A 48684-nucleotide genomic window follows, 5' to 3' on the forward strand; every position below is an offset into this window, starting at 1 on the left:
AATTGTAGCCCCTTATGGTTCTGAAAAAATTAAAAAAGTGATTCGAGGTCCAAAATATAAACCCCTGAAAGAAGCGGAAGAATCCCTCTTTCATGTGCGGTATTTGGATTTGGATATGAATGGCCATGTCAACAACAGCAAATATCTGGAATGGATGTATGAGGCGATGGATATTGATTTTCTCAAGACCCATGTGCCCAAGAAAGTTCATCTTAAGTACCTCAAGGAAATTCACTACGGGAAGGATATTATTACTCGGATTAAACAGGATGGCTTGATCAGCCAGCACGAAATTAAAACTGATCAGGGTCTTCATGCCCAAGCTCAGATTGAGTGGCGGGAACGCAATGAGGCTTAAGCCGCTGCCGAATATTTTTTGACTCAGTCCTTTCTTAAGATAGTAACTCTAGTAAACAGTGGCTGCTTTGCTTTTAGACAGCAGACTGAGGCTGGGTAAAAACTCGTCCAGAGTCCTGTTTTAGAATCAATTCTAGGCGCAGTGTTGGGAGTGAAACGGTCTGGGAAGAGACCGTTTCAGGCCATCGCCTAGAAATTAAGAAGTGGTGAGAACCAGAATTTTCAATTTTTGGGTTGATCCCACTCCCTTATTTTTAAAGAAATCAGCATATAGGAGTAAATATGACTTACAAAGGTTATTTAATTGATTTAGACGGAACCATTTACCGAGGGAAGGAGCGGATTCCAGCAGGTGAGCGCTTTATCAAACGCCTGCAGGAGCAAAAGATCCCCTATACCTTGGTGACCAACAACACTATGCGGACCCCGCAGATGGTGCAAGAAATGTTGGCTAAGCATTTTAATGTGGAAACGCCACTGGAGACTATCTACACAGCGACTTTGGCAACTGTCGATTACATGAATGATATGAAGCGGGGCAAGACCGCCTATGTTATCGGCGAAGTCGGCCTCAAGTCAGCCATTGCTGAGGCTGGCTATATCGAGGATAAGGATAATCCTGCCTACGTTGTGGTCGGTCTTGACCGTGGGTTGACCTATGAAATGTTGGTGACGGCCACTCTGGCCATTCAAAAGGGGGCTCTCTTTATCGGGACCAATCCTGATCTCAATATTCCAACCGAGCGCGGCCAAGAACCAGGAGCTGGCGCTATTCAAAAGCTTTTGGAGGTAGCTACCCGAGTCAAACCGGTTATTATCGGCAAACCAGAAGCTGTCATTATTAATAAGGCTCTGGAGCGATTGGGTCTGGAACGCTCACAAGCTCTGATGGTTGGTGATAACTATATGACCGATATTATGGCCGGTATCAAAAACGATGTTGATACTCTGTTGGTTCTAACTGGTTTCACTAAGCCGGAGGAAGTGTCGGGCCTGCCTATTAAACCTAGCCATGTCGTGGACAGCTTGGACGACTGGGAGCTCTAAATGAAAGATAAACTAAAATTGGTTGGCTTTGCTCTCTGGCTTTTAAGCTTAGCCATTTTGTTGACTATTTATTTGGCTTGGGCCATCTATCCTTTGGAAAATCATTGGCTGAACTTGGCCAGCCTCAGAGGACTGTCCAGCCAGCAGCTACTCCATAATTTCCATCAGCTTATGGGGTATCTGACCCTGCCCTGGGTGACCAAGCTCAAGATGAGCAACTTTCCATCATCAGCAGACGGGTTGGCTCATTTTCGAGATGTTAAGCACCTCTTTCATTTAGATCAGGCTATTTTCCTGCTGGGACTAGTCCCCTCTTGGCTTTATTTCAGGAGACAGTTGCGGATCAAGTCTTTCTGGCTCTCCAGCCGAGTCTTTTCAGGCCTAGCTACTCTGCCAGTCTTACTGGGGATTTTAGCTTTTTTCATCGGTTTTGATCAATTTTTCACGCTTTTTCATCATTTGCTTTTTCCCGGTGCAACTAATTGGCTTTTTAATCCCTATACTGATCCCATCATTTGGGTTCTGCCTGAGGATTATTTTCTGCATTGTTTTATTCTTTTTTTTGTTCTTTATGAAATCGTCATGTTAGGCTGTTTTTGGCTAAGCAAAGGAAGCCTGCAGGCCTATCGCAAGGAGCAGGAGAATGGAGTGGTCTCTAAATAATAGGTATGAAGCCAGACGTGCAGATGGAGTGCCTTATGTCAACAGCTTGGCAGTTACCATACTTCTCTCTGAAAATGATTCCATGGAATTTTCTGAAAATCCTGCTATAATAAAACTATATTTTAAAATTTTTGCTATTCATTCGAGGAGTTTATCATGGAAGAAACTTTTTTTATCTTAAAGCCGGATTGCCTAGAGCGCGGGCTGGTGGGCCAAGTCTTGCAGCGGGCAGAAGTGAGGGGACTAAAAATTAACCGCATGGAAATGCGCCAGATTGATCGGTCGCTTTTGGAAGAGCATTATGCTGACCTAGTTGACAAGCCCTTTTTCCCAGCAATTACCGACTTTATGACTAGCGGTCCTGTTATTGTCGGGACTTTTACAGGCGTTGGAGCGGTTCAAGCTTGGCGGGATATGCTGGGAGCTACAGATCCTAGCAAGGCTCTGCCCGGCACCATTCGCGGTGACTATGCTCTAGGATCATTTCCCGGTGAGGCCATCAAGAACATCGCTCACGGTTCCGATTCTTTAGCGTCTGCCCAAAGGGAAATTGCTATCTGGTTTGACGAATAACTGAAGAAATTTAGCTTTAGAGGTGGGGTCATGATGCCCATCTTTTTTAATTGACAGACCTAAAAAGCAGTATCATAGGGTTTTGTCGTTGTTATTTCTTAACGCAGTGATTGGCTTGTGATGAAAGGATTGTTGTTTCAATGTCGAGCATTTAAGCTGCGACAAAGTGTCGGCTCTGTTGACTTTCCTTTTAGGCAAGTGACAGCAAGCCATCTTACTAACTGAGAGAAGGAGGAACGTTGTGCTAATTCATCAATTTGCGACTTCTTTCCCACTTCCTTTTTTGGTATAATAGAGTGATTAATTTTCACTGATAAGGACGAATCATGGATATTCAAGAACTTAAAAAACGGCAGGAGAAAATTCGAAATTTCTCTATCATTGCCCATATTGACCACGGGAAATCAACTCTGGCTGACCGAATTTTGGAGAAAACTGAGACAGTTTCCGACCGTGAAATGCAGGCCCAGCTGCTTGACAGCATGGACTTAGAGCGGGAGCGTGGTATTACGATCAAGCTCAATGCTGTTCAGCTTAACTATACTGCCAAGGATGGCGAAACCTATATTTTCCACCTGATTGACACACCAGGACATGTCGATTTCACTTATGAAGTGTCGCGTTCGCTTGCGGCTTGCGAAGGAGCAATATTGGTGGTGGATGCTGCCCAAGGTATCGAAGCTCAAACCTTGGCCAATGTCTATCTGGCCTTAGATAACGATCTGGAAATTCTGCCCGTTATCAATAAAATCGATTTGCCAGCCGCTGATCCAGAGCGGGTTCGTCAGGAAATCGAAGATGTCATCGGTCTGGACGCCAGTGAGGCTGTTTTGGCTTCAGCCAAGGCTGGTATCGGAATCGAAGAAATCCTTGAGCAAATCGTTGAGAAGGTTCCAGCTCCAACTGGAGATGTGGAAGCCCCCCTGCAGGCTCTGATTTTTGACTCGGTTTATGATGCCTATCGCGGGGTTATCCTCCAAGTTCGGATTGTCAATGGTCTGGTCAAACCAGGAGACAGGATTCAGCTCATGTCCAATGGTAAGACCTTTGATGTCACTGAGGTTGGTATTTTTACTCCTAAAGCCGTTGGCCGAGACTATCTAGCAACTGGTGATGTCGGTTATATTGCTGCCTCGATCAAGACTGTGGCTGATACGCGGGTTGGGGATACCATTACCCTAGCTGACCGACCAGCAGGGCAAGCTTTGCACGGCTACAAGCAGATGAATCCCATGGTCTTTGCCGGTCTCTATCCTGTCGAGTCCAATAAGTATAATGACCTGCGGGAAGCCTTGGAAAAGCTCCAGCTTAATGATGCAAGCTTACAATTTGAACCGGAAACCTCACAGGCTTTGGGATTTGGTTTTCGGGCTGGTTTCTTGGGGCTCCTTCACATGGATGTTATTCAGGAACGACTGGAGCGGGAATTTAATATTGATTTGATTATGACGGCTCCATCCGTTGTTTACCATATCAATACCACAGATGGAGAGCTGTTGGAAGTTTCTAACCCTTCTGAATTTCCTGACTCAACCAAAGTCGATAGTATTGAGGAGCCTTTTGTTAAGGCCCAGATCATGGTTCCGCAGGAATATGTTGGGGCAGTTATGGAGCTCTGCCAACGGAAGCGGGGTGACTTTGTCACTATGGAATATATTGACGATAATCGAGTCAATGTTATTTATCAAATTCCGTTGTCTGAAATCGTCTTTGATTTCTTTGACAAGTTGAAGTCCTCAACGCGTGGCTATGCTAGCTTTGATTATGAAATTTCCGAATACCGCAGGTCCAAATTGGTGAAGATGGATATCCTGCTCAATGGTGAAAAAGTTGATGCCCTCAGCTTCATTGTTCACAGTGAATTTGCCTATGAGCGCGGCAGGCTGATTGTTGAAAAACTCAAGAAAATCATCCCGCGCCAACAATTTGAAGTGCCTATTCAGGCTGCCATCGGTCAAAAGATTGTGGCACGGTCCGACATTAAGGCCCTGCGAAAGAATGTTCTGGCTAAGTGTTACGGTGGCGACGTTTCCCGGAAGCGTAAACTACTTGAAAAGCAAAAAGCTGGTAAGAAACGCATGAAAGCTATCGGATCTGTCGAGGTTCCACAAGAGGCCTTCCTCTCAGTCCTATCTATGGATGAAGATGAGAAAAAATAAGTCTGTCGAGGCTGGACAAGTGTTTGCCCAGCTTTTTTTTACGGACAATAATTTGAACTCTTTATCAATAGTTAGTCGGACAGTTAAGGCAGAGAATGCTTTGGCGAATAAGATCCGAATGAAAAGCGTTATAAAAGGGGGAGCAGCTATTTGAATTATAGTTTTACAGAGACGCCTTTGGCGTATCAATTTTCTTTTTATGGAATATTAGGGGACCCCTCTTAAACTAATTCCAAAAGCCTTGGAAGCCCTATCTATTGTCGATATTAGGCGATTATGGTAAACTAACTTCATTAATCAAATTAAAAAAGGAATTAGGACGAATGCGGAAAAAAATGTACAAAGCTAAGAAACATTGGGTAATTGCCAGTGCGGCTGCCCTGACTGTGTTGGGGATAAGTGGTTTAGTCTCTGCTGATGAAACCGGTGATGTTCCAGCTGGTTCGGCAAGAGAGGTTGCTCCAGTGGATCAATCCGTGACAACCGATACTGATGCTAGCCAGCAAGAACAAGCCAACCAAGCTCATCAAGCAGCTCTGGCCAATTCTGAGGCAACCAGTGTTTCAGAAGCAGTTCCGACCAATCAGCAGTCTACGTCTGAGATAGATTCAAGTCAAGCTAATTCAGAAAGCCAAGCGACATCAGAAGTATCCACTAATCAGCTTGCTTCAGAGGCAGGTACTGTTCAGGCTGATCAAATTCAACCTGTTTCAGGTCCGGCGACTGATACAACAGTTGTTCGAGCGAGCGTTTCTACAACAGTCAGTCGGGCTAGCGCCGCCAATCAAGCTTCGTCTCAAGTGACGACTGCCTCTGTATCTGGTCAAATGATGACGATTCAATATAATCGTCCAATGGCTAAAGATGAGGTTATTTATTTTGCGGTTTGGACCGAAAAGAATGATCAAGATGATATGGTTTGGTATACTGCTAATGATAAAGGTGCTGCCTATATAGATCTTGCTAAACATCGCTCTTATGGGAAATATATTATTCATACCTATTCTAAAATTGGAGAACATTTTGTAGGTCGAAATGCAACAAGCACTGAGGTTAATCCTCCTCAAATTTCTACTAAGATTGTACCAAACTCAGATGGGACTTATAGTTTAACGGTCAATAATGTTTCTGATGATATTACCGATCTTTTGGTGCCAGTTTGGTCAGATAAAAATGATCAAGATGATATTGCTTGGTATCATGCTGAAAAGACAGGTACTACTAGCTACAGCTTAAGGATCAATCCATCTAATCATCACAATGATTTAGGGCATTATAGTGTTCATATATATGGACAAAGTTCTATTACAGGTGGCTTGGTAGGCTTAGCAGCTACTTCTGGCTTTGATAAAAAAGAGACTGCTGATGCCATCAAGGTTGCTCCGCAAAATAATGTTACAGCTAGCTTGGATACAAATGGTATTAAACTTCACCTAGATTCAAATGAGGTAGCAAACCTCAGCAATATTTATTTTGCTGTTTGGTCTCAAACTGGAGATCAGGACGATGTCCATTGGTATCAAGCTGACAGCAGTTTCTCAGCATTAGCCCCTTATACTAATCATTCTGGTTACGGAACTTATCATATTCATACTTACGCAAATAAGGATGGAAAATTTGTTGGTATCAATACCACTACGATAGATGTCCCTTCACCGACTGCTTCAGCTAACATTAGCAAGCAAGATGATGTAACTTATAGGGTTACAGTTGATAAAGTGCCAAGTTACATAACATCGGTTCTAGTTCCTGTCTGGACTGAAAAAAATGATCAGGATGATATTGTATGGTACGACACAACTAAAAATGCCGATGGCAGTTATACTGGACTCATTAAGCTGAAGAATCATAATTTTGAATCAGGGAAATACCTTGTTCATCTGTATGGCTACTCAAGCCTTGATGGTGGGCGTTTAATTGGCTTATCAGCTGCTGATTTTTCTGTAGCAGATGCAGTTACGCCAGCCGAAGTTTGGCCAACCGTTAGGGATCATAACGCTGAACAGGGGACTATGAGAGTTATTCTCAATGAAACAGATCATTCTAAAAAAGCTAAAAGCATGGATGTTGCAGTGTGGTCAGAAGAAAACCAAACTAATATTCATTGGTATAGTGCAGATGTCAATAATGGTGTTGCCAGTGTAGATATCAATCAAAGTAACCACGGAAATATTAAGGGCAGCTACACCGTCCACGTCTATGTTAACTACCAAGATGGTAGCCGGACTGGCTTCAATTTAGGGCAGTATGATTTAAATAAAGCAAGAGCCAATCGTTACTTTATCGACGTCAGCAGCTATAATGACAACATTTCTGTTGAAAGTTATCGTTCGCTCAAGGCGCGTGGAATCACAGGAGTTGTGGTTAAACTGACTGAAGGAAATTCTTACATTAACCCTTATGCAGCTCGTCAGATTACTAATGCAAGAGCGGCTGGGCTCAAGGTTTCTGCTTATCATTTTGCCCGCTACACTAATGCGGATGAGGCCAGAAGCGAAGCAGCCTTCTTTGTCAATGTGGCTAAGTCTTATGGCCTGACTGCAGGAACTGCTATGGTTGATGATATTGAAGCAAGTGAGGTTCGGGCCAATGTCAATGAAAATACTGCGGTTTGGACCCAAACCATGAAGAGTATGGGCTATAATAACCTGATTTACTATACTATGGCCAGCTGGCTAGACACCCGAGGTGGTAGTTTCTCAACAGGCCAAGTTGGTATGGAAAATATGTGGGTAGCCCATTATGTCAATGGTTACAATCAAATGTCTGAAGAAGAAGCTGCCAATGATAATCTTTATAGCAATGCGGCAGCTTGGCAATATACCAGTGTTTCCAAAGCTTTGGGGGCCAATGTTGACCAAAGTATTGACTATACAGGTCGGTTGAGTTAAAACTTATTGAATAAAAGGGGGTTGGCAAAGTTTTTCCAATCTCCTTTTTAGTGTTCAAACCCAACAAGAAGGTATGAAAAATTCTTCCAAGTTTTTTCGGTTAGAATGGGAAATCTCTTCTTTTTATGGTAAAATGTACTGGTATGGAGGGGCCGCTATGATAAAGATATTTGGAAAAGTTAGATATCACTGGCAGCCGGAATTATCTTGGTCCATTATTTATTGGTCCATCACTTTTATTCCGATTTTTATTGCCATGTCATTATTCTATGAAAGGGCTTCTGTCCCAAGGACAGGATTGACCTTTATTGCCATCTTCATGATTTTTGTCGGTCTGGGATTTCACCGCTACTTTGTGATTGGTGAGGATAATAAACTTTGGATTATTTCCCTTAACTTTTTAAAACCACTCAAGGTTGATATTGCAAGCATCAAGCGGATTGAGGTGACACGAACAACTCTGGCCCTCATTTTTACGAATGGCAAGTCCCGGCTGTTTTATATGCGTAAGTGGCCTAAGAAATATTTCTTAGATGACCTAGCACTGAATCCAGCTTTCAAGGGAGAAGTGGAGCTGCTTGACCATTCGGATAGTTTGGATTATTTCAAGCTTTATCAAAATGATAAAAAAGAAAAGCCCTCGCTTAGGAATCAATCCTGAGGGCTTTCGTTGGACAAGATTTAACAGCTAAAAGGTTAGCTTGTGTGTCTGGCAGCATGCGTTCGAGCTTGTTGCTGTCAGCGAATTTGACAATACCGTCATCGTGGTAATCGAAGGCGGCAGAATAAGTTTGGCAGAGCCCGCAGGCAATGCATTTTTCTGGAATAATTGAGACTTTCATAGTATTATTTTAGTACGTATTGATTAATTTTACAAGGATGAGGGAGGACAGCATGTCTAAAAAACCATGGGAAACACCGATCAAAGAAGAAGTTGAAGAGCTTGAAGAAGTAAACGAAGCTGAAGAATTTGACAATGTCGAAGATGCGGAAATCAGGGATGTTGGTGATAAAGCGGAGGCGGCAGCAGTTGAGGATGATGAGGATGACGATATTGTTATTGGGCGACATCGTTCTGGCGGTAGCCGCTCGGTCAGTAGTCAAAATCGTAGTTCCTTTGTCAGCACTCCAGTTTTGACTATTTTACTCAGTGTCTTCTTTGTGGTTGTAGTTGCTATTCTTTTCTTTGTCTTTTACACGTCAAACGGCGGCAGCAATGAAACTAAGGAAACTTCAAGTTTTTATGGTGCTTCTAAATCAAGTGCTAAACAAGAATCAAGCTCTGAGCAGCCTTCTAGTTCAGAAGCTGATACCCAAGAGAGTACAGAGGCGTCATCCAGTAGCGAATCTTCTTCGTCATCGTCTGCCTCTGGTGATGGTGAAACTATTACTGTTCAACCGGGTGAAGGTGAAGCGGCTATTGCAGCGCGTGCAGGAATCTCTGTTGACAAACTTAGAGAGCTTAATCCTGAACACATGACTCAAGGATACTGGTATGCTAATCCGGGTGATGAGGTACACGTAAACTAAGATGAAAACAATTAGAATTGCTATCGACGGTCCGGCTTCCAGTGGTAAGAGCACTGTTGCTAAGATTCTCGCCAAGAAATTGGGGTATACTTACTTAGATACAGGGGCCATGTATCGTTGTGCCACCTACTTGGCACTCAAACATGGTATTGATTTGGAGCAGGTTGATGCCTTATTAAAATTGCTTGACCGCTATCCGATTGCTTTTGGCAAAGCAGCTGATGGCAGTCAAACCGTCAGTCTGAGTAGTGAGGATGTTACGCTGGCTATCCGTCAAAATGATGTGACCAACCATGTTTCAGCTGTCTCAGCTATCCCTCAAGTTCGTGAAAAATTGGTTGATGAGCAGCGCCGAATCGCTGCGAGTGGGGCTATTATTATGGATGGCCGTGACATTGGGACAGTTGTCCTGCCTGATGCTGAGTTAAAGATCTTTTTGGTTGCTTCTGTTGAAGAACGGGCTGAGCGCCGCTTCAAAGAGAATCAAGAAAAAGGAATTGTAACTGATTTTGAGCAGCTCAAACAAGAAATTGCGGATCGGGATTACAAGGACAGCCACCGCAAGGTTTCTCCGCTGAAGGCAGCTGATGATGCCATTACCTTTGATACGACTGGGGTATCAATTGATGGTGTGGTTGATTTTATTTCAGAAAAAGCAGAGAAAATTATTGACAGAGGTTAGTCGACATGTTATACTGCTAACAATGAGGAAAGCAGAAGTGAGAGCTTCTCGCCTTGCGACTAACGTTGTCTGGCTCTACATGTCAAGTTTCATTTCCATGAAATATTACTGTAGTGCGGGCTTGCGTTGGCAAGTCCGCTTTCGTTTTTCTCTAAAAAAATGAAGAGGTGAAAATCATCGCAAAAAAAGATTTATTCATAAATGATGAAATTCGCGTTCGGGAAGTTCGCCTTGTGGGACTTGATGGAGAACAACTTGGAATCAAACCCCTGTCTGAAGCTCAAGCAGCGGCTGATGATGCTAATGTTGATCTCGTCTTGATCCAACCGCAGGCAACTCCACCAGTTGCTAAGATTATGGACTATGGAAAGTTCAAGTTTGAGTATCAAAAGAAACAAAAGGAGCAGCGCAAGAAACAAAGCACTGTTACTGTTAAGGAGATTCGTCTCAGTCCCGTTATTGATAAGGGTGACTTTGAAACCAAGCTCCGAAACGGCCGTAAGTTCTTGCAAAAGGGCAACAAGGTTAAGGTTTCTATCCGTTTTCGTGGACGGATGATTACTCACAAGGATATTGGTGCACAAGTCTTAGCTGACTTCGCTGAAGCGACGCAAGATATCGCTATCATTGAGCAACGCGCTAAGATGGACGGCCGCCAAATGTTCATGCAGTTGGCGCCAATCCCTGATAAGAAAAAATAAGGGATTTATCAGTCATTAAACTTAAAGAGGAGAAATTAAAATGCCAAAACAAAAAACACACCGCGCATCAGCTAAACGTTTTAAACGTACAAGTTCAGGCGGATTGAAACGCTTCCGTGCCTACACTTCACACCGCTTCCACGGTAAGACTAAAAAACAACGTCGTCATCTTCGTAAGGCAGCTATGGTGCATTCAGGAGATTTCAAACGTATCAAAGCAATGCTGTCTCAAATGAAATAAGGCATTTAGTCAAAGCAATTAAGAAGAATATTTGGAGGAAAATATAAATGGCTCGTGTTAAAGGTGGCGTTGTTTCTCGCAAACGCCGTAAACGTGTACTTAAATTAGCTAAAGGTTATTATGGTGCTAAGCATATCTTGTTCCGTACGGCAAAAGAACAAGTAATGAATTCTTACTACTATGCTTACCGTGACCGCCGTCAAAGAAAACGTGATTTCCGTAAATTGTGGATTACACGTATCAATGCGGCAGCTCGTATGAACGGTTTATCCTATTCACAATTGATGCATGGTTTGAAATTGGCAGAAGTTGAAGTTAACCGCAAAATGTTGGCAGACTTAGCTGTTAACGATGCAGCAGCTTTCACAGCACTCGCTGATGCAGCTAAAGCAAAACTTGGTAAATAAAAATGAGAAATGGGCCTAGTGCTCATTTTTTATTTTTAAAATATAAAGGATATAAATGACTTCAGTTAGTTGTTAATTGAAATAAAATCATCCAGATAGTCCATGCAATGACTGTAAAGATATAGGTTTTGTACTTCAATGGCTTACTGTAGTAAGTAAACAAAATCTGCATTGGGCCAACAGCATAGCCGCTCAATCTGATATATAAATTTGGATTCAAGTTAGATAAAGCAATCGTTAATATACCAAGAGATAAGTCTGATAAATGCAGTCTAGAATATATTTGCAATAAAGCCTTAGGTAATTCAGACTCTTTCAGTGCTTTAAGACCATTAACCGGATAGATACTATTTCCAATAATTAACACAGTACCTATCCAAGCAAAGATGCAGTATATCAAGCTAACACTAATTATTGCGAGCATAAAATAGTCGTCCTGCCTATGGTATAGTACGAAAGAAATGATAGAGCCACTAAATAAAAATGCTGTGATGGCTAATAACTCATCACAAAATTTGAGCAGTTTATCATGTGATTTGATCCAATGTACAGGGTCTGTTAAAAATAAGTCTGATTGTGAAAGGTGTGCTAAGAGTATTCTTGAGAGGCTTAACATTAATGTCGATAGCATTGGAATTAGCAGTCTGTTCATGGTCATAATCTCCTATCGGGTTGATAATGCTATTATATCAAAGTTTTGATGAGTCCTTGGTGGAGTTTTGTATGATTGAGGAGGCTGAGCCATCATGGCTGTCTGTCCCACTCTCATCATTTAGAAAATTGCCTTAATGTAATTACATTAGGTTCTTATTTGCTTGACGATTTATTTTTTAAGCACGCTTCGAGAAAGACAGGAATTGATACAATTTTTAGATAGGGAGCAATGGCAGTTAGTTGTCTGGAAACATCTCGTTTTGAATTTTAATGCTGAAATTTTGGTTTGCCTTTTGTCATAGATTATGGACAGCCCCTTGAAGCTCGGGACTAATTGCCCTATAATAGTAGATGTTGGAATGGAGGACAAATGTGAATAAACAATCGTATCGCTTTTGGGGGATCTTGCTCTGTTTAGTAGCTTTATTAGGAATAATAGTGTACCGACATAGTGCTATTAAGAAGGATTTAACCCGAGCAGCTGAGTCTGAGAAAATTTTTAGTAAAAAGCAAGGATCTGTAGTGGCAGTTAAGAAGCAAGATACTTGGCTTTATTATCCTTGTAATGATAAAGGAAAAGCTTATGCTGGACTAAAAGAAACTATAAATAAAGCAGCTGAAACGGCTAAGGATGGCGATTATCGATTTGTTGGCATGGCTTGTTCGGACTCTGCTTTAAAAAATGTTCAGCAGGCTAAATTTTATGAACACCCTTACTATAAGCAGGGAGCATCATTGCATAAAGGAAAAAGCAAAGTACTCAGAAGCTTTTTAATCAAGTCGGATAATACGGCTTTGAAACTGACGGATCTACTGTCGCGGACAACAGATTTAAGGGAAGCCTTAACGCCTAAGGTTAAAGCAGCGCTTAAAGCCCAAGGAATCAGTAAGAAGCAGCAGGCTAAGGTCTTGACTGTCTTTAAAAAAGAGAAACTGTCAAAGATAGCTTTTAGCTACAGTCAGTCTCAGTTAGTTTTATCTATCGGTGGTCAAAAGGTTATGATTGCTATTACTAGCCTTTACGATATTCTCAATCCTAATTATCTAAAAGATAAGGATCTGAAAGCCTACCAATCTTATAAACATGGGGCAGGTTTACAGGAGAAGATGTCAGGACACGTTGTTGCTTTGACTTTTGATGATGGTCCTAATCCTATGACAACACCTAAGGTTCTTAAAATTTTGAAGAAATATAAGGCTAAGGCCACCTTCTTTGTTGTCGGCCAAAGCGTTGCTGGTAATGAAGGTATCCTCAAGGAAGAGTTGAAAGACGGTCATGATATTGGGAACCACTCTTGGAATCATCCCCAATTGAATAAACTACCGGTTAATCAAGCCTCTTCGCAAATTACCCAAACAAGTCAGGCGATCGAAAAGGCAACAGGTCAGGCGCCTAAACTCTTACGTCCGCCTTACGGTGCTACCAACGATAAGGTGCGGAGCTTAACAAATCTCTATCAAGTGCTTTGGGATGTTGATACACTGGATTGGAAAAATCGCAACACACAGGCTATTTTAAGTCAAGTAAAGTCTCAGGTGAAAAATGGCAGCGTTATTCTGATGCATGATATTCACCAGACAACGGTTGATGCTCTTCCGACAGTGCTGGGCTATTTAAGTTCACAGGGGTATAAGTTTGTGACTGTCAGTGAATTGTATGGTTATGTTTAATTTAGATAAGACTTGAGTTTCTCAGGTCTTTTTTCTATCATTTGTCAGGTTTATTGAGCATTTTTAAATTGAAGACACCTGCGGCTCTGTGAAATTAGACTCGCTTTCCCAAAATATTTAGGGATTCTTTGTCAAGCTCCCTAAATTTCTTTGAGTCGCTTAACGGCTTAGTATCTTGTATTAGCTTAGCATCAATTTTTGCCTTGGAACAACTGGAGTTTTTAGAAGAGATTTCCGCATCTCGACTTAGGAAAAATTAGGATTTTGTCTAAAAATGGTTGTCTTTTATGGTAAAATACTAGTATATATTAGCCTTATTATGGGAGTCTTTCATGAAATTAGCAACGAATGTTCAGCATCTTCAGGGAACGATCCGTGTTCCCGGTGATAAATCCATTAGTCATCGTTCCATCATGTTTGGCAGTTTAGCCAAGGGAGTGACGACTGTTCATGATATTTTGCGCGGCGAAGATGTCTTGTCTACTATGCAGGCCTTTCGAGATATGGGGGTTAGAATTGAGGATGATGGTCATGTCGTTACAATCTACGGTGTGGGCTTCCATGGTCTCAAAGCACCAATGAACCAACTTAATATGGGTAATTCTGGAACTTCCATCCGTTTGATTTCAGGTGTTTTAGCCGGCCAAGACTTTTCTGCTGAATTGTATGGTGATGACAGCCTGTCTAAGCGTCCCATGGATCGGATTTCGATTCCCCTGCGTCAGATGGGGGTGGAGATTTCTGGTCAAACGAAGCGAGATTTACCACCTCTAAAAATTCACGGCAGCCACTCACTTAAACCGATTCATTATCAGCTGCCAGTGGCCTCAGCTCAGGTCAAGTCGGCTTTGATTTTTGCGGCTTTACAGGCAGATGGAGAATCCCTTATTATCGAAAAAGAGAAAACCCGCAATCATACTGAAGATATGATTGAGCAGTTCGGCGGTCACTTAGAGATTTCAGGTAAGGAAATTCGTGTTCATGGCTGTCAAAAATTAACTGGTCAGGAGGTTGTTGTTCCCGGAGATATTTCCAGTGCCGCTTTTTGGTTAGTAGCTGGCCTGATTTTGCCTGATTCTAAGATTATTTTGGAAAATGTTGGAATTAATGAAAGCAGAACGGGTATTCTGGATGTCATCAAGGCGATGGGCGGGAAAATTAGTCTCAGTCAAGTGGATCCTGTGGCCAAGTCTGCTACCATTACAGTAGAAAGCTCAGCTTTACAGGGGACGAGCATTTCTGGTGATATCATTCCACGTTTGATTGATGAATTGCCTATCATTGCCTTATTGGCGACGCAGGCTCAAGGGCAGACAGTGATTGCTGATGCGGAAGAGCTCAAGGTTAAAGAGACCGACCGCATTCAAGTAGTAGCAGATGCCCTCAATAGTATGGGAGCTGACATTGAACCGACTGCAGACGGCATGATTATCCGAGGGAAGACTGCTCTGCATGGGTCAAGGATCAATACCCTTGGAGACCATCGGATTGGCATGATGGCAGCTGTCGCAGCTCTCTTGGTCAAAAAAGGAGAGGTCGAGCTGGAGAGAGCGGAGGCTATCAATACTAGTTATCCAGGCTTCTTTGATGATTTGAAAGGATTGATGAATGGCTAAGATTTTAATTGGTTTTATGGGTTCTGGTAAATCTACTATTGCTGGCCTTTTGGATGAAAATTTTATTGATATGGATGCCCTGATTACCGAAAAAATTGGTATGCCGATCGCAGATTTCTTTGCAACTAAAGGAGAAGCGGCCTTTCGTCAAGTTGAAGCTGAAACCTTAGCAGAACTGGCTGATAGCAATTCAGTGATTGCAACAGGCGGCGGTGTGGTTACAAGCCCTGCTAATCGAGATATTTTAGCTCGAAATTCAGAGACTATCTATCTGAAAGCAGACTTTGCTACCCTCTATAATCGGATTGCCAGGGATGAAGCCAATGTTCGTCCGCTCTTTGTCAATAATAGCAAGGAAGAGTTTCAGGCCATCTTTGATGGCCGGCAAGCCCTTTATGAGGAAGCAGCTAATGTTATTATTGATGTTACTAATAAGACACCAGATGAAATTGTTGAGGAAATCAGATGAAGATTGCCTACCTAGGTCCTAGTGGTTCCTTTACCTATAATGCTGCTCTCAAGGCCTTTCCAGAACAAGAATTAGTCCCGTATGCTAATATTACCGATGTGATTAAGGCCTATGAAAATAGTCAGGTTGATTTTGCTATCATCCCAGTGGAAAATTCTATCGAAGGTTCGGTTCATGAGACCTTGGATTACCTTTTCCATCAAGCTGATATTAAGGCTGTGGCAGAGATTGTTCAGCCTATTCAGCAGCAGTTAATGGCTCGTACCGCAGATAGAAACATTGAGAAAATATTTTCTCACCCTCAAGCACTTGCTCAAGGAAAAGCTTATATTCGGGAGCATTATCCTCAGGCAAAAATCGAAGTGACAGCCAGCACGGCCTATGCGGCTCGCTATGTAGCAGAACATCCTGAGCAGTCTTATGCAGCCATTGCTCCTAGCGTAGCAGCGCAGGAATATGGCTTAACCATTATTGGTCAAGATATACAAGAGATTGATGAGAATTATACCCGCTTTTGGATTCTGGGGCAAGAAGCGCCTCAGCTGCCTCTGCAAGCTCAGGTTAGCAAGATTTCTTTAGCCCTTACCTTGCCTGACAATCTACCCGGAGCTCTCTATAAGGCTATGTCAGTCTTTGCTTGGCGGGGTATTGATATGACTAAGATTGAGAGCCGGCCTTTGAAGACGGTTTTGGGAGAATATTTCTTTATCATTGATTTGGACAATTCTTTAAGTGCGCTCGTCGCATTTGCACTGGAGGAATTGCAAGTCCTTGGAATCGACTTTAAGGTACTAGGGGAGTATAATGTTTATAACATTTAAAATCTACAGAATTATCGGATAATAGAGAGAAACTATGGCAAATCATAATCTTACGCATCATGAAGAGTTGCGTTACAACTACTTGATGCGAAACTACCATTATCTATCGCCCAAGGAGCAGGAAGAGTTTAATTATTTAAGAAATAAAGTTGAGGTTTTCAATCAGGCCCAGCGTAGCAGAAGTGCTTATCAATACAGCCAATCGGATTATCAGGAAGAGTCCGATAATTCAAGCCAGTGGTATCAAAATGACGACGCTGATGATGGCTACTATTCAGACTACGATGACGACCTAGATCAGGACGGCTATACTGATCAAGGCTTGCCCCTTTATGATGATGAACATTCCTCATATCAAGCACGTAAGGCGAGGCAAAGATCGCAAAGGACAGTTGAACCGACTGCCTATGATAGTTCTGCCAGACCCTCTCGTCCCAAGAGGCCTAGAAATAATCGCCATTGGGTCAAGAGAACCTTTTTAGCCCTCTTAGGGATTATGTTGCTCATCTTTGCAGGAATGGGCTATAAGTTCTATAAGGGTCTTTCAGCTGTCAATGGAGCCAACAGTAAATATAAACCAGCAATCAAGGAAAAGTTCAATGGTGAGGATACTGAGGATGGTACTAATATCCTGATTCTAGGAAGTGATAAACGGGTTACTCAGGGCTCTACCGATGCGAGAACCGACTCCATTATGGTGGTTAATATCGGCAACAGCGATCACAAGGCTAAGATGGTCAGCTTTATGCGAGATACCCTAATCAATATTGACGGGACCAGTGCTGATAGTTATTCCAATGATCAAAAACTCAATACTGCCTTTAATTTAGGGGAGCAAGACGGTAATCAGGGGGCTGAATATATGCGGCAGGCCCTCAAGGATAATTTTGGTCTCAAGATTAAGTATTATGTTATGCTGGACTTCGAGACCTTCGCTGAAGCTGTTGATACGCTTTTCCCGAATGGGGTTGAAATTAATGCCAAGTTTGCGACCGTTGAAGGAGAAGAAGTTTCAGAGGTTCAAGTGCCCGATGACCTTAATGCCAAGGATGGGGTGACACCTGAGCAGACTATCAAGGTTGGGAAGCAAAAGATGGATGGCCGAACGCTGCTGAATTATGCCCGTTTCCGCCATGATGACGAAGGCGACTTCGGACGGACCAAGCGGCAGCAGCAGGTTATGAAGGCTGTTATCAGCCAGATAAAGAATCCGACCAAACTTTTTACGGGGTCAGAAGCCGTTGGTAAAGTCTTTGCCATGACTTCAACTAATATGCCTTACAGTTTCTTGCTGAAAAATGGGGTGCCCATTATGACAGATGCCTCTAAGGGGATTCAGCAGAAAACCGTACCTGAAAATGGGGACTGGGTTGATGATTATGATATGTATGGCGGTTTAGGCCTATCTATTGATTTTGACCACTATCGTTCCCAACTGAAGAAAATGGGTATGCGGTGATTGGCTCAACTATACTATAATGAGAGTAGGGCAATCATCAGTAGATCGTATGAAATGGCGATTTCGATTTTCCACGCTCTCCTATTTTAAGCCTCAGACCTCTGCTGATCTTTTGTTTTAAGGCGGCAGGCTTTGGCAGTTTATCCTCAGATGCAGGGTTAAGTAGATAGGGCGAGTCTTACTTGCTCTCCCCTATTTTGATAGTTTCCCAGACTGTTGAAGTTATCACTAATATGGCAACTAAAGGGGTTAAGGGATTCCTGAAAATGGGCATGCGCCCTAGATAAAGACTTCCAATTAACTACTTGATGATTACTTCCGTTTAAAACAGTCAAATCGAGTCTGAAATTTTGTCTCAGACTCTTTTTTATAGAAATAGACTAATGATTTAAGAAAAGAGAAAAAATGTTAAATAAAAATGATGTGATTGATGTTGAGATTGTCGATCTAACCCATCAGGGTCAAGGGCTGGCCAAGGTTGATGGTTTGGTTTTCTTTGTGGATAATGCTCTTCCGGGTGAAAAAATCCGCATGCGTATTTTGAAAATCAAAAAGAAAATTGGTTACGGCAAGGTTGAGACTTATTTAGAACTGTCACCTGATCGGGTGCAGAATCTGGATACAGCCTACCTGAGAACTGGGATTGCTGACTTGGGACATCTAGCTTACGACAAGCAGCTGGATTTTAAACGTCAGCAAGTGGTTAATAATCTGACCAAGATTGCTGGAATTAGTGATGTCGAGGTGCTCCCGACACTTGGTATGGATCAGCCCTATGCCTATCGCAACAAAGCGCAGGTACCTGTTCGCAGGGTTCGCGGGCAGCTGGAGACAGGCTTTTTCCGCAAGAATTCTCACGATCTTGTGCCTATCGAGGATTTCTATATTCAGGATAAGGAAATCGATAAGCTTATTGTTTTTGTGCGGGATCTTTTGCGACGCTATGATCTCAAACCTTATGATGAGAAAGAGCAGACAGGTCTTATCCGTAACTTAGTCGTCCGTCGAGGACATTATACAGGTCAGATGATGCTGGTTCTGGTGACGACGCGGTCAAAAATCTTTCGAATTGAGCAAATGATTGAACAGATTACTACTGCCTTTCCAGCAGTCAAATCCATCATCCAAAATATCAATGATAAGGCTACTAATGTCGTTTTGGGTTCAGAATTTCGGACCCTCTACGGTAAAGATACCATTATCGACAGCATGCTGGGGAATCAGTACGAAATTTCAGCTCAGTCCTTCTATCAGGTCAATACGGTCATGGCTGAAAAGCTCTATCAGACAGCTATTGATTTTTCTGAGCTGAGCAAGGAGGATGTCGTTATTGATGCCTATTCAGGTATCGGTACCATTGGCTTATCTGTGGCTAAGCAAGTTAAGCAGGTCTATGGGGTCGAAGTGGTAGCCAAGGCCGTTCAAGATGCTCAAGAAAATGCTCGAGCTAACGGTATCAGTAATGCCGACTATGTCTGTGCCTCGGCCGAGGCGGCTATGGAGGATTGGGTCAAGGCAGGTATCGAGCCGACTGTCCTCCTCGTTGACCCGCCGCGCAAGGGACTGACTGAGAGCTTCATCAAAGCTAGTGTCGCCGTGCAACCAGACAAAATCACCTACGTCTCCTGCAACCCAGCCACCATGGCGCGTGACATCAAGCTTTATGAAGAACTGGGCTATAAGCTTAAAAAAGTGCAGCCTGTGGACCTTTTCCCAAACACACACCACATCGAGTGTGTCGCTTTACTTGAACAATGCCATTAGATTGTCCGCCTTGCTTTCTTGTTTTAAGGCAAGATGCTCAACAGATCCAGTGGATCTGTTGACCCCGAATACCACCATGTTGAGTGCGTAAGTTTGCTAGTCAAGGAGTGGCACGACGAAGAGTAGTAATGACTTCTGCTCCTGAAATAGCTGCCTAAGAGTAGATTTAGTTAGTATGGGTTATGTTAATGATTAATTCTATTTTGATCTGTCAACACTGTTTAATAATACCATTAATAAAATGGAATTTTTATAGATAATATTTATTTGAGGAGATTAAGTCATGGAACACGAAAAATCTTTTAAAAAATCTAAAGGAGAATTGGGGCACCTTATAAAGTATTTGAATGTTTAGTGAAAGAATTAAGAAATGAGTCAATTATTATGCTACATGTTAGTGAGAATGACTTCTTTAAGCTTGGGGATCGTGCTATTGCATCAAGTATTAAAGAAGGGACGCTTGCGGAGGATTTTGATAAGGGAAATCTTGATTCAATATTTACTGATCCAAAAGTAACATCTTCAAAAATGTACAGTGCTTTTATAAACTACTATATTTTAAGACTGACTGCTGTCCTTGAACTATATTTCAAAGATTCTATTAAGCAGTTACTAAAACTAAATATAGATTTGTTAGTAAAAGGTTTTAAGGAGACAGAAAAAGGGAAATCAGAGAAAAATTTGGATAAGAATTATGTCCCGAAAAAGTATTTAAAATATCTAAATAGAATTACAGAACAATATTCTAGCGGAAAAAAATTTTCTGGAAAATATCAAAATTATTCAAAATTTTTGGAGATTGATGAAAATAATACCGATATATTGGATAAATTAGATAATCTGTTTTCTCTGAGAAATGATCTAGCGCATCTTAATAGATTTCCTGCTGAAGATCTTGCTGCAGGAACAAATCCCAGACTAACTACAGTGAGTGGTTTTGAGTATTCTCGAGAGACTTCACTTTCGAAGGAAAATTTTGAGGAAGTTGTAAAAGAACTTTTAGATTTGACGATTAAGGTTTCTAAATTTTTAAAACAAGTTGAACAGACAATTAATTCAAAGTGGAAGCCAGATTACGAAAAAGCGGAGGTCCATTATAAAAAGTTAGTTCAAAAACTTTCGAAGAGTAAAGAATGACGTGACGAAACGATTGGAAACAGCGAGTTGCATTTCAGGTCTTTTCGAGCATTTGACCATCAGCCCCTGAGGGCAGATTTGAGTGTAAAAAATTGGTTTATTACCAAACAATCGCACTCGTCAGAGATTTGACATGGTCAATTGGATAAAAACAGCTTGTGGCTGTGGCTTAGATATCGGGATAGAGTATGCAGGTTAGGCAACTAAACATAACAAAAATCAATCATTTTTGACAGCTTTGATTGGTAGATAATGGGGCAACTTTTTACTACAATTTTCATAAGAATCAAATAAGGAGGTTCTCTTGAAAAAAATAATGAAAATTGTTGGTATAGTTCTGTTGATTATCATTATAGTTGCCATTGTAGCTTTTGGACTTTATTGGTATCGCAATATCCATTGGTATGACAGATATAAGAAAACACTGAATATGGCAGGTGCAGTTGAAAAGCAAGTTACTCTTCCGAGTGGTAATGTCATCAATTATGGTGAAGTGAACAATGATAAACCTGCCCTTCTATTAATCCATGGACAGATGAGTATATGGCAGGACTATGCACTTGTCATGCCTGAATTCAGTAAAAATTGGCATATTTACGCTGTTGATGTTTATGGACACGGGGAATCATCACATGATGAAAGTCTGTATTACCTCGATGTGAATGGTGACGATCTGATCTGGTTTATCAATAATGTCATCGGCAAGCCTACCGTTGTTGCCGGACACTCCAACGGAGCAATCACGGCAGCGTATGTAGCAGCATACGGCGGTCAAAACATAGCTGGAGCAGTGCTGGAAGATCCACCAGTATTTTCTACTGATGGAGAAGGCTGGGAAGACAGCTTTGCTTACAAGGATGCGTATAAGCCTTTGCATGATTACAATGAGTCGGATAAGGCAGAGTGTTGGGAAGCTTATTACCTCCGTCACTGCTACTGGGGTCAGCTATATATGCCGGATGCCATGCCGAAACTTGCTAACTATGCACAAAAGCAACATCAGAAGAACCCTAATAAGGCTGTTCAGATAGGCTTTCTACCAAGTTCGATTTGGTATGTTTTTGGATATGCCAAGAAATATGATTTTGCATACGGTGAACGATTCTATGACCTGAGCTGGAATCACGGTTTGACACACAAAGAAATATTGTCAGCAATAGAAGTTCCCTGTGTCTATATTCATGCAAAGGAGATGGTTCACGAGAATGGAACATATCTGTGTGCAGCATCCCGCGAACAAGCCGAGAGAGCGGTGGCTTATATTGGTGAAAATTGTCAGTTGGTCGAGACTGAAGACAGTAACCATGTGATTCATACTGTTCATAGTGCTTTCTATATTGAAAAGGTAAACTCGCTGCTATCAAAATGAGGACATTATGTTAAAAGAAAATCTTATGATGCTTCGTAATATACATGGCTTTTCGCAGGAAGAAATAGCGGAGAAAATAGATATCCCCGTAGGACTTATGCAAAAAGGGAGAGTGGCGAACTGTCTCGGACATCGAAAAATATAAGCATCTTGCGGATATCCAAGGTGTCATGATTGATAGGCTGATAAAAGCAGAAACGATAGATAGAAAAGAGAACATTCCACCTGCGCCACAAAGAAGCAATATCTGGGACTTGGTGACAATAAATGAATGTGGACAATTTGCAATCCCCAAAAACCGATCGTGAGAGATTCGGTCTTACCAGTGGGCAAAGAAAATGAGGAGAACGATATTTGACAATAGGTGTTTGATTTTCCATGGTTCACGAGTATCTCTAACTGTAACCAAGAAATTTAGTAGCTCATCTATAACAAAATCCTCCACTTTTATTATAGCGAAGGTTAACTTATTTTTATAAAATTGTTATCTGAAAACAAAATTTTCTTCATGCGTTTGTCGTACATTGCCTTCATTAGTAGGATGGAGCCTTATGATATGTTTCGATTTCGATTATGATTTCTTGCTTGAATTTCACAAGCAGTATCTGACAGAGTTGATAAAATCGTCGCTGGGATTTGATGTCGAGTTCAGCTCGAAGCACTAGAAGGACAAGAATGGAATTGTCCTTAATTTACAATAGTTAACATTTCGACGCTGTATCAGTTCCTTGGCGCATAGCGGCGATAATAGGAGGAACACATGGTTCCCCCCATATTGTATGGTAAGTGATGGCGTTTAGCGGTATCATTTAAATGGTTCATTTGGATGACTTCTGTTCGTTTGGTTACTGACAGCATAGTCCAAATGAACTTTTTTGTTAACTAAAAAATAAACTAGCACCACGGGTCATTAGATAATTTTATTCATCATTTATTTTTTGTATTCGTCACCAAAGGAGCAAAGGAAGTGTCTATGCTGAACGATGTATACTGAGTTTTTAGTTGAAATAGGCATTAACGATATGCTATAATGTAAATACAAAATGTATATACAAGAGGTTTTGATATGACTACTACACAACCTGTTAATTTTCGTGCTGATTCTGTTTTTTATCAACAAACTAAGGACATTTTAGCAGACGAGCAAATCAGTCTTACAGATGTTTTTAATGCTGCATTAAGAAAGATTGCAACTGGTGCTGTTGATGCCAAAGAATTTGTTTCGAGTGACTTGCCAGAGTCACAGTATCAAATTGCTTTTGAAGATTTAAAGAAAGAGATTCTGTTAGGCCATCAAGATATTGCTCAAGGTAAGGTCACAGCACTTGCAGACGTAAGGAAGGAATTTGGTCTTGACTAGTCATAAACGTTACAGTGTTTCCTTATCTGATGCGGCTAAACAGGATTTAAAAGCTATTCATGAGTACATTGTTCTCAACTTTTATAGCCAACAATCTGCTGATGGTAAGATTGATTTAATTTTATCAGCTTTAGAAATCTTAGAAACCTTCCCTGAAGCCTGTCCGCGTGTGGCGAGCCGTGGTTATGGTGAATTAACTGCTGATGGCAAAAGTTACCGCTACATGCCAATTGAGAATTATTTAGCTTTTTACTACATTGAGGAGCACAATGTTTATATTTCTCGTATCATGAATTCAAAGCAAAACTGGGCAAAATTATTTAATAGGTAATTAGGGAATATTTTTGGAAAATGAGTATAAAAAAGTGACTTTACAAGAGGTAAAGCAAGCCCTTCTTAGATTAAGGTAAGAAGGGCTATGTAAATATGCAGGTGTTATTTAAGAAGATGGCAAAGGTGTCTATTCCTATTCACTAGAAGATAAGGACATAGAAAATGATGTTTCTGTTATTTCAATGGACGTATTTCCTGACAAACGGTGAAATATTTTGAAGAAGACTATTTTCCTTCAATATTGCTATTTGACTAAATAGACTGATGAATTGTTGGGCAAGGTATCATCAATTTGAGTCCGAAAGTAGTTCTAGCATCAGTAACTATTGAGGGAAAAATAAGAACAGCTTATGGAAAGCTCATGACTATCAATGCTTTAAGAGATGCTACCATTGTTAAATAAAAAGAATTGACGTTTATTGGATATTGAAAAACAGGACAAAATGATTATGGCAGATTGGCAGTCACAGGAGTTATTAAGAATGGATAGAAAAAGAGCACTAGCGCTATATTTGACTGGCTCCTTAGGGCAAGTTTACCTTACTTGTCTTGTCGTCTGGTTGCTGGGTCGTATAGGCATAGCAACGGGCTATTCATCGTTTGCTGGTTGGACAGCTATTGGGATAGGCGGAACATCGTCGGCCCTTTGGGGATAGTGACTGTTAATAAATATAAAGGTATCAGCCTCAAAACAGTGCTAAAGGATTTCTTTTACATTAAGCAAGGTCCAGTAGATTATTTGTTGGTGTTCACATTTTTAGCTTTGAATTTTGTCTATGTTTTGATAGGCGGACAATTTCAGATCAATATCTGGTATTTGCCACTAGCGCTTTTCCTAAAAGCATTAGTGTTTGGCGGAATAGAGGAAATAGGCTGGAGATATGCCTTTCAGCCTATTCTTGAAGAGAAAGTACCCTATATTATTGCGACGGTTCTTACCTTTATGACTTGGGGAATATGGCATTTTGCTTTCTTTTATATTGATGGGAGTTTAGGAGACATGTCAGTAGCAACAGGTAGTCATTTCTGCCTCAGTTTGTTAGTCAATAGCTTTGTCTTATCAGCACTGTACCACAAAACAAATAGTCTGTGGATCTGTGCCATGACTCATGCCATGATAAATGTCTGTTCCCAATTAGCTGTTGGAGGGAATCAGTTTGTACTGTATGGTTGTCAGGCAATTATTCTAGTTTTGGCTATACTGCTCTCTATGAAAAACAAGCATCAACCATCACTGTTATAACCAGCCTTGGTGATTCTTAATACAGTTTTATACAGTTTCAAATTCTAGCGTCTTGGAGCGGAAAGTGGTATAATACTGGCTAATTGTCTGTTGGGCCGGTTTGTCTGGTCCGGCTTAGATAATGGAGTTTAGTATGACAGGAACGTTTATTTCATTAACACTGATTACTTTTATTGCAGCTGTCACCCCCATGGTGGCTCGTTTAATTCCTAGGCAGGTCGTGCCTGAGACGGTTATTTTAATAGCGGCAGGGGCAGTCTTTGGACCTCATGCTCTCAACCTTATTCATTCAGATAGTGAAGCTCTTGAGCTTTTGTCTGATTTGGGCTGTGCCTTCCTCTTTCTCTTGGCGGGATATGAAATTGATCCTAAGGTTATTGTTGGGAAAGAAGGCAAGAAGGGGTTTGGAACTTGGGTCGTAACCTTTGCTATTGGTTTAGGTGTCGCCTTTATCATGCCCGATATTGCCTCAGGGAAACAGGGCCTGATAGCGACTGCTTTGCTCTTTACGACAACGGCTCTGGGAACCCTCATGCCTATCCTTGAAGAACGCGGCCTAACAGGTACCCAAATCGGTAATACGATTATTGCTTACGGAACTTGGGGAGAGGTATCGACGGTCATTGCCATGGCCGTCCTGCTCTCAGCTCGGTCGACTTGGAAGACGGCGGCTATTCTAGGCGGTCTACTACTGATTTGTATTTGGCTAGCAGCTTTAGGAAATAAGGCCGTCCAGCGAGGCGGGGCCATGTATCAATTTCTTCACTCTAAGTCTGATACGAATTCCCAGATGACGGTTCGAGTAACGATCCTCCTCTTAATTGTTCTAGTAGCTTTTTCTGCTATCTTTGATTTGGATATTGTCTTGGGAGCTTTTGCGGCTGGCTTTGTCCTTCGTTTTGTTATTCCAGAGAATAGTCATACTTTGGAGAAGAAGATCAATGGGATTGCCCATGGTTTTCTGATCCCTCTCTTCTTTGTGATTTCGGGTTGTGGTATCAATTTAACAGCGGTAGCGGATCGTCCTTGGCTGCTTGTGGCTTTTATTCTGGCTCTCTTCTTGATTCGCGCCGTTCCTATCGTTCTTTCCCTATCCCTAGAGAAGGATACCGAACAGCGTTTGACTCTCCATAATCGTTTTTCTGTTGCCTTTTATTGTACGACAGCCCTTCCCTTGATTGTTGGGATTACTGGAATTGCGGTTAAGGATGATTTTATGACCAGTGACATTGCTTCGGTGTTGGTGGCAGCAGGAGCCATTACGGTCTTTCTCATGCCTTATTTTGGTGCACTCACCTATACAGTAGTTGATGCTGAGCCAATTTCAGCCGTGCGTGAAATTTTTCATTCTCCAAGGGACATCACAACGATTTTGAACAAGCACTTTGAGCAGGAAAGAGAACGGGCCCGTCAATATCAAGATTATGCAGCTAAGCGCATTGCTTGGGGGTTAGACACTATTCAAAATCCTGAGGAGCGTCAGGAAATGCGGGACTTGCTTGTGAAGAATCGAGAGGAAATCCAAGACTTTCATCAAGAGCAGTTGGAATTACGTAAAGACCTTTATGCCAAGCATACCGATGCTATCAAGGAAGTTTATCAGAAATATCATAATGGTCAATTGCCAAATGACCATTTCTTGCGACTCTTGGAAAATCACCGTTATCAAAGAGATGATGAGTCAACTAACTAAGGCAAGAATGCTTGTTTAACTCCAATTCCTATTAGGTTTGGAGTTTTTTGCTATAATGAGAGCGACAAGATGTAGGGTACTTCACAATGGCTGATAATTAGTTGGTACAACTCTTTAAGCTGAGATTTTTACCGAATAAGTTAGCACATTGTAATGCAGTTAGTCTGACGGATTGCAGGTCATCTCAGAGTTGTAGGTCTGTAGACTTAGTTTTTGATTTTCTATTTATGGAGCCATCATTATTGGTTACCTCTCTAGTGGGGGAATTCCAATTCGTATCTTGCAAATTTTCTCAAAGGAAATTTGGATCTAGCTGACAAGTTGCGACCGTCACCACTGTGTGGCTCTGCCTATGTCCAGTTGACAAAACTGCTTTAATTAATATTGTCCCAACAGCTTGCGATTGACTGAGTTTTTCAGTTAAGTTTTAGTGATATCAGTAGTTGAAGATATATTTTTAGGATTAGCCTTGATATGGGAGGCTGAGACTTGACTTGGAGTGAACTTCAAGGTTTATAATGAAGCCGTTATAAGCAAAAAGAATTAAATGGGTCAGCAGTGGTTCATTGGTGCTAAGGCACCTGATAACTGCGCAGGGGTTAAAACTAAGTTGTCGTACCCCAGAAGTTTTACTCCCAACCACTGCGTCAAGAGTTTATTCCAAAACAGGCATATTGGTCGAGTTTTTGTCCAGTCTCATTTGTTATTAAGGGCGGAACACTTAAGTAACAAGTCCCTGCGTATCTTTAGAAAGGAAAACTATGTTAGAAAAAATTCAATCGCCAGCAGACTTGAAAGCTATGTCACAGAATGACTTAGAGCAAGTCGTTGTGGAAGCCAGACAGGCTCTGCTGGAAAAGACTAGCCATCATGGTGGTCACAACGGTCCGAATTTTGGTGTCGTTGAAATGACAGTGGCCCTTCACTATGTCTTTAATTCACCAATTGATAAGTTTATCTTTGATGTTTCTCATCAATCTTATGTTCATAAGATGCTGACAGGACGGGCTCAAGCCTTTCTCGACCCTAAGCACTATGATGATGTTTCGGGTTACACCAATCCCAAGGAGAGTGACCACGATCTCTTCACTGTTGGGCATACTTCAACTTCGCTGTCCTTGGCTTCTGGTGTTGCCAAAGCGCGTGATTTAAAAGACGAACACTCTAATGTTGTTGCTGTCATCGGGGATGGTTCTCTGTCAGGCGGTCTGGCCTATGAGGGTCTCAATCAAATTGCTACAACTGGCACCAATACTATTGTGATCGTCAATGATAATGAGCAATCCATTGCAGCTAATCCTAAGGGAGGGATTTACACAGCTCTGCGTCGTTTGCGAGAGTCGGATGGCCAGGCTTCTGATAATATTTTCAAAGCTCTGGGATTTGACTATTATTACTTGGACAAGGGAAATGACTTAGCGGCTTTGATTGCCCTCTTTCAGGAAGTTAAAGACAGCGACCATCCTGTCTTACTTCATATTCATACACAAAAAGGTCACGGTGTTTCCTTCATGGAAACCAACCGTGAAGCCTTTCATGCTGGCGGTCCTTTCGATCCACAGACCGGCTACTATCTGAAAGGATCAAATGAGCCTAGCTACAATTCCGTGACCGGCGACTTTCTGCTTGAAAAAATCAAGAAAGATCCTAGAGTCATCGCTGTTAATGCAGGAACCCCTATGGTTCTTTTCAATCAGGAGCAAAGAAAGGAAGCTGGTCAACAATTTGTTGATGTGGGTATTGCTGAAGAGGAAGCAGCAACTATGTCGACAGGTTTGGCTAAAAATGGGGCTAAGCCTGTCTGGTATGTGTCTTCAACCTTTATGCAAAGGACCTATGACCAATGGTCGCACGACATTGCTCTCAATAATCAACCAGTAACTGTTTTGGTTCATGCGGCTTCGGTCAATGCCATGAATGACGAAAGTCATCTGGGCTTCTTCGATATTCCTTTCCTCAGCCATATCCCTAATGTCGTCTATTTGGCTCCGACTAATAAGGAAGAACACTTGGCCATGTTGGATTGGGCTATTGAACAGCAGGAACATCCCGTTGCCATTCGTGTACCAGTCGGTCCGCTCAAGGAAATAGGTCAGGCAGATGAGACTGATTATTCTATCCTTAATAAGAACCAAGTGACACAAGCGGGCTCTCAAGTCGCTATTTTTGGCTTGGGTAACTCCTATGGTTTAGCAGAGGAAGTAACCAGAGTTTTACAAGAGCAGCATGGGATCAAGGCCACTCTGGTCAATCCTAAATTTATCACAGGCCTTGACAAGGAGCTGCTAGATTCATTGTCTGCCAATCACCAATTAGTTGTTACCTTGGAAGATGGTCTGCTTGAAGGAGGTTACGGTCAAACGATTGCTAGCTATCTTGGTAACAGTGACCTCAAGGTTCAGAATTACGGTATTGACAAGCATTTCCATGATCGCTACGATCGGCAGGAGCTGATGGCTCAAAATGGTTTGAGTGTGGATACTATTGTTAACAATGTTTTGTTAACTCTTGGTAAATAGTTGAGACGAGTCTGAGACAGGCAGTCATGAGAGTCTTGCTCTTATCCATAAACTATCGCAATCTCTGAAGCTTGCGAATAAGGAATCAAGACTTCGTTCACTGATTTTTGTCCCATTCTCGACCTTGCTTACCATAAGCAATTTTAGAAAGGAAGTACGACTTATGAAAACTTTATCTATTGTCAATGGCCCACAAGCTGTTCCAGCGATTGTTCAAGGCTGTATGCGAATGCCTGATTTGAGCGATCAAGATGCCGCTCAGGTTATCAAAACGGCCTACGATGCTGGTATCACCTTCTTTGATCATGCCACTTGCTATGGAGAAGATGGTGCTGCTGAACGCAAATTTGGCCAAGCCTTTAAACTAACAGGTCTCAAGCGTGAAGATATCTTTTTACAATCTAAATGTGGTTTACGCTTTGAACGTCAGGAATTCGATTGGACTAAAGAAAATATTTTAACCAGTGTGGATGAGAGTCTGGAACGTCTGCAAACTGATTATCTGGATTCCCTCTTACTTCACAGACCAGATGTTCTCTTTGATCCAGAAGAAGTAGCTGAGGCTTTTGATGAGTTAGAACGTACAGGAAAGGTTCGTTATTTTGGTGTTAGTAACTTAATGCCTCTGCAAATTGAACTGCTTAAAAAATACGTTAAACAGCCACTTGTTTTTAATCAATTGCAACTTTCTTTGGATCAGTCTCAATTGATTGATCAGCCGCTTTACATGAATAATAAGGAAACTGAAATGTCCATCAATCGTGATGGTGATGCGCTGGATTATTGCCGCTTGCACGACATCACCATTCAGGCTTGGTCTCCGCTTCAATCTGGTTTCTTTAAAGGAACTTTTGTCGATAATCCAAAATTCCCAGAACTCAATGAAGTTTTGGAAAAATTTGCCCAACGCGAAGGGGTGACAAAGTCTGCTGTCGCTTTGGCTTGGATTTTGCGCCACCCAGCCAAGATGCAGGTTATTATTGGCAGTATGAATCCGCAGCATATTGAAGAGGCTGCTCAAGCAAGTAAGGTAACCTTGTCCCATCACGATTGGTATGAACTCTACTTGGCATCTGGCAAATATTTACCATAAAAAACAAATTTAGCCCTGTTCGGATGAATGGGGCTATTTGTCACGGTTTACTAACCCGTTGTGGGTCAGCAACAGCCAGACTAGAGAAATTTCAGAAGGGGATTAGCCTTCAAGCAGGGCTGGTTGAAATAATGGCCTTAACCCAGTATAATAGTTTTGTGATGAATAAAAGAAGGCTCAGTTAGAAAGGGAGGGCTCATGCCCTAGAGTATCTTGTAACATGGCAATTTTAGTTCTGGGAGGAGCTGGCTATATTGGCTCTCACATGGTGGATTATTTGGTCCAAAAGGGGCAGGAAGATGTTGTAGTGGTGGACAATTTGGTGACTGGTCACCGGGCTGCCGTTCATTCCTCTGCCAAGTTTTATCAAGGAGATCTGGCAGATCAAGGCTTCATGCGGCAAGTTTTCAGGGAGAATCCTGATCTTAATGCTGTTATCCATTTTGCAGCCTTTTCTCTGGTAGCCGAGTCTATGGAGAATCCTCTCAAGTATTTCGATAATAATACAGCTGGAATGATTAAACTTTTGGAAGTCATGAATGAATTTGACATCAAGCATATCGTTTTCTCGTCAACCGCAGCAACGTATGGCATTCCAGAAGAAATTCCTATCAAAGAAACAACGCCACAAAGACCTATCAATCCTTATGGCGAAAGCAAATTAATGATGGAGACCATTATGAAATGGTCCGACCAAGCTTATGGGATTAAATTCGTGCCCTTGCGTTATTTTAACGTGGCTGGGGCAAAGCCAGATGGTTCTATTGGTGAAGACCATGGACCTGAGACCCACTTGCTGCCCATCATTCTTCAAGTAGCTCAAGGAGTAAGAGAAAAAATCATGATTTTCGGGGATGATTATGATACTCCAGATGGCACTAATGTGCGTGACTATGTCCATCCTTTTGACTTGGCATCGGCCCACTTACTCGCCTTAAATTATTTGCGTCGAGGCAATCCCTCTACCGCCTTTAATCTAGGTTCTGCCACAGGCTTTTCTAACCTGCAAATTTTAGAAGCTGCCCGCAAGGTCACAGGTAAGGAAATTCCAGCTGAAAAGGCTGACCGCCGGCCAGGAGATCCTGATACTTTGGTTGCAGATTCCACTAAGGCAAGAGAGATTCTCGGCTGGGCACCTGAATTTGATAATATCGAAAAAATTATCCAAACTGCTTGGGCTTGGCACTCTAGCCATCCAAAAGGTTATGATGATAGAAATGAATAAAATGATACAAGACTCCTAGCCTGGCTATATCTTTAATGGTTAGGAGATAGCTCTAGTGTTCAATTCTAATAAAAGAGCTGACAAAGAGTAGAATTTATGTGCGTTAAAGCACTGACTCGCATTTTTAGATATGAAAAGGCCATTAGGGTTTAACCTGATGGCCTTTTTGCTTGCGGTTTTAAATGGATTTTTCAATTTTCCCCAGAGAGGCTCAAGCTGCTGAAGCTGGCTTTGTTTGCGTAAGAAAACTATTATTCATTGGCTTTTAAAACATGGGTCAATTCTTCATATTCGGCTTTTTTGTCATCGCCTAGTTTTCCATCAGTGATAACATAATCAAAATTGCTGGTTTTATAGAAGACGAAGAAGTCGTAGGAATCAAACTTTTTGTGGTCAATCAAGAGATATTTCTCAATGGATTTATCGAGGGCTAACTCTTGGATAGTACCCTCGGATTCGCTGTAGGTGGCTACAGAATCCTTGTAGACAGCATTAGCACTGATGAATGCCTTGGAAAAGACTAAGCTTTCAATATTATTGCTGGCTAAGGAACCTACAAAAGCTCCAGTGATCGGTCGGTATTCACCACCAATTAGTAGGAGATCGACACTGTTGCTGCCTTTCAAAACATCAAAGATAGGCAGGCTGTTGGTAATGATCCTCAGCTTTCTGTCTACTAACTCTTGAGCCAGAAATTCTAAGGTTGTTCCTGGTCCGATAAAAATTGTTTCTCCGTCTTGAATTCGTTTCGCGGTGTAAGAAGCGATTTGTTTCTTCTCAGCAACCTGTTGTGATTGCTTTTCCACATTTGTTTTTTCTTGACGATTTGATAAATTGATACTTTGAGCACCGCCGTGAATACGGATAAGGCGGTGCTCTTTTTCTAATTCGGCCAAATCACGGCGAACAGTCATATCAGAGACTTTAAGAGCATCCATAATAGCATTGACTGTAATGATCGATTGCTGGGATAGTTGATCTAATATCCAATTTAAACGTTCTTTTTTAATCATTCCTTTGCTCCAGTCCTTTATTGTGATGACATTATATCATATTAAATGGACAAAAAACACATTTATAAACAAAAAGTTACGAAAAAATTTTTTTATAAAAATGATTGGAAAATAGTTCTAATCATTGATATGAAAGGGTTTACAAAGATGTTTTGAAACAAACAAAAATAACCAACTTTTTCTTGACAAAAAGTTGGTTTTGGTTTATCATAATCTCGTAGCAAACAAAAACAAACAAAGGAGAACGAAAATGGCTATTGTACTTGGTGCCGATAAGGCAGGAAATCGTCTTAAAGAACTCGTAAAGGGCTATTTGCAAGAAAAAGGGTTTGAAGTCCTTGATGTCAGTGACACTTCACAAGAGGATTTTGTCGATGTCACCCTAGCTGTGGCTAAGGAAGTCAATGCAGCAGATGGTAACCTTGGCATTGTGATCGATGCTTATGGAGCTGGGCCTTTCATGGTAGCAACCAAAGTTAAAGGGATGATTGCAGCAGAAGTATCGGATGAACGCTCGGCCTACATGACACGTGCTCACAACAATGCTCGTATTATCACCATGGGTGCTGAAATTGTCGGAGATGAGCTGGCTAAGAATATTGTTAAAGGCTTTGTTGAAGGCCACTACGATGGCGGCCGTCATCAAGTCCGTGTGGATATGCTTAATAAGATGTGCTAAGAGAAGTAGCTTGAACTGGAGGATGTAAAAATGAAAATTGCTATTGGTTGTGACCATATTGTAACGGATGAAAAAATGGCTGTCTCAGAATTCTTGAAATCAAAAGGCCATGAAGTACTTGATTTTGGGACCTATGACCATGTTCGAACTCACTATCCTATCTTCGGGAAAAAGGTCGGTGAAGCTGTTGTCAGCGGCCAAGCTGATCTCGGTGTTTGTATCTGCGGTACTGGTGTCGGTATCAATAATGCAGTCAATAAGGTGCCAGGTGTTCGTTCAGCCTTGGTACGGGACATGACGTCTGCTCTTTATGCTAAAGAGCAACTCAATGCTAATGTTATTGGTTTTGGTGGCATGATTACTGGTGGACTTTTGATGAATGATATCATTGACGCTTTTATCAATGCCGAATACAAAGCAACCCCAGAAAATGACAAATTGATTGCTAAGATTGCCCATGTGGAAACATCAAATGCTGATCAATCGGACCCAGACTTTTTCAAGGAATTCCTTGATAAGTGGGACCGCGGTGAATATCACGATTAAGTTCAGATGTTACGTTACGATAGAAAACTTGAAGATAGTAGTGAGGAAGCAAAATGGTATTAACAGAACAAAAACGCAACTACATGGAAAAATTGAGTGATGAAAATGGCATCATTTCGGCTCTAGCCTTTGACCAACGAGGAGCTCTCAAACGTTTGATGGCTGAACATCAAGATTCAGAGCCCACTGTTGCGCAAATGGAAGAGTTAAAAGTCTTAGTTGCTGAAGAATTGACTCCTTATGCCTCATCCATGCTTTTGGATCCAGAATATGGTCTGCCAGCAACGAAGGTTTTGGATAAAAATGCTGGTCTTTTGCTGGCTTACGAAAAGACCGGCTACGATACTACCAGCACAAAACGCCTGCCAGACTGTTTGGATGTCTGGTCAGCCAAACGCTTGAAGGAACAAGGAGCGGATGCGGTTAAGTTCTTGCTCTACTATGATGTAGACAGCAGCGAGGAGCTCAACCAGCAAAAACAGGCTTACATCGAACGAGTTGGTTCTGAATGCGTAGCTGAAGATATTCCTTTCTTCTTGGAAATTTTGGCCTATGATGAAAAGATTGCGGATGCTAAAGGGGCAGAATTTGCTAAGGTAAAACCGCACAAAGTTTTGGGAGCCATGAAGGTCTTCTCAGATCCACGTTTTAACATTGATGTATTAAAGGTCGAAGTTCCCGTTAATATGAATTATGTTGAAGGATTTGGCGATGGAGAGATTGTTTACAGCAAGGCAGAAGCTGCTGAATTCTTTAAACAACAAGAGCAAGCAACCAATCTTCCTTACATTTATCTAAGTGCAGGTGTGTCGGCTAAGCTTTTCCAAGATACTTTGATTTTTGCTCATGAATCGGGAGCTAATTTCAATGGGGTTCTCTGCGGTCGTGCCACTTGGGCTGGCAGTGTCAAAGATTACATTGAAAAGGGAGAAGAAGCCGCTCGCGAATGGCTGCGAACCACTGGCTTTAAAAATATTGACGACCTTAATAAGGTTTTGCAAAAAACAGCTACTTCTTGGAAGACTAAAGCTTAGGAGTGATAGCTGCCCTCTTTACGTGTAAATAAGGAGAGCTTCACGAAAATTGCTGATCTCCTGCTGTATCTATATGTGTAAAAACTTTGAAAATATCATGAAAAGTAAGGGTTTACATTTTTCCTTGTTTATGTTAATATGAAAACATAATTGAATAGGGTAGATCGTAACTAATCAAACTAGGCGAGACTACAAATGAATCAAGGAACAGTGAATTTCTTTGGTTTGTTTGTGGTCTCTTTTTGTTTGGAATTAGAAAGGAGGAAAACCATGTATCGGATTGTTCAGGCTCTGAATAACAATGTTGCACTCGTTAAAGATGCTTACGGTGAGCAAGCTGTTGTGATGGGGCTGGGGATTACTTTTAAAAAGAGTAAGGGCGATTTGATTGTTAGCGATAAAATTGAGAAAGTATTCTCTCTAAAAAGTAAGGAATCTAAAGATAATTTTTTAACACTGTTAAGAGATGTACCGCTTGATTTTATTACAGTCACCTATGATGTTATAGACAGCTTAACAAGCAAATATCATTATCCTGTTCAAGAATATATTTACGTTACCCTGACCGATCATATTTACTGTGCTTACAAAGCAATTCTTGATAATTCTTATCAAAAGAGTGAAATAACTCGTCTATCTAAGGATTATAAAAAAGAATATGAGATGGCTACAGAGGCTCTTGAAAGATTCCGCTGCCAACTTTTGAGTGATTTCCCTGATGACGAAGTCGGGCGAATCGCACTCCACTTTATCAATGCTAAAAGTCTGACAGTTGATGGAAAGAAGTCTAAAGTCCGGACAGCTAAGACTCTTTTAGAGAAGATACAAAAGGTTCTGAAGCAATACGATATTAAGCGGACAAAAGTGAATACCCATTTTTATGACCGCTTGATGGTTCATTTGACTTATTTCATTGAATACTTGGATAGAAGCAGAGATGACAATATGTCATTGCTGGAGATGGAAGATCAGATAAAGGAAACCTATCCTAAAGCTTATCAAATTGCTGATGAGATCTATCGGATTATCACAACCGAAACAGGGATAGATGATTGCCAAAGTGAAAGATTTTACATTACATTACATATTCAACGTTTGTTATAAACCCATTCTCTTAGTCAGTGTAGAAGGAGGAAAACTATGAATAGAGAAGAAACAACCTTATTAGGTTTTGAAATTGTTGCCTACGCCGGAGACGCTCGCTCAAAATTGCTAGAAGCTTTGAAAGCAGCACAAGCTGGTGACTATGAAAAGACAGAAAGTCTCATTGCGGAAGCAGATGCTTGTTTAGTCGATGCGCATAATGCTCAAACAAGTTTGCTCCAAAAAGAAGCGTCAGGTGATGATGTTGCTTTTAGCGTCACTTTGATGCACGGTCAGGACCACCTGATGACAACAATGGTTATTAAGGATTTGATTAACCATATCGTAGAACTTTATAAGAGAGGAAATTAATTATGAATGCCTTAATTGCTCAAATTGAAAAGGGCAAACCTTTCTTTGAGAAGGTGTCTCGAAATATTTATCTGCGAGCTATTCGTGATGGTTTTATTTCAGCCATGCCAGTTATCTTGTTTTCGAGTATCTTCCTCTTGATTGCCTATGTTCCAAATATTTTTGGGTTTACCTGGCCGAAAACTATTGAAAATGGTTTGATGACCCCTTACAACTATACCATGGGGATTATTGGTTTCTTAGTAGCTGGTACAACAGCCAAGTCTTTGACAGATTCTATGAATCGCCGCTTAGAAAGCACCAATCAAATTAATTTTATCTCAACCATGCTGGCATCAATGGCTGGCTTCCTAATCATGGCAGCTGATCCCGCTAAGGAAGGCGGCTTCCTCAGTGCTTTTATGGGAACTAAGGGCCTCTTGACAGCCTTTATTGCAGCTTTTATCACTGTTAATGTTTATAAGTTCTGTGTCAAACACAATGTGACGATTCGGATGCCTGAGGAGGTTCCACCAAATATCTCCCAAGTTTTTAAAGATATTTTCCCTTTTGCCTTCTCCATTATTATTCTTTACGCTATCCAATTGGTTGTGCACGCTACTATTGGTGTTAATGTAGCAGAATCAATCGGAACCCTCCTGGCTCCGTTATTCTCAGCTGCGGATGGCTATATTGGTATTACCATTATCTTTGGCGCCTACGCTCTTTTCTGGTTTGTGGGGATCCATGGTCCATCTATCGTCGAACCCGCGATTGCAGCGATTACTTACGCCAATGTTGAAACTAACTATCAATTATTACAAGCCGGCCAACATGCTGATAAGGTTATCACATCAGGAACGCAGATGTTTATCGCTACTATGGGTGGTACAGGGGCAACTCTGGTTGTGCCTTTTATGTTCATGTGGCTGACGAAGTCCAAACGGAATAAGGCCATTGGACGTGCTTCGGTTGTGCCAACTTTCTTTGGGGTTAATGAACCGATTTTGTTCGGTGCCCCAATCGTCTTGAATCCTGTTTTCTTTATTCCATTTGTTTTGACTCCAATCGTTAATGTCTGGTGTTTCAAGTTTTTTGTTGATACGCTTGGCATGAATAGCTTTAGTGTCAATTTACCTTGGACGACCCCTGGACCTTTGGGAATTGTTATGGGGACTGGCTTTGGTATTCTATCATTTGCTTTAGCTGCTCTCTTGATTGTAGTTGATGTCGCTATTTATTACCCATTCGTTAAGGTTTATGACGAGCAAATTTTAGCTGAAGAAGCAGCCGGTGGTGACGCTGCCGATTCTCTTAAAGAAAAAGTTGCTGCTAACTTTGATACTAAAAAGGCCGATGCCATTCTTGAAAATTCTGATACTCAAGCTGAAGCGGAAAGTAGCAGCATTCAAGAAGAAACCAATGTTCTAGTCCTGTGTGCCGGTGGCGGTACCAGTGGTCTCTTAGCTAATGCTCTTAATAAGGCAGCGGCAGAATATGGGGCACCTGTTAAGGCAGCTGCTGGAAGCTACGGTGCTCACCGTGAAATCCTGCCACAATATCAGTTAGTTATTTTGGCTCCGCAAGTGGCTTCTAACTACGACGACATGAAGGCTGAAACAGACAAACTTGGTATTAAATTAGCTAAGACTGAGGGAGCTCAATATATTAAACTGACACGTGATGGTCAGGGAGCTCTGGCATTTGTTGAAGAGCAATTTAAAGATTGAGAGGTCATAAGATGACTAAAACATTACCGAAAGACTTCATCTTTGGTGGCGCAACCGCTGCTTATCAGGCAGAAGGTGTCACCAAAGGAGAAGGTAAAGGTCCTGTTGCTTGGGACAAATATCTGGAAGATAATTATTGGTACACAGCAGAACCTGCCAGCGATTTTTACCACAAGTATCCTGTTGACTTGAAATTGGCTGAAGAATTTGGTGTTAATGGTATTCGTATCTCTATTGCTTGGTCGCGGATTTTCCCAGCAGGCTTTGGCGATGTTAATCCTAAAGGCGTTGAGTTCTATCACAATCTTTTTGCGGAATGTCACAAGCGTCATGTTGAACCCTTTGTGACCCTGCACCATTTTGATACGCCAGCAGCCCTCCATTCTAATGGAGATTTCCTCAACCGGAAAAATATGGATCATTTTGTTGATTATGCAAAATTCTGTTTTAAAGAGTTTCCAGAAGTTAACTACTGGACGACCTTCAATGAAATCGGCCCTATTGGTGATGGTCAGTATCTAGTAGGAAAATTTCCACCGGGTATTAAGTATGACTTAGCTAAGGTTTTCCAGTCCCATCATAATATGATGGTTTCCCATGCCCGTGCAGTGAAAGCTTTTAAAGATGGCGGCTACTCTGGTGAAATCGGTGTGGTTCACGCCCTGCCGACCAAGTATCCTTATGATCCGTCTAACCCAGCTGATGTGCGTGCTGCAGAACTGGAAGACATCATCCACAATAAATTTATCCTTGATGCCACTTATTTGGGAGAATACTCGGATAAAACCATGGAAGGGGTCAACCATATCTTAGGTGTCAACGGCGGAAAACTGGATCTGCGCGATGACGATTTTGCAGCTCTTAAAGCTGCTAAGGATTTGAATGACTTCTTGGGCATCAACTACTATATGAGTGATTGGATGCAGGCTTTTGATGGCGAAACGGAAATTATCCATAATGGTAAGGGCGAAAAAGGCAGTTCTAAATACCAAATTAAAGGTGTCGGGCGCAGAGAAGCGCCAACCCATATTCCAAAAACAGATTGGGACTGGATTATTTACCCGCAGGGACTGTATGATCAGATCATGCGCGTAAAAAGAGACTATCCTAATTATAAGAAGATCTATATCACCGAAAATGGTCTTGGTTATAAAGATGAATTTATCGACCATACTGTTTATGATGACGCACGGATTGACTATGTCAAAAAACACTTAGAGGTTCTTGCTGATGCCATTGCTGATGGTGCCAATGTCAAAGGCTACTTCATTTGGTCCTTGATGGATGTTTTCTCATGGTCTAATGGCTATGAGAAACGCTACGGTCTTTTCTATGTTGACTTTGATACGCAGGAGCGCTATCCTAAGAAGAGCGCTTACTGGTATAAAAAGTTAGCTCAAACTCAAGAAATTGATGAATAGATTAGTATACTTTATTAACTTTCTAACTTGTAACTTTCAAATATTTCTCCATTTATTAATTAAAATCTCCACCTAATTCATTAATTAACCCTTTTCTCAATTTCAGAAAAGACCGTAGCGAGGCAAGAGTCACAATGTTTAATTGAGACTCTTGTTTTGTTTTGATTTCAACTATAAGCTAAGTGAGGACAATAATGACGATTACATTAAAAAATGATGAATTAACCGTTCAATTATCAGAATTTGGTGCTGCGCTGACGTCGATCAAGGATAAGGATGGACTTGAGTATTTGTGGCAGGGCAATCCTGAGTATTGGAGCTCCCAAGCACCGGTACTCTTTCCTATCTGCGGCAGTTTGCGGATGAATTGGACTGTGTATAGGCCAGCGGATCGTCCGCATTTTACAGGCAGTATTCCTAGGCACGGATTAGTACGTAAGGAGTATTTTATAGTGGATAGCATCTCTGAGGATACTGTTACCTTTTCAATAAGGCCAACAGAAAAAATGCTGAGAGCTTATCCTTATCATTTTCATTTGAGCATTACGTACCGCTTATCAGGTAAAAGGATTCAGACGACTTATCAGGTGGCTAATGAGGAAACCAGCAAAACCTTACCCTACTTTATTGGCGGTCACCCAGGGTTTAATTGCCCTTTGCTGGAAATGGATAAGTATGAGGATTATTATCTAGAATTCGACGAAGAAGAAACGTGCTCAATTCCGCGTTCATTTCCAGATACAGGACTGTTGGATCTTAACGATCGACTTCCATTTTTGAATCAGCAGAAGAAGCTTGATTTAGATTATCGTTTATTCACCCGTGATGCTCTGACGCTGGATCGCCTTCAGTCTCGCGGTGTCACTTTACGTTCTCGTAAACATCACAAGGGCGTTCGATTAGATTTTCCGGATTTTCCTTATCTGGTGCTTTGGTCTACTGTCAACCAAAGTCCTTTCATCGCTCTTGAACCTTGGAGCGGCCTATCAACCTCGTTAGATGAGTCTGATTATTTTGAGGATAAGCGCAATGTTAGTTTGGTTGCACCCCAGCAAACCGATTGCAAGTCATTCAGCATTAGTATCCTTTAGAAAGTAGGTATCTATCATGTTAGAATCTTTAAAAACTTTGCGAAATAATTCTATAGCAGCTGCCTTTGAAATAGTTTACCTGATTACTTTTAAAGATAAATCCCATATCCCTCAAGTAACCAAGGAAATCAAATCCCTTGCCAAGTGGTATATTACCAGTGGTGAGGAGTGGTATGGTCATTCTGAGGACTCTCTAGAAGAGTTTAAGACAAAATTTCTAAATCTAACGGGTCTGACTGAAGATCAGGTAATCTTTAGCCAGGATCACCTTCCTTTTTCAAAATGATAAAGGAAGATAGGTTGGTCAAGTATCCCTGTTTTTGAATAAATTCTTGGCGCAGTGGTTAGGAGCAAGACTTGTTGGCTATGCCAACTTAGTCTTACCCCTGCACAGTTCATTAGGTGCTTTAGCACCAATGAACCACTGCTGATTGGCAGTCCTTATTCCTTTCGTAGCAAGGGGTAGCGGTCAACCTAATCAACTGTGCGGAGGTGGGATTGAAAGCCTGCCACCTAAAAACAGGAGAGTGGCAGAGCTCTGAGCCTTAAAATGGGCGAGCGAAGAAAATTAAAGTCGTGATTTTATCACGATTTACGATTTTTGTCCCACTCTCATCGGGAAATGAAGCTTGCAAAGCAAGTGTCAAAAACGGTCTGGGGAGAGATCGTTTCAGGTCACCACTTTAAAATTAGGGCGTGGTGAGGACCAAATTTTCAATTTTAGGGATGATCTCGCTCTCTTTTAAAGCTATTCATGGGCAATATCTGAGATATATCCATAGCCCTTTAAGTGTGACTGTGGCTTGAAAACACTAAGGTTTTTGTTTCGTAGTATAATAAAGTCAAAAGATAAGGAGGCAGCTATGAACCAAAAAGACCTCGAAAACCGCATCCAGTTAGCTCAGAACCCTCTTGTTGTCACAGGTGCAGGTGTCTCGACTCTATCTGGAGTTCCTGACTATACCACCATGAAAGGAATGAAACTTAAGGGGCGCTACTTCCAAGCCCGTGAAATTTTATCACGTCCTTTTTTCCAATCTTATCCTAGAGAGTTCTGGCAGTGGCATAAGCAACAATTTTTACAAAGACTGGAGCCCAACAAGGTTCACCGTTGGATCGCTAAGCAGGCAGTCCCTGTCCTGACACAAAATATTGATGGCCTTCACCGTCAGGCTGGTTCAAAGGAAATTATTGAATTTCATGGCAAGGCCGACAGAGGGATTTGTCAAATCTGTTTTCAAGAAATTGATTTGCGAGATGATCAAGCTATCATGGGACATGCTCACACTCTGCTAACCAATGACCCTCTAGCTATTCTAGCGGATCACGTTGACACAGAAATTGTCCTCTATGGTGATGCCATTGATCCCGACAATTTAGACTTAGCAGCTCGTTGGACTCAGTTCAGTGATCTCATCATTGTTATTGGATCAACCTTGGAAGTTTACCCTTTGGCAGGCTTAGTTCTGCAGCAAGATCCTGCAAAAATTATTTGGCTGGATAAGGAAAAAAATGAGGTGGCAAAGAGCCACCCCGATATCACATTTATTCAGGAAGATTTTAGAGATTTTTTTGAAGATTAATAGGAGCGCTTAAAAGACGCTCTTTTTAGTTAGCCAGATAACACTATTCTTAGATCGACTTCCTATTGGATTGTTTCTTCCTTATGCTGGCCAGTTACGTACATAGTAAAGCTGGCCTTGGCTACTAGTTCCTTGTTTTGATTGTTGATAGTGACATCAATGACTTTGGTGGTTCTACCGTCGTGGCTGCAGCTCCCTTCAATAGTCAGCTTGTCCCCTAAATTCCCTGGCTTGAGGTAATTGATGCTTGATTGGAGGGTCACGGCATCAGAACCAGTTGAAATGGCTGTTAGGCCGCTGATTTGATCACAGAGGGTGAAAAGATAGCCACCATGGGCATGGCCGTAGTAATTGAGTGATGACTGGACAATGTCACTGGTGACGACTACATGGCCATAGTCAAAACTGTTTAGTTGGTGATTTTCAAAGACTTTGATTTCGTGGATGTATTTCTCTTTCATATTTCGTTCCTCTTTGTTTTAGAAGAAAAGCAGACAAAAAGTTCTGCCTCCTTTGTATTGCTTTAGATTTACCAAATTAGTGCAGTGGTTGGGAGTAATACTTGTTGGCTATGCAACTTAGTCTTAACCCTGCACAGTTCTTAATTGGGGACTGTGCAAAATTCGTCTGGTATCCCTGTTTTAGAATTAATTTTTGGCACAGTGGCTGGCTGTTTTTCTTTTTGCCACAAGGTCAAAGCGGAAAACCTAACCAACTGAGCGGAGTGAAGGTGGGTTTGAAACGTTCCAGTGGTGTTTGATGGTCTGGAGATAGACCGCCAAAGTCTGCCGCCTTAAAACAAGAGAGCAGCAGAGGCCAAGGCATTCAAATGAGAGAGTGAGGAAAATCAAAATCGTGATTTTATCACGGTTTACTGATTTTTTTTTCTACTCTCAAACAATTTTTTCCAAAAACTCTTTTTTTCAGGCGCTGGTTCAGTAATCGTTTCAAAGAATTGGGGATAAACTTTAAAAATATCCGTCTCTGCTTGATTGACAGCTTTGTCGGTATGAACAATTAGGTCGAAAGCATGCTCGCCTTTTTCATTGACATTGGTAAAGCTGACGCCCGCCTCTTGAGCCATTTTCATGTAGATGACTTGATTGGTCTGAGTTAGATTAGAGCAGGATTTGACCTTGATGACAGAGTAGTTTTTCTTTAGGTCTTCCAAGATTTTTGGAAAAGCTGCCTTGACATCATCCCGGTTACCCATATTTTTATCAATCGTAAGCAAAACACGCTCACGAAAGGTGCCAATGTATCGGCGCTGCTCGTCTGGATTGAATCTTGTTTCACCAGAAGCAGCTGTCATTAATTTCTTCTCTAAATTATCCATAGTGTACCTCGTTACCTTATTTTATCATAAGATAGAAAATAAAGGCCAGAGATGGCCAAAATGATAAGGAAAAAGGGATTCAAAAATTTTTTCAAAATTTAAAAAATAATGATACAAGCTTCAGTTCTCGTTTGCTAATTAACGAAGTTTGTGTTACTATTGTGGTGTAAAAAATTAAAACTCATAAGGAGAGTATTGTAATGTCAATTATTACTGATGTTTACGCACGCGAAGTCCTTGACTCACGCGGTAACCCAACACTTGAAGTAGAAGTTTATACTGAATCAGGTGCTTTCGGACGTGGTATGGTTCCTTCAGGAGCTTCTACTGGTGAACACGAAGCAGTTGAACTTCGTGACGGTGACAAATCTCGTTACGGCGGTCTTGGCACTCAAAAAGCTGTTGACAACGTAAACAACATCATCGCAGAAGCTATCATCGGTTACGATGTACGCGACCAACAAGCAATCGACCGTGCAATGATCGCTCTTGATGGTACTCCAAACAAAGGTAAATTGGGTGCAAATGCTATCCTTGGTGTGTCTATCGCTGCAGCACGCGCAGCTGCTGACTACCTTGAAATCCCACTTTACAGCTACCTTGGTGGATTCAACACTAAAGTTCTTCCAACTCCAATGATGAATATCGTCAATGGTGGTTCTCACTCTGACGCTCCAATTGCTTTCCAAGAATTCATGATTATGCCTGTTGGTGCACCAACATTCAAGGAAGGTCTTCGTTGGGGTGCTGAAGTATTCCATGCATTGAAGAAAATCCTTAAAGAACGTGGTTTGGAAACAGCTGTTGGTGATGAAGGTGGATTTGCACCTCGTTTCGACGGTATTGAAGATGGTGTTGAAACTATCCTTAAGGCTATTGAAACAGCTGGTTACGAAGCTGGTGAAAACGGAATCATGCTCGGTTTCGACTGTGCTTCATCAGAATTCTACGAAGATGGCGTTTACGACTACACTAAATTCGAAGGTGAAACTGGTGCTAAGCGTACTGCCGCTGAACAAATCGATTACATCGAAGAATTGGTAAATAAATATCCAATCATCACAATTGAAGATGCTATGGATGAAAACGACTGGGAAGGTTGGAAAGCTCTTACTGAACGCCTTGGTAATCGTGTTCAATTGGTTGGTGACGACTTCTTCGTTACAAATACTGACTACCTTGCACGTGGTATCAAAGAAGGTGCTGCTAACTCAATCCTTATCAAGGTTAACCAAATCGGTACTTTGACTGAAACATTCGAAGCTATCGAAATGGCTAAAGAAGCTGGTTACACTGCAGTTGTATCACACCGTTCAGGTGAAACAGAAGATTCTACAATCGCTGACATCGCAGTTGCAACTAACGCTGGTCAAATCAAGACAGGTTCATTGTCACGTACAGACCGCATGGCTAAATACAACCAATTGCTTCGTATCGAAGATCAACTTGGTGAAGTTGCTCAATACAAAGGAATCAACTCATTCTACAACCTTAAAAAATAAGGTTTTAGCGGAGTCCTGATAAAAGCTACTAGGTTTTCCTAGTAGCTTTTTTGTGATCTTTTAGAAAGGAGAGCTCGGACTAAATTAGGGGATTACTTCCGCAAAGATTCTTTTATAAACTCTTGCCGATACTGTCTGGGTGTTAACTTGTAATATTTCTTAAACTGACGATTAAAATTGGATTGGTTGGCGAAACCGACCTGACTAGTGATATCTTGGATCGAGTGGTTAGTCTGCAGGAGTACCGAGTAAAGCAATACTATTATCTGAAAAATAGATATTATGACATTAAATTTCGGGAGATGGCGTTTACAAAAAAATAGGGGAGTAGTACAATGAGGGGGAACCAATAATGTGAAAGAGGTAACAAAATGAAATTAGTTGCGATTGTTGGGACTAATTCGGCCCGTTCAACTAACCGAAAACTCTTAAAGTTTATGGCTAGGCATTTTGCCAACCAAGCTGACATTGAAATCCTAGAAATTCAGGATCTGCCAGCCTTTAATGAACCCGAAGATAAGCAAGTTCCTCAAGCTGTGGCTGACTTTAACGAGAAGATTGCAGATGCAGAGGGTGTGATTATTGCAACTCCGGAATATGACCACACTATTCCAGCACCGCTCTCAAGTGCCTTGGAATGGATTGCTTACACCAGCCGCCCTCTGATTAATAAGCCAACGATGATTGTCGGGGCTTCACTTGGACTTCTGGGGACTTCTCGGGCGCAGGCCCACCTGCGGCAAATCTTAGATGCTCCAGAATTAAAGGCTAGGGTTATGCCTGGAAATGAATTCCTATTAGGCCACTCCGAGCAGGTTCTAACCGATGATAACCAGCTAAATAATCCTGAGAAAGTTTCCGAACTGGATGATTGCTTTGCGGAATTTCAAGGCTTTGTTAACCTAACCAATCAGTTGGTCAAGGAAGCTGATACAAAGCGTAAACAAGCCTTCGCTTGGGAAGTGTAAAGGGAGAAATTATTATGAAATTAGTTGCTATTGCGGGGACCAATGCTAAGCATTCCTACAATCGATTGTTATTGCAGTTTATGGCTAAACATTTTGCTAATAAAGCCGAGATTGAAATCTTGGACATCGATCAAGTTCCCATGTTTAATGAAACCGATGATCAGACAGATTCACCTATCATCCAAAATTTTAATCAGAAGATTACTGAGGCTGAAGGGGTTATTATTGCTACACCTGAGCATAATCATACCATTCCTTCCAGTTTGAACAGTTTACTTGAATGGCTGTCTTTTAATATTCATCCGCTTGATGGCAAACCAATTATGATTGTTGGAGCTTCCTATTCTGAGCAGGGGTCTTCACGGGCTCAGCTGCATTTGCGGCAGATTTTGGATGCTCCTGGTGTGAATGCGACCGTTATGCCAGGCAATGAATTTTTGCTGGGCTTTGCTCATAAAGCTTTTGATGATGAGGGTGATCTCAAGGATCAAAAGACAGTAGACTTTTTAGAAAGTTGTTTCTATCGTTTTGTCCGCTTTGTCAATGTCGCTAACCAGCTTAATGAGCCTGAAGACGTTCATTTTGAGCCTGGTGAATATGAGGTTACGACAGAAGGCCATAATGGACCTCTGCCTGTGACGGTTACCTTGTCTGATGACAGAATTGAAAAGATTGATATTGATAGTTCTGGCGAAACTTCTGGCATTTCTGATATTGTCTTTACCCGTATTCCAAATGAAATTATTGAAGGACAAACTCTTAATGTGGATGCTGTTTCTGGAGCTTCTGTAACCTCCAACGGTGTTCTTGATGGTGTAGCCCGAGCAATTCGGCTAGCTGGCGGTAATCCTGATACGTTGAAGAAGCGGTCGAAGGCTCCGTCCGCCTTAGATAAGGAAGACAAGGAGTTTACCACCGATGTTTTGGTTGTTGGCGGTGGTGGTGCCGGTCTTTCTGCCGCAGCTACTGTTTTGCAAAAGGGAAAATCCGTTGTTCTTTTGGAAAAATTCCCAGCCTTAGGCGGGAATACAGTTCGAGCTGGTGGTCCTATGAATGCTCCGGATCCTGACTGGCAAAAGACCTTTGCGGCTAATCCTGGCGAAGCCCATAACTTGGAAGAGTTGATTTCCAAGGATTTATCAACAATTGATCCAGAATATCGTGACGATTTTCAAGCACTTCAAGAACAAGTCGAAGCCTATCTTAAAGATCCAAGTTTTCTCTTTGACTCTCAATTGCTCTATCGTATCCAAACCTATCTAGGTGGTAAACGAACTGACCTCAAGGGTAATGAAATTCATGGCAATTATGATTTGGTGAAAATTTTGACCGAACATGCCTTGGATTCGGTTCACTGGCTGGAAAATGTCGGGGTTGAATTTGATCACAGTGATGTAACCATGCCGGTAGGGGCTATCTGGCGCCGCGGTCATAAGCCTAAGACGCCAATGGGCTATGCCTATATTTCCGTCCTTGACAACTATGTTCGTAAGGCAGGAGGCACTATTCTGACAGATACCCCTGTTAAGGAATTGCTTGTTGAAGATGGTCATATCAAAGGAGCAATTGCAGAAGGTCGCAACGGTCAAACCATTACAGTTTATGCCAAGGCTGTAATTCTGGCCTCGGGCGGTTTTGGTGCGAATACTGAGATGTTGCAGAAATACAACACTTATTGGACAGAAATTGACGATGACATCAGGACGTCCAACTCACCAGCTATCACAGGAGATGGTATTATCCTTGGTCAAAGTGTTGGAGCAGATCTTGTTGGTATGGGCTTCACTCAGATGATGCCTGTATCGGATCCAGAAACTGGAGCTCTCTTTTCAGGCCTGCAGGTACCGCCTGCAAACTTTATCATGGTTAATAAGGAAGGTAAGCGTTTCGTTGATGAATATGGTAGCCGTGATAAATTGTCACAAGCGGCTATTGATAACGGCGGACTTTTCTATTTGATTGCGGATGATAATATCAAACAAACAGCCTATAATACTAGTGACGAAAAAATCGAGGCACAGGTAGCAGCAGGTACGCTTTATCGCGCTGATACTCTAGAAGAATTAGCAGAGAAAATTAATATTGATCCAAAGGTCTTTGTCCAAACTATTACTGATTATAATTCTTATGTCGATGCGGGTTATGATCCTGAATTTAATAAGGGAGCCTTTGACCTCAAGGTTGAGAAAGCGCCTTTCTATGCGACTCCGCGTAAGCCAGCAGTTCACCATACCATGGGTGGCCTGAAGATTGATACACAAGCCCATGTTATCAGCCAACAAGGCCGTATTATTTCGGGTCTCTATGCAGCAGGAGAAGTCGCTGGCGGTCTTCATGCTGGTAATCGTCTGGGCGGCAATTCCTTGACTGATATCTTTACCTTCGGCCGAATTGCTGGTCAAACTGCAGTGGATGAGTGGTGCTAAAACAGTATAAAATATCAAGAGGCTGGGCAAGACATCCATGATGGCTCCGCCCTCACCCACAGAATAATGAAAACGGACACACAGCCCTCACTAGGTGTATAATCTTAGTGAGGGCTTTGTGGTTGACGAGTTAATGATTCTAGTAATCGAGGGCAAAACTGATCCACTCTACTGACGAGCACCCCAAAATATGCGATAAGCATGAGTATAAAAATACGACTAAAATTCGGTAGATAAGCTCTCT

The 48684-nt window shown here is 41.6% G+C and carries 47 protein-coding genes, 2 pseudogenes and 1 other annotated feature (1 of these 50 cut by a window edge); of the genes and pseudogenes, 42 read left to right on the forward strand and 7 right to left on the reverse strand.

The genetic code is table 11. From position 1 onward, the window contains the following. The 7 genes from G7Y32_RS01505 to G7Y32_RS01535 form a co-directional block, all read left to right on the forward strand. Nucleotides 1-358, forward strand: partial view of an acyl-ACP thioesterase domain-containing protein gene (locus G7Y32_RS01505; RefSeq protein WP_004227045.1) — the final stretch only. 380 nt of this gene lie to the left of the window's left edge; only the last 358 of its 738 coding nucleotides appear in the window; its start codon lies off the left edge, out of view; it ends in the stop codon at nt 356-358. A 281-nt stretch (nt 359-639) separates the two neighbouring features. Then, nucleotides 640-1404, forward strand: a complete 765-nt coding sequence (locus G7Y32_RS01510) for a TIGR01457 family HAD-type hydrolase (protein WP_004226992.1) — start codon at nt 640-642, stop codon at nt 1402-1404. After that, nucleotides 1405-2067 (forward strand): TIGR01906 family membrane protein, encoded by a 663-nt coding sequence (locus G7Y32_RS01515; protein ID WP_004228935.1) that lies wholly within the window; start codon nt 1405-1407, stop codon nt 2065-2067. It abuts the gene before it with no gap. Between the two features lie 156 nt (nt 2068-2223). Continuing rightward, nucleotides 2224-2640, forward strand: coding sequence for a nucleoside-diphosphate kinase (gene ndk / locus G7Y32_RS01520; protein ID WP_004229878.1), 417 nt, complete (start codon nt 2224-2226; stop codon nt 2638-2640). Between the two features lie 326 nt (nt 2641-2966). After that, complete coding sequence (lepA, locus tag G7Y32_RS01525; protein ID WP_165209652.1) at nt 2967-4799, forward strand: translation elongation factor 4; 1833 nt, start codon at nt 2967-2969, stop codon at nt 4797-4799. 323 nt (nt 4800-5122) lie between these two features. Then, nucleotides 5123-7690 carry a GBS Bsp-like repeat-containing protein gene (locus tag G7Y32_RS01530; protein ID WP_165209655.1) on the forward strand — a complete coding sequence of 856 codons (2568 nt, stop codon included), beginning with the start codon at nt 5123-5125 and terminating at the stop codon, nt 7688-7690. Between the two features lie 157 nt (nt 7691-7847). After that, nucleotides 7848-8351: an EbsA family protein gene (locus tag G7Y32_RS01535; RefSeq protein WP_004229273.1), complete on the forward strand. Its 504-nt coding sequence runs from the start codon at nt 7848-7850 to the stop codon at nt 8349-8351. On the opposite strand, the gene G7Y32_RS01540 is transcribed toward G7Y32_RS01535, so the two are convergent. After that, a complete protein-coding gene (locus G7Y32_RS01540) occupies nt 8335-8532 on the reverse strand; it encodes a ferredoxin (protein ID WP_004228511.1) in 198 nt (65 codons plus the stop codon). The genes G7Y32_RS01535 and G7Y32_RS01540 overlap by 17 nt on opposite strands. Nucleotides 8533-8584: 52 nt before the next feature. On the opposite strand from G7Y32_RS01540, the gene G7Y32_RS01545 reads away from it, so the two are divergent. The 5 genes from G7Y32_RS01545 to rplT all read left to right on the forward strand — a co-directional run bounded on the left by G7Y32_RS01545 (nt 8585) and on the right by rplT (nt 11251). Continuing rightward, nucleotides 8585-9220: an SAG1386/EF1546 family surface-associated protein gene (locus tag G7Y32_RS01545; protein ID WP_165209658.1), complete on the forward strand. Its 636-nt coding sequence runs from the start codon at nt 8585-8587 to the stop codon at nt 9218-9220. Nucleotide 9221: 1 nt separating this feature from the next. Beyond that, nucleotides 9222-9902, forward strand: coding sequence for a (d)CMP kinase (gene cmk, locus G7Y32_RS01550; RefSeq protein WP_165209661.1), 681 nt, complete (start codon nt 9222-9224; stop codon nt 9900-9902). A gap of 23 nt (nt 9903-9925) precedes the next feature. Further along, nucleotides 9926-10055 (forward strand) — a sequence feature (ribosomal protein L20 leader region). 14 nt (nt 10056-10069) lie between these two features. Continuing rightward, nucleotides 10070-10603, forward strand: a complete 534-nt coding sequence (gene infC / locus G7Y32_RS01555; RefSeq protein WP_004228388.1) for a translation initiation factor IF-3 — start codon at nt 10070-10072, stop codon at nt 10601-10603. Nucleotides 10604-10643: 40 nt separating this feature from the next. Continuing rightward, a complete protein-coding gene (gene rpmI / locus G7Y32_RS01560) occupies nt 10644-10844 on the forward strand; it encodes a 50S ribosomal protein L35 (RefSeq protein WP_004229520.1) in 201 nt (66 codons plus the stop codon). Between the two features lie 47 nt (nt 10845-10891). Continuing rightward, complete coding sequence (gene rplT / locus G7Y32_RS01565) at nt 10892-11251, forward strand: 50S ribosomal protein L20 (RefSeq protein WP_165209664.1); 360 nt, start codon at nt 10892-10894, stop codon at nt 11249-11251. A 61-nt stretch (nt 11252-11312) separates the two neighbouring features. Here rplT and G7Y32_RS01570 read toward each other — a convergent pair whose 3' ends face one another. Then, nucleotides 11313-11903, reverse strand: a complete 591-nt coding sequence (locus tag G7Y32_RS01570) for a hypothetical protein (protein ID WP_165209667.1) — start codon at nt 11901-11903, stop codon at nt 11313-11315. A gap of 374 nt (nt 11904-12277) precedes the next feature. Here G7Y32_RS01570 and G7Y32_RS01575 point away from each other — a divergent pair, with 374 nt between their 5' ends. From G7Y32_RS01575 to G7Y32_RS01615, 9 genes are all read left to right on the forward strand, one after another. After that, the gene (locus tag G7Y32_RS01575; protein WP_241154244.1) at nt 12278-13576 is read left to right on the forward strand and encodes a polysaccharide deacetylase family protein; all 1299 of its coding nucleotides are present in this window, start codon (nt 12278-12280) and stop codon (nt 13574-13576) included. A gap of 332 nt (nt 13577-13908) precedes the next feature. Beyond that, nucleotides 13909-15192 (forward strand): 3-phosphoshikimate 1-carboxyvinyltransferase, encoded by a 1284-nt coding sequence (aroA, locus tag G7Y32_RS01580; RefSeq protein ID WP_165209673.1) that lies wholly within the window; start codon nt 13909-13911, stop codon nt 15190-15192. Continuing rightward, nucleotides 15185-15661, forward strand: coding sequence for a shikimate kinase (locus G7Y32_RS01585; protein ID WP_165209676.1), 477 nt, complete (start codon nt 15185-15187; stop codon nt 15659-15661). The genes aroA and G7Y32_RS01585 overlap by 8 nt, the downstream gene beginning before the upstream one ends. Continuing rightward, entirely contained in the window at nt 15658-16482 is an 825-nt protein-coding gene (pheA, locus tag G7Y32_RS01590) for a prephenate dehydratase (RefSeq protein WP_165209679.1), read from the forward strand. The genes G7Y32_RS01585 and pheA overlap by 4 nt, the downstream gene beginning before the upstream one ends. 34 nt (nt 16483-16516) lie before the next feature. Continuing rightward, nucleotides 16517-17941, forward strand: a complete 1425-nt coding sequence (locus G7Y32_RS01595) for an LCP family protein (protein ID WP_165209682.1) — start codon at nt 16517-16519, stop codon at nt 17939-17941. Between the two features lie 405 nt (nt 17942-18346). Next, nucleotides 18347-19705, forward strand: coding sequence for a 23S rRNA (uracil(1939)-C(5))-methyltransferase RlmD (gene rlmD, locus G7Y32_RS01600; protein WP_165209685.1), 1359 nt, complete (start codon nt 18347-18349; stop codon nt 19703-19705). A 354-nt stretch (nt 19706-20059) separates the two neighbouring features. Next, complete coding sequence (locus tag G7Y32_RS01605) at nt 20060-20842, forward strand: HEPN domain-containing protein (protein ID WP_241154187.1); 783 nt, start codon at nt 20060-20062, stop codon at nt 20840-20842. A gap of 304 nt (nt 20843-21146) precedes the next feature. Next, a complete protein-coding gene (locus G7Y32_RS01610; protein ID WP_241154188.1) occupies nt 21147-22211 on the forward strand; it encodes an alpha/beta fold hydrolase in 1065 nt (354 codons plus the stop codon). Between the two features lie 7 nt (nt 22212-22218). Further along, entirely contained in the window at nt 22219-22356 is a 138-nt protein-coding gene (locus tag G7Y32_RS01615) for a hypothetical protein (RefSeq protein WP_165209689.1), read from the forward strand. 448 nt (nt 22357-22804) lie between these two features. On the opposite strand, the pseudogene G7Y32_RS01625 reads toward G7Y32_RS01615, so the two are convergent. Then, a pseudogene (locus G7Y32_RS01625) lies at nt 22805-23033 on the reverse strand (IS982 family transposase); the annotation flags it as partial. A 244-nt stretch (nt 23034-23277) separates the two neighbouring features. On the opposite strand from G7Y32_RS01625, the gene relB reads away from it, so the two are divergent. The 8 genes from relB to galE all read left to right on the forward strand — a co-directional run bounded on the left by relB (nt 23278) and on the right by galE (nt 31677). Then, nucleotides 23278-23571, forward strand: a complete 294-nt coding sequence (gene relB / locus G7Y32_RS01630; protein WP_004227383.1) for a type II toxin-antitoxin system RelB/ParD family antitoxin — start codon at nt 23278-23280, stop codon at nt 23569-23571. Continuing rightward, the gene (locus G7Y32_RS01635) at nt 23564-23902 is read left to right on the forward strand and encodes a type II toxin-antitoxin system RelE/ParE family toxin (protein WP_165209692.1); all 339 of its coding nucleotides are present in this window, start codon (nt 23564-23566) and stop codon (nt 23900-23902) included. Before relB ends, G7Y32_RS01635 begins: the two co-directional genes overlap by 8 nt. A 484-nt stretch (nt 23903-24386) precedes the next feature. Beyond that, complete coding sequence (locus tag G7Y32_RS01640; protein WP_165209695.1) at nt 24387-24560, forward strand: hypothetical protein; 174 nt, start codon at nt 24387-24389, stop codon at nt 24558-24560. Beyond that, entirely contained in the window at nt 24560-25147 is a 588-nt protein-coding gene (locus G7Y32_RS01645; protein WP_241154189.1) for a CPBP family intramembrane glutamic endopeptidase, read from the forward strand. Before G7Y32_RS01640 ends, G7Y32_RS01645 begins: the two co-directional genes overlap by 1 nt. Nucleotides 25148-25280: 133 nt before the next feature. Beyond that, the gene (locus tag G7Y32_RS01650) at nt 25281-26840 is read left to right on the forward strand and encodes a cation:proton antiporter (RefSeq protein WP_165209698.1); all 1560 of its coding nucleotides are present in this window, start codon (nt 25281-25283) and stop codon (nt 26838-26840) included. A 761-nt stretch (nt 26841-27601) separates the two neighbouring features. Next, nucleotides 27602-29359, forward strand: a complete 1758-nt coding sequence (locus tag G7Y32_RS01655) for a 1-deoxy-D-xylulose-5-phosphate synthase (protein ID WP_165209701.1) — start codon at nt 27602-27604, stop codon at nt 29357-29359. 163 nt (nt 29360-29522) lie between these two features. Next, the gene (locus G7Y32_RS01660; protein WP_165209704.1) at nt 29523-30452 is read left to right on the forward strand and encodes an aldo/keto reductase; all 930 of its coding nucleotides are present in this window, start codon (nt 29523-29525) and stop codon (nt 30450-30452) included. Between the two features lie 220 nt (nt 30453-30672). Next, nucleotides 30673-31677, forward strand: a complete 1005-nt coding sequence (galE, locus tag G7Y32_RS01665; RefSeq protein ID WP_165209707.1) for a UDP-glucose 4-epimerase GalE — start codon at nt 30673-30675, stop codon at nt 31675-31677. Nucleotides 31678-31928: 251 nt separating this feature from the next. Here galE and G7Y32_RS01670 read toward each other — a convergent pair whose 3' ends face one another. Beyond that, on the reverse strand, nt 31929-32690 hold the full coding sequence (locus G7Y32_RS01670; protein WP_165209710.1) for a DeoR/GlpR family DNA-binding transcription regulator: 762 nt from the start codon (nt 32688-32690) through the stop codon (nt 31929-31931). A 250-nt stretch (nt 32691-32940) separates the two neighbouring features. Between G7Y32_RS01670 and lacA the strand changes: the two genes are divergently transcribed. The 10 genes from lacA to G7Y32_RS01720 all read left to right on the forward strand — a co-directional run bounded on the left by lacA (nt 32941) and on the right by G7Y32_RS01720 (nt 42208). Beyond that, entirely contained in the window at nt 32941-33369 is a 429-nt protein-coding gene (gene lacA, locus G7Y32_RS01675; protein WP_165209713.1) for a galactose-6-phosphate isomerase subunit LacA, read from the forward strand. A 30-nt stretch (nt 33370-33399) separates the two neighbouring features. After that, nucleotides 33400-33915: a galactose-6-phosphate isomerase subunit LacB gene (gene lacB / locus G7Y32_RS01680; protein ID WP_165209716.1), complete on the forward strand. Its 516-nt coding sequence runs from the start codon at nt 33400-33402 to the stop codon at nt 33913-33915. A gap of 53 nt (nt 33916-33968) precedes the next feature. Next, nucleotides 33969-34949, forward strand: coding sequence for a tagatose-bisphosphate aldolase (gene lacD / locus G7Y32_RS01685; RefSeq protein WP_165209719.1), 981 nt, complete (start codon nt 33969-33971; stop codon nt 34947-34949). Between the two features lie 270 nt (nt 34950-35219). Beyond that, nucleotides 35220-36053 carry a PRD domain-containing protein gene (locus tag G7Y32_RS01690; protein WP_165209809.1) on the forward strand — a complete coding sequence of 278 codons (834 nt, stop codon included), beginning with the start codon at nt 35220-35222 and terminating at the stop codon, nt 36051-36053. Nucleotides 36054-36089: 36 nt separating this feature from the next. Beyond that, nucleotides 36090-36404 (forward strand): PTS lactose/cellobiose transporter subunit IIA, encoded by a 315-nt coding sequence (locus tag G7Y32_RS01695; RefSeq protein WP_165209722.1) that lies wholly within the window; start codon nt 36090-36092, stop codon nt 36402-36404. Nucleotides 36405-36406: 2 nt separating this feature from the next. Further along, nucleotides 36407-38113 carry a lactose-specific PTS transporter subunit EIIC gene (locus G7Y32_RS01700; protein WP_165209725.1) on the forward strand — a complete coding sequence of 569 codons (1707 nt, stop codon included), beginning with the start codon at nt 36407-36409 and terminating at the stop codon, nt 38111-38113. An 11-nt stretch (nt 38114-38124) separates the two neighbouring features. Next, entirely contained in the window at nt 38125-39534 is a 1410-nt protein-coding gene (gene lacG, locus G7Y32_RS01705; protein WP_165209728.1) for a 6-phospho-beta-galactosidase, read from the forward strand. A 194-nt stretch (nt 39535-39728) separates the two neighbouring features. Further along, nucleotides 39729-40625: an aldose 1-epimerase family protein gene (locus G7Y32_RS01710; protein WP_165209731.1), complete on the forward strand. Its 897-nt coding sequence runs from the start codon at nt 39729-39731 to the stop codon at nt 40623-40625. 16 nt (nt 40626-40641) lie between these two features. Then, nucleotides 40642-40911 (forward strand): DUF3884 family protein, encoded by a 270-nt coding sequence (locus G7Y32_RS01715; protein WP_206221342.1) that lies wholly within the window; start codon nt 40642-40644, stop codon nt 40909-40911. Between the two features lie 577 nt (nt 40912-41488). Continuing rightward, entirely contained in the window at nt 41489-42208 is a 720-nt protein-coding gene (locus tag G7Y32_RS01720; RefSeq protein WP_165209734.1) for a Sir2 family NAD-dependent protein deacetylase, read from the forward strand. 62 nt (nt 42209-42270) lie between these two features. On the opposite strand, the gene G7Y32_RS01725 is transcribed toward G7Y32_RS01720, so the two are convergent. Together G7Y32_RS01725 and G7Y32_RS01730 are read right to left on the reverse strand one after the other, a co-directional pair. After that, a complete protein-coding gene (locus tag G7Y32_RS01725; RefSeq protein WP_165209737.1) occupies nt 42271-42669 on the reverse strand; it encodes a PaaI family thioesterase in 399 nt (132 codons plus the stop codon). A 410-nt stretch (nt 42670-43079) separates the two neighbouring features. Beyond that, nucleotides 43080-43544 (reverse strand): DUF1694 domain-containing protein, encoded by a 465-nt coding sequence (locus G7Y32_RS01730; protein WP_165209740.1) that lies wholly within the window; start codon nt 43542-43544, stop codon nt 43080-43082. A gap of 200 nt (nt 43545-43744) precedes the next feature. Between G7Y32_RS01730 and eno the strand changes: the two genes are divergently transcribed. Continuing rightward, a complete protein-coding gene (gene eno, locus G7Y32_RS01735; protein WP_165209743.1) occupies nt 43745-45046 on the forward strand; it encodes a surface-displayed alpha-enolase in 1302 nt (433 codons plus the stop codon). Between the two features lie 92 nt (nt 45047-45138). Here the strand turns inward: eno and G7Y32_RS01740 are convergent. Continuing rightward, nucleotides 45139-45291, reverse strand: a pseudogene (locus G7Y32_RS01740) (helix-turn-helix domain-containing protein); the annotation flags it as partial. A gap of 126 nt (nt 45292-45417) precedes the next feature. Here G7Y32_RS01740 and G7Y32_RS01745 point away from each other — a divergent pair. Together G7Y32_RS01745 and G7Y32_RS01750 are read left to right on the forward strand one after the other, a co-directional pair. Further along, nucleotides 45418-46014: an NADPH-dependent FMN reductase gene (locus G7Y32_RS01745; RefSeq protein ID WP_165209746.1), complete on the forward strand. Its 597-nt coding sequence runs from the start codon at nt 45418-45420 to the stop codon at nt 46012-46014. A 14-nt stretch (nt 46015-46028) separates the two neighbouring features. After that, nucleotides 46029-48440 carry a flavocytochrome c gene (locus G7Y32_RS01750; protein ID WP_165209749.1) on the forward strand — a complete coding sequence of 804 codons (2412 nt, stop codon included), beginning with the start codon at nt 46029-46031 and terminating at the stop codon, nt 48438-48440. Nucleotides 48441-48684 lie beyond the last annotated feature (244 nt).

The sequence above is a fragment of the Streptococcus tangpeifui genome, assembly GCF_011038795.1.
Lineage (GTDB): Bacteria > Bacillota > Bacilli > Lactobacillales > Streptococcaceae > Streptococcus > Streptococcus tangpeifui.

Excerpts from the sequence above, each read along its gene's own strand:
- G7Y32_RS01750 (WP_165209749.1), top strand. The coding sequence starts at position 46,029 with ATGAAATTAGTTGCTATTGCGGGGACCAATGCTAAGCATTCCTACAAT.
- G7Y32_RS01540 (WP_004228511.1), bottom strand. The coding sequence starts at position 8,532 with ATGAAAGTCTCAATTATTCCAGAAAAATGCATTGCCTGCGGGCTCTGC.
- G7Y32_RS01535 (WP_004229273.1), top strand. The coding sequence starts at position 7,848 with ATGATAAAGATATTTGGAAAAGTTAGATATCACTGGCAGCCGGAATTA.
- G7Y32_RS01670 (WP_165209710.1), bottom strand. The coding sequence starts at position 32,690 with ATGATTAAAAAAGAACGTTTAAATTGGATATTAGATCAACTATCCCAG.
- cmk (WP_165209661.1), top strand. The coding sequence starts at position 9,222 with ATGAAAACAATTAGAATTGCTATCGACGGTCCGGCTTCCAGTGGTAAG.
- G7Y32_RS01660 (WP_165209704.1), top strand. The coding sequence starts at position 29,523 with ATGAAAACTTTATCTATTGTCAATGGCCCACAAGCTGTTCCAGCGATT.
- G7Y32_RS01720 (WP_165209734.1), top strand. The coding sequence starts at position 41,489 with ATGAACCAAAAAGACCTCGAAAACCGCATCCAGTTAGCTCAGAACCCT.
- G7Y32_RS01545 (WP_165209658.1), top strand. The coding sequence starts at position 8,585 with ATGTCTAAAAAACCATGGGAAACACCGATCAAAGAAGAAGTTGAAGAG.
- rpmI (WP_004229520.1), top strand. The coding sequence starts at position 10,644 with ATGCCAAAACAAAAAACACACCGCGCATCAGCTAAACGTTTTAAACGT.
- aroA (WP_165209673.1), top strand. The coding sequence starts at position 13,909 with ATGAAATTAGCAACGAATGTTCAGCATCTTCAGGGAACGATCCGTGTT.
- lacG (WP_165209728.1), top strand. The coding sequence starts at position 38,125 with ATGACTAAAACATTACCGAAAGACTTCATCTTTGGTGGCGCAACCGCT.
- G7Y32_RS01695 (WP_165209722.1), top strand. The coding sequence starts at position 36,090 with ATGAATAGAGAAGAAACAACCTTATTAGGTTTTGAAATTGTTGCCTAC.
- eno (WP_165209743.1), top strand. The coding sequence starts at position 43,745 with ATGTCAATTATTACTGATGTTTACGCACGCGAAGTCCTTGACTCACGC.
- relB (WP_004227383.1), top strand. The coding sequence starts at position 23,278 with ATGACTACTACACAACCTGTTAATTTTCGTGCTGATTCTGTTTTTTAT.
- rlmD (WP_165209685.1), top strand. The coding sequence starts at position 18,347 with ATGTTAAATAAAAATGATGTGATTGATGTTGAGATTGTCGATCTAACC.
- G7Y32_RS01530 (WP_165209655.1), top strand. The coding sequence starts at position 5,123 with ATGCGGAAAAAAATGTACAAAGCTAAGAAACATTGGGTAATTGCCAGT.
- G7Y32_RS01570 (WP_165209667.1), bottom strand. The coding sequence starts at position 11,903 with ATGAACAGACTGCTAATTCCAATGCTATCGACATTAATGTTAAGCCTC.
- rplT (WP_165209664.1), top strand. The coding sequence starts at position 10,892 with ATGGCTCGTGTTAAAGGTGGCGTTGTTTCTCGCAAACGCCGTAAACGT.
- G7Y32_RS01715 (WP_206221342.1), top strand. The coding sequence starts at position 40,642 with ATGTTAGAATCTTTAAAAACTTTGCGAAATAATTCTATAGCAGCTGCC.
- G7Y32_RS01725 (WP_165209737.1), bottom strand. The coding sequence starts at position 42,669 with ATGAAAGAGAAATACATCCACGAAATCAAAGTCTTTGAAAATCACCAA.
- G7Y32_RS01650 (WP_165209698.1), top strand. The coding sequence starts at position 25,281 with ATGACAGGAACGTTTATTTCATTAACACTGATTACTTTTATTGCAGCT.
- G7Y32_RS01690 (WP_165209809.1), top strand. The coding sequence starts at position 35,220 with ATGTATCGGATTGTTCAGGCTCTGAATAACAATGTTGCACTCGTTAAA.
- ndk (WP_004229878.1), top strand. The coding sequence starts at position 2,224 with ATGGAAGAAACTTTTTTTATCTTAAAGCCGGATTGCCTAGAGCGCGGG.
- G7Y32_RS01700 (WP_165209725.1), top strand. The coding sequence starts at position 36,407 with ATGAATGCCTTAATTGCTCAAATTGAAAAGGGCAAACCTTTCTTTGAG.
- galE (WP_165209707.1), top strand. The coding sequence starts at position 30,673 with ATGGCAATTTTAGTTCTGGGAGGAGCTGGCTATATTGGCTCTCACATG.
- G7Y32_RS01615 (WP_165209689.1), top strand. The coding sequence starts at position 22,219 with ATGTTAAAAGAAAATCTTATGATGCTTCGTAATATACATGGCTTTTCG.
- G7Y32_RS01655 (WP_165209701.1), top strand. The coding sequence starts at position 27,602 with ATGTTAGAAAAAATTCAATCGCCAGCAGACTTGAAAGCTATGTCACAG.
- G7Y32_RS01710 (WP_165209731.1), top strand. The coding sequence starts at position 39,729 with ATGACGATTACATTAAAAAATGATGAATTAACCGTTCAATTATCAGAA.
- lacD (WP_165209719.1), top strand. The coding sequence starts at position 33,969 with ATGGTATTAACAGAACAAAAACGCAACTACATGGAAAAATTGAGTGAT.
- lacB (WP_165209716.1), top strand. The coding sequence starts at position 33,400 with ATGAAAATTGCTATTGGTTGTGACCATATTGTAACGGATGAAAAAATG.
- pheA (WP_165209679.1), top strand. The coding sequence starts at position 15,658 with ATGAAGATTGCCTACCTAGGTCCTAGTGGTTCCTTTACCTATAATGCT.
- G7Y32_RS01510 (WP_004226992.1), top strand. The coding sequence starts at position 640 with ATGACTTACAAAGGTTATTTAATTGATTTAGACGGAACCATTTACCGA.
- G7Y32_RS01595 (WP_165209682.1), top strand. The coding sequence starts at position 16,517 with ATGGCAAATCATAATCTTACGCATCATGAAGAGTTGCGTTACAACTAC.
- lacA (WP_165209713.1), top strand. The coding sequence starts at position 32,941 with ATGGCTATTGTACTTGGTGCCGATAAGGCAGGAAATCGTCTTAAAGAA.
- G7Y32_RS01640 (WP_165209695.1), top strand. The coding sequence starts at position 24,387 with ATGGATAGAAAAAGAGCACTAGCGCTATATTTGACTGGCTCCTTAGGG.
- G7Y32_RS01730 (WP_165209740.1), bottom strand. The coding sequence starts at position 43,544 with ATGGATAATTTAGAGAAGAAATTAATGACAGCTGCTTCTGGTGAAACA.
- G7Y32_RS01585 (WP_165209676.1), top strand. The coding sequence starts at position 15,185 with ATGGCTAAGATTTTAATTGGTTTTATGGGTTCTGGTAAATCTACTATT.
- G7Y32_RS01745 (WP_165209746.1), top strand. The coding sequence starts at position 45,418 with ATGAAATTAGTTGCGATTGTTGGGACTAATTCGGCCCGTTCAACTAAC.
- G7Y32_RS01515 (WP_004228935.1), top strand. The coding sequence starts at position 1,405 with ATGAAAGATAAACTAAAATTGGTTGGCTTTGCTCTCTGGCTTTTAAGC.
- lepA (WP_165209652.1), top strand. The coding sequence starts at position 2,967 with ATGGATATTCAAGAACTTAAAAAACGGCAGGAGAAAATTCGAAATTTC.